The organism is Aliiroseovarius sp. M344 (genome assembly GCF_025140835.1).
Lineage (GTDB): Bacteria > Pseudomonadota > Alphaproteobacteria > Rhodobacterales > Rhodobacteraceae > Aliiroseovarius.
Window position 1 is genome coordinate 1,827,277 of record NZ_CP081153.1, and the last position, 56,900, is coordinate 1,884,176.

Genomic DNA, 56,900 nt, shown 5'->3' on the forward strand with positions numbered 1-56,900 from the left:
CGGAATGATCAGCCGCGGCATGTCCAGCTGAGCGTCGCGTTCGGTGCGGAATTTCACGAATTCGTCTTTGGACTTGCCACCGCCCACATGAATGTTGTGCTCTTTCTCGTCCGCCACCGAGGTTTCCCACTGAATATCGCGTCCGTTCGGGCCGTAGTCGTGGCACATGAACAGCCGTGTCTCATCAGGCAGTGCCAACACCTTCTGGATCGAGTCATACAGCTCTCCTGCGTCCCCACCGGGGAAATCAGCGCGCGCAGATCCGCCATCCGGCATGAACAGCGTGTCGCCCACAAATCCAGCATTACCAATCACATGCACCATACAGGCGGGCGTGTGGCCCGGCGTGTGCATCACAAATGCCTCCATCGCGCCGATCTTGTAGGTGTCACCATCCTCAAACAGTCGGTCAAACTGGCTGCCGTCACGCTGGAATTCGGTGCCTTCGTTGAAGACTTTGCCGAACACCTCTTGCACGACGGTGATCTGGCTTCCAATGCCGATCTTGCCGCCCAGCTCTTGCTGGATATAAGGCGCAGCCGACAGGTGATCCGCGTGGACATGGGTTTCGATCAACCATTCCAGCTCAAGCCCCTCGGCTTTGATATAGGCGATGATCTCATCCGCATGATCATGGGTGATCCGGCCCGCGGCGTAATCAATGTCCATTACGCTGTCGATCACGGCACAGGCGTTCGATGCGGGATCTTTCACCACATATGAAATGGTATTCGAGTCTTCCTCAAAAAAGGCTTTCACCTCGGGTTTGAGGGCGGTGTTGACGGGATAGTCTTTCATGACGTGTCCTTTCCAGTCTGCGCGGGCGCGGTCAGCATGCCCAATGGTTAGTTTGCTTGCGCGAGGTCATTGCGACGCGCAGCGTTTGCAATCATCCAGCGGGCCAACAACATGCCCGCAATCAAAGCTGCGGTGAAAATCAGGACCGATGGGTTTCCGGTTGAAATGACGGGCAAAGAGGCGCCCGGGCAAAATCCTGCAAGTCCCCAGCCAATGCCAAAGGTGAACGAGCCCAAAACCAGTTTGCGATCAATCAGCCGGGTGCCCGGCAGCTTAAAGCTTTCGGCAAAGGCCGGTTTTTCTCGTTTCAGCACAAGCGCATAGCCCGGTGCCGCTACCAAAAGGGCAGCGCCCATAACGAAGGCAAGGCTTGGATCCCAAGATCCGAAGACGTCAAAAAAGTTCAGCACCTTGGCAGGGTTTGCCATGCCAGAGATTGAGATCCCAAGGCCAAAAACCAGGCCCGCCAAATATGTCAGGAAAAGTTTCATCTGTTGTTCTCCTCACAAACCAAAGACGTGGCGGGTCAGATAGACCATGATCGCCGTGCCAGCCATAAAGGTCAGGGTTGCCACGATCGAGCGCGGTGAAAACCGGGCCATGCCGCAAACCCCATGTCCTGACGTGCAGCCGGACCCATAGGTCACACCGACCCCAACGATCAATCCACCCACGACCATCGACAGCGTCGACACAGGCACCTGAATTTCAGGAAAACCACCGGTCAGTGAAAGATAAATGAGTGGTCCCGTCAGCATGCCCGCCAAGATCGCGGCCCGCCACGACCAATCGGTCGAGCTGCTGGGCTGCAAAAAGCCCGCAAGGATACCCGTCGCGCCAAACACGTTGCCGCGCAGCCACATCAGGAACACAGAGGCCAAGCCAATCAGTGCGCCGCCGAGGGCGGATGCCAGAGGTGTAAATTCGGTTTCGATCATGTCTTGCCTCACCAAGTTTTCGTTCGCATTGCTAAATTAGTGTGGGTCACGCGCTGCTACAAGACTTACATTCATTTTTTTGAATGTTTTTTGTTTGGCCGTAACGTCACGAAAAACCCCGCCTGCCATTCGGGCACGCGGGGTATGATTTTACAAGGGTGTCTGCATCGCCTAGTCCGCGACAGCCTCTTTCACAATCTCGTCCAGAAGGGCCTGAACCTTTTGCATGTCTCCGTCAGGATATTTGCGATACCCGACGCGGACATCGCCCTCGGTGTCGGTCACAAAAATACCGTAGGGGCAGAAGGCGATATTCATCGGGTCGGCCTCCATCACCTCGCGGCTGGTTTGCGCCGAGCAGAACAGGAAAATGTCTGCGCCATCAAAGATCGTCACATCCGAGCCCACATCGGCCTTCGTGCGCTCCATCATGTCGCCGGTGTGGCTGACATAGTCGATGACCAGCCCTTTGCCGACAATGGCAGATTCGACCGCGAAGGTCGCGTCATCGAAGGCACCATCAAAAGCATAAGTGATGGCCTGATCAGTTTCCTGCATGCCGTGGCCATCAGCAAAGGCGGGTGCTGCTAACAGGGTGGCGCTGGCAAGCGCCACAGAAAGTGTCTTGCGCATGTCTATTCCTCCAAAAATGAGGGCCGTTCGCGCAAAGCCCCAGACATATGACGGGGTCCGAGAAACCGGACCCCGCTATCACGTTTATCATATTCGACCTGCCGAATATTTACAACTAAATCAGCCAAACATGTCGGAGGTTATTCCGGCATACCAGCCGATGCTTTCCTCGTAAGTAGCCTTACGCAATTCGGCATCCTCGCCGGTCTGGCTGATAAACCCGTCCACCTTGGCGATCTTTTCGTCGGTGGCCTCATAACTCGCGCCCACTTTCACGCCATCATCACTGTCAATCAGCGACCAGCAGGTGTTGGTGAACTTTGCCGGAAACAGCTTCGACCCGGTCAGCGCAGAGCGCACCGCCATTGCCGCGACTTTGGCCTGACTGTTGGCGGCAAAACCAGATTTCGGCATGTCGCCCTGATGACTTGCATCGCCCAGAACATGGATGTTTTCGTCCATGCGGCTTTGCATCGTGTGCGGGTTTACCGGCGCCCAGTTGCCGTCCGTGATGCCTGCTAACTCACAAATACGCCCCGCCTTCATCGCCGGAATAACGTTGCACACATCAACTTTGGTTTCTTCGCCATCAATGGTCAGAGTCATCGCGTCGGGATTGACCGACACGTTGTCGCCCCCAAAATCAGGGCCAATCCAGTCGATCATCCCATCGTAATGACGCCCCCAGCCTTCCTGAAACAGCGCCATTTTCGAGAACTTGTCTTTAGGGTCGGCAATGATGATCTTGGCCGTCGGGTTCTTCGCTTTCAGAATATGCGCCACCATCGAAATCCGCTCATATGGCCCCGGCGGGCAGCGGAACGGGTTTGGTGGGGCAACCATAGCGAAGGTGCCACCTTCCGGCATCGCCTCGATCTGCGCTTTCAGCAATTCGGACTGCGACCCGGCCTTATAGGCGTGAGGCATGGCGTTCTGGTGGGAAATATCCCAGCCTTCGACCGCGCCGTCGACGAAATCAATGCCAGGTGACAGGATCAAGCGGTCATAAGACAATGTCCCCCCCCCAGCCAAAGTGACCGTGCGCGCGTCGCGGTCGATACTCACCGCCCAGTCATGCACGACGTTCACACCATATTCAGATGCCAGCGTGCCGTAACTGTGCGAGATCGAGCTGAGGTCACGGAACCCCGCCATATAAAGGTTCGAGAAGAAGCAAGTGTAGTAGCTGCGCGTCGGTTCGACCAACGTCACGTCGATCTCGCCCTTGCTATCTTTGGCGATATAACGTGCAGCGGTTGCGCCACCCGCCCCGCCCCCAATCACAACAACCTTGGGTTTGCCATGGTTTGACGCATGCGCCATTGGTGCAGACAGGGTCGCGGCAGCCGCGCCGGCCGCAGCTCCGCCCATGAAAAGACGTCTGTTCAGTTTCATACAATTTCCTCCCGGTTTGGTGCGATAACCGCGCGCACCGTTCGCGCTTGGCAGACCCGTCCGGGGCCGCCCGCTTATGGCCCGGCCGCCTCGAAATAGGCGGCAAGGGCGGCAATCTCGTCATTTGACAGGCGACCCGCCATCATTTGCATCACGGGATGCGGGCGAAACTTGTCTTTGTAGGCATGCATTGCGACCACGAAATCCTCAGCCGGCCAACCGACAATGGCCGGGATGCCGTCATAGTCGCCATCAAGCTGGTGACAGGTCGAACATTCCGACGACAGGTATTCGCCATATTCCGGGTCGCCCTGAATGGCGAGGATCGCGGCATCGACCGCGTGATCCGTTCCCGACGCGGTTGGCGCAGCTTCGGGGATATTGCCCGGATCATCCGAGTACCGGCGCAAAAATGCCAGCAAATCAGCGCGTTGCCCGGCGTCTTTCAACCCCTTATAGGCCATTCGGGTGTCAGATGCGAAAGCTTTTGGGTTTTCGACATAGCGGTCAAGCAGATCGAAATCCCAGACCAACCCGTCCTTGCCCATGCGGGTCAGACCTTTGGAGTAGTTAAAGCCGTCGACCCCTGCCGCACGTCGCCCAAAAACAAAGTTCAGATGTGGACCGACCCTGCTCTTTGCACCTTTTCCGACCGAATGGCAGCTTGAGCATTCGTCGAACACCGCCTCACCCTTCTCGGCATCTCCGATTTCATTGGAAAACGCCGGCGAAGCGGCGAGGAGCACGACTGTGAGGGCAAGCTTGAAGTGTCGAATCCGTCTCATGGCAAAAGGCTAACGCGTTAACTTAACCCACTCAATAATTTTCATATCAGAATGATTGCATTTAGAGTGCAACTATCACCAAACATCCGGCGTTTCGCCTTTTTCATCCATCTGCTGGAACACATCCTGAAGATAGCGTTGGAAAACCTGTTTCTGATAAACATCCGAGGTGACGTATTCCAATGATTTCAGGAAGTGAAAGGGTTTGAAATAGCCGGGCATGCGGAACGCCTCAGCTGCCCGAGCCGTACTGGTATCTGGAGCATCCGCGGGAAAAATCACCACAGTCGGAGTGAAATTCACCCCCCATTTGACCGCAAGATCACGTTCTTCCATGGCCTCACCGTCGAAATCAACCACCTCGCGCGCGCCGAACAGGTTCAGTTGCACCACCATGAAGTTTTCGGTCAGGTGATTTACAATTTGCTCGCGCGCAAAGTTAACCTCGTGCAGCTCACGGCAATAGGGGCAGCCTTGCTGCTCGATCAGGATCAAAAGGTCTTTGCCCTCGCCGCCCGCTTCCGCCAGATCATCGGCCATTTCAAGAAAGCTGTCGGTAAACCACGGTTGCTTGTGTAGACCGTCATCCCCTAGCTCAGCCGCCGTCGCATGTGTCGTGAAGGTGAAGCAGATAACACTAAGAAATACAGAAAGAAAACGCATTGAAACCTCCCATGATCTCGTCGCGGTCGGGAGCGGTCTGGCCCCTGAATCCACATCAACTCATTTGGTGAAATCTTATCACAACTTGCCCCGCCCACCAAATATCCCGAACAAAAAAGGGCGCCGTTGGAAACCAACAGCGCCCAGGTCGGGGTATGAACAAGTTTACTGGCTGTGGGATTTCAGAAATTCGAGGATCGCCTCGATATCTGCGTCCTTTTTCAGCCCGGCGAAGGTCATCTTGTTGCCCTTCAGGTATTTGCGCGGGTTGGCCAGATAGCCCGAAAGCGTTTCTGTGTCCCAGGCCAACCCGCCTTCACCGGCCGCCATCATCGGCTTGGAGTATTTGAAGCCGTCAACAGTGCCAGCGGTTCGACCCCAGACGCCATTCAGCATGGGTCCAACGCCGTTTTTCGCGCCGTCGCCAATCTTGTGGCAGGCTTTGCATTTCTTGAACACTTTCTCGCCCGCTGCGGCGAGGTCTGCATCGAAGGCAGCGGCAACAGGTGCGGCTGCTTCCGCGGCAGGTGCTGCGGCGTCTTCTGTCGGGGCTTCGGGGGCCGGAGCGGCCGTTATCACTTCATCCGCCTCGGCGCCCGCGTTTGGATCGCCCTTGAAGACCACGTTGCGCGTGATTTCAACCGGACCTGTTTTGCAATCGCTCATGCAGCGGTTGGTGAACACGCCGTATTCAGTTTCAGCACGATCGTCGACAATGAACCCGTTTGCATTCGGCATTTCGACGTCCAAGAATGTCTCTTTGGACAACTCAAAGTCTTCATCAACCAGATCGTTCGAATACAGAATATAGGCCACAATCGCATAGACATCATCGTTGGACAGCGTCTGCGCCCCGCCAAATGGCATCGAGCGCCGCACATAGTCGAACGTGGTCGACAGATAGGGCCAATAAGACCCTACAGTTTTCAACGGGTCGGTATGGTCAAGCGTATCCGCGCCACCAGCGAGCTTCGGCCAATTGCCGACACCTTCGGCAAAATCGCCGTGGCATGAGGCACAGTTATCGGCAAAAACCTCTTCGCCGGTCAGCACGTCTCCCGCGCCCTCTGGCAAGTTTGAGCCGTCAGGGAAAACATCCAGATCCCAGGCCGCAACCTCATCCGCCGTGGCCGCGCGACCCAGACCCAGCTTTTCAGCCATCGCGGGGGCGGCTGTCAGGGTGGCGATGGCTGTTGCCATCAGAAATTTAGGAAACTTCGACATTGTTCGCCTCCCCACTCGCATTGACATGCCATGTCTGAATGCCGTTGTTGTGATAGATTGAGTTCAGGCCACGCACCTCGCGCAACTGCGTTTTGGTGGGCTGGACATAGCCCGTGTCGTCCGTCGCGCGCGCTTGCAGGAACATTTCGGACCCATCCCAGTCGATATCCAGATAGAAGCGGCTCAGCGCCATCTTCTTACCGGGTTCCGCCAGACGCGCCTCTTGCCACGTGACACCGCCATCCAGCGACACATCGACAGCCGCGATGGCCCCATTCCCAGACCATGCCAGCCCGGTGATAACCAGCGGGCCTTTTCCGTGAGTGATGGGCATTTGTGGGCTGGGGCTGGTGATGATCGACTTGGCATCCATCGTCCAAGTCCACTTGCGCGATGTACCATCGGCCAGTGTATCGGTGTATTTCGATGTCTCTTCGCGGCTTTCCACAGGCGCGTCCATCACCTCGATGCGGCGCAGCCATTTGACCCACATGTTGCCTTCCCATCCGGGCACAACCAGACGGACCGGATAACCATGCTCCATCCGAAGCGCTTCACCATTTGCTTTGAACGCGACCACGCAGTCGTCCAGCGCTTTTTCCATTGGGATGGACCGCCCGTTTGACGAAGCATCGGCCCCTTCAACATAGACCCACTTGTCCGCAAGATCGCCCGCGGCGTCCAGACCAGCCTCTTCCAGCAGGGTGCGCAGGGTTACGCCGGTATATTCCATATTGTGGATCATGCCGTGGGTGTATTGCGCGCCGTTCAGTTGAGCGCCCGCCCATTCCATGCCGGTGTTGGCCGCGCATTCCAGGAAAAAGGTCTGCTGAACACGCGGGAAACGCTCAAGGTCTTCGTAAGAAAACACGAGCGGCGTATCGACCAGCCCGTTGATCATCAGGCGATAATCTTCTTTTTTCAGCGTGATCGCACCCGAGTGATGGCGTTCAAACGCACAGCCCTGCGGGGTGATCGTCCCATCCAGCGCATGGATCGGCGTAAAGTTGATCGAACTGATCGTGTCCGCTGTCAGCCATTCCACAGTGCGACGGACCACGTCGTCTTCAAATTCAATCGGCAGACCGTATGGCGTCGCATCCACGCCGTCGCCCAGACCGGTGGCCCAATCCTGAACCTCGGTGATCAACGGATCGCCTTCCGCACGCGCTGCACCTGCCGCGCCAAGCGCAGCCCCGGTGGCGGCGGCCCCTTTCAGGAACGCGCGGCGGGATGCGCCTGTTTTTGTAGAGCTGTCACTCATTTGGCATCTCTCCTCTAGTATCTCAACATTCGCCTATGTGCATAGATAGGCTTGAAAAAATGGCCCGGAGCCGCAGGACTCCGGGCCGAAACGTGTCAGATTCCCGTCACTGTGACCGACGTGTTCGGATCCAGTTTGATGGTGCCCTGCTTCTTGATGTGGCTTTCGACAACGTCCCAGATTTGCGGGCCTTCGGTGCCTTCGTTCACGGATGCCCAACCGGCGACCACATAGGTCTTGGCCGGATCGATTGCCTCGCCTGTTTTCAACAATGTCATCTCGGTGATCCGGTCGCCCTGCGGCTTGGTCACGTCGATGCGATAGCCCATGCCACCGATGCGCACCATATCTCCGCCCTGCTGGTAATAGGGATCGGGATTGAACAGGTTGTCGGCCACATCCTCAAGGATGGTGTGGATGAACTCGCCGGTCATCTCGGACCGATAGGCCTTGCCATAGGACATCGAGGTCACGTTCCAGATGTCTTCGCGCGTGATCTCCTGCCCCGGCAGGATCGACGGCCCCCAACGCACACCCGGTGACATGGCGATGTCAGCCTCGCGTTCGTTGATCAGCGCGTCGCAGATCAGATCATCCCACGACCCATTGAAATTGCCGCGACGATAAAGAAGCGTGTCGGTGGTGCCGATTACCTCTTCCAGTTCGGCCTTATAAGGCGCGCGTTGTTCGTCAATCAGCTGCGTAATGGTCGCATCTGGCGTGATCACGTCCGCAAAGATCGGAATCAGCTTGTGGCGTATGCCCATCATTTTGCCATCGCGCACATCCAGATCGACGCGGCTGACAAACTTGGAGTTGGACCCTGAGGCAATGATGAACGTCTGTTCCACCTGCACCGGTTCAGGCAGCGCATCATGGGTGTGACCCGACAAGATAACGTCGATGCCGGTGACTTTGCTGGCCATCTTCTTGTCCACGTCAAAGCCGTTATGGCTGAGCACCACAACCAGTTCAGCGCCGGCGGCGCGCACTTCGTCCACCATCGCTTGCATGTTTTCGTCGCGAATACCAAACGAGTATTCCGGGAACATCCAACCGGGGTTGGCAATCGGCATATAGGGGAACGCTTGGCCGATCACCGCGACCTTTACACCACCGCGTTCGAAGAACTTGTATGGTTTGAACAATTCGGCAGGCTCGTCCCACTCTGCGTCAAAGATGTTCTGACCCAAGGCGGCAAAGGGCAATCCCTCGACAATCTCATTCACCCGCTCTGATCCCAGCGTGAATTCCCAGTGGAAAGTCATTGCGTCGGGCTTCAGCGCGTTCATCACATTGACCACGTCCTGTCCTTGCGTGTGGTGGCAAGTGTAGGATCCGTGCCATGTGTCGCCGCCATCCAGAAGCAGCGCATCGGGACGTTCTGCCCGAATGGCATTCACAACGGTGGCCACGCGGTCCATCCCGCCAACCCGGCCATAAGTCTGTGCCAAGGCGGAGAAATCGTTATAGGTCAAGGCATAAGCCGATGGCGACCCATCTTCGATCCCGTAAGCTTTGCGGAAATCGGCACCGGTGACATGTGGCATTTGCCCCTTGGCAGCACCAACACCCAGATTGATCTCGGGCTCGCGGAAAAAAATCGGTTTCAGTTGCGCATGAATGTCCGTGATATGAATCAGGCTCACATTCCCGAACGTGTCAAACTTCAGAAGATCGTCTTGTGTCAACGCCTGCTGTGCGGCCAGTCGCGCCCAGTTGCCGAAGCCCGAAGCGCCATACAAAGCCGACGCTGCCATCGAGACCTGAAGAAAATCACGGCGAGAGATCATGAGAGGTTTCCCTTTTCCATCAAAGCCCCAACGCGCGGTATTCATGCGGAGGTTTGAATGTGTTCACATAAAGAAACCCCGCCCGGCTGGAACCGAACGGGGCGATTGATTTAGTTGCGGACCGACGGACCTTCGACCGACAGACCGTTTCCGCGTGAGGCGACATAAAGCTCAAGCGCCACAAACTCGGGAGAGCCGGGGTTGAACGTCGCAGCACGGGTGTCACGAATACAGCCTTTGAACCGCGAATGAGAGCCGTTCAACTTGGTGTTTTTCAGACGATAGGTTGGAAACCCGTTGATCTGGCCTTGGCTCAGGTGATCGGCGCGGATCATGTTGCCATAGTTGGCCTCATGACAATTGGCGCAGCTCAGCTCAAGCTGACCATAGCGGGTATAGTAGATCTCTTTACCCTGCTCCCACGTGGACTGCGCCGGGCCGTCAATGGCAACGTTGACAGGCATGCCGCGCGACACGGATGCCAAAAGCGCCTCAACGTCGATCGCGTCGCTTTTGTCATATCCCCAAGCTTCTGCACCCATACGGTTTTCGCGGCAGTCGTTCATCTGCATTTGCAGAGTGCGAACTTCGCCCGCTTCTTCGTTCCACTTCGGATATACTGCCTTAACGCCTGCCATTTCCTCGGCTTCGCCGTGACAATCCGCACAGGATTTACCTTCGGTTCCATCTGCGGTCGCCCAAATCTCCGCACCGTTCTCGACACCCAACATTCCCGGGTTGTCGAAATCATCCATCTGCATGGTCTGGGTCTGGTCAGAGCGGAAACGCCAGCCTGACATGACTTCGTCCAGCGCATCAGACAGATGCGCCGGTGCGGCCGTCTTGGTGACGATTTGGATATCACCATTGACGATAAGTTCGGCGTTTTCATCGGCTGTGGCAACCGCCGCCCCGGTGAACGAGGCAGCGACCAAAGCTGTAATGCCGTAAAGTTTCTTCATTATATTTATTCCTCCCTTACGCCGCGCTTAGCCGACCGCGATCGGCTTCGACTCTTCATAAACAGAGCCATCGTCGTCATACCAAGTGAATTTGAATTCGCCCGCTTCATCAACTTTGGCGTCAAATTCAAGATATGGATTGGTCGAGATTGCGGGCTCCAGCGTGACGTCAATCACCATTTTGCCGTTCAACTCGCAAGTGAAGCGGTTGATGATCGAACGCGGGATCAAATTGCCGTCGCCGTCTTTACGCTGGCCTGATTCCATCTTGTGGCTGATCAGGGTCTTCAATGTCACCACCTCACCGGCACTTGCCGATTTCGGGACTTTCACGCGGGGTTTTACACCGTCTGCCATGTCTTCAAGCTCCTCTAATTAGCCGCCGCAGCCGCCGATGGTGACTTTTACCGTCGACGACGCTTTCACAAAGCTGCCATCGGCCATTTTCGCAATGGCAATCACGTCCTGCGTGCCTGCCAGTCGCATCCGGGTCGAGGCTGCCTGACTGCCAGCCGCTTCGCCGAAGTTGAATTGCGCCACGCCAGGTGTCGGGTTGCCCGCTGCAAGCAGCAGGATTGAAACCGCGCCAGGCGCGTCGACAGAAACGGGAACAGTGTTGCCGTTTTCTGCAATTTCAGGGGCTGTTAGCGTGATCCCGCCTTCGCCCGCATCTGCCCCACCAGTAAAGGCGGCAATCGCGTCGTCCGCAGCAGCGGCCGCACGCATTGGCAACATGGCGACGGCGGTTGCGCCGAGACCGAGTGCCAGAGCTTCACGTCGTGTGAATTTCATCTGTGTCTCCTATAGAAAGGTTTTGCCGACCCGACCGCTTATTTCAGCGTCATCAGATAGGCGACAACATCTTCGATCTGCTGCGCTGACAGCAGGGGTTCAACATCGCCCTCGTGTGCTTTGCCGGTATAGGCGTTGCCCAGACGCGTGAAACCGTCGGTCTTGTAGAAAGACGGCATCATCGATTCCTCGAACGTCATCTTGGCGTTGGCCACGATACCGCGCAGTTCCGCTTCGCTCCAACGGTCACCAGCACCATCCAGCAGCGGGCCGACTTCACCATGAAACGGCGCTTTGGCCAGATCAGTAACTTCGTGACAGGCAATGCAATTGCCCTGTGATTTCGTCGATACAATTTTGGCGCCTTCCATCGGGTCACCAGCGACACCTGTCAAAGACTGGGCAACCGCCCCTTCTTCAAACAAAACATCTGCAGGCGACACCGTTTCGGCGTTTGCCATTCCAAGCCCAGCAAGCAGGGCGACAAGCGTGATCGTTGTCCGCTTCATGATACCTCCCATAACCGTTGTGTGCACAACTGTGTGCCAAACTAACATGCGAAGTAAATTCCGCAACATCAAATTCTAATTTTTGAATTTTTCGCAGGTGCAGCGAAACAGATTGGCCAAACACCTGCCCTCGAATACCGCCTAATCACCTGTTATTTTTATGATAAATTGGATTCTTAGCCAAGATTACTGAACCACGGCATCCAATCCAGCATGAATTGCCCAATCGCATTCACGCTATTTGTAGCGATCAAAATCGCAAAGACGATCAACATCACGCCCATGGTCCGCTCGACCCAGGGAAGGTATTTTCGGTTGCGCCCGGCCCAGGCCAGAAACGGTCGCGCAAACAGGGCCGCAATCACGAATGGGGTGGTCATCGCCAAGCCATAGACCGCCAGCAAAAGCGCACCGCGCGACAGATCCCCCATGCCGGAGGCGATCATGAGAATCGACGCCAAGGCCGGCCCGACGCAAGGTGTCCAGCCAAACCCAAACGCGAGCCCCATCAGATAGGCCCCCATGATTGTGCTGGGCGCGGCCTTACTTTCCAGCCGCGCCTCACGATACAGGAAGGGTATTTTCACAATGCCAAGGAAATGCAGCCCGAAGGCCAGCAGAATCGCCGCCCCTAGATAACTGAGTGTCTCTTTGTACCGCGCGAAGGCAGACCCCAACGCCGTTGCCCCAAGGCCGAGCAGAATGAAAATTGTCGTCACACCAAACGCAAAAGCGACCGCCGACACCACAAGGCGGCGCTGTGCCCCTTGGCTGATCCGCCCCTCGCCCGTCAGTTCGTTCATCGAGATACCGGCCATATAGCACAGGTAGAAAGGGACCATCGGCAGGATGCAGGGCGTGAAGAAAGACAGGAGGCCCGCGAGCGCAGCGCCTGCAAAAGAGATGTCGAGCATCGGCGTTCCTTGAAATCAGTACATATTCAAATTAAGTGTTCTATGGAAACTAGGTCAACCATTTACCCTGTCGGAATACATCATGTCGCTATTGCGTGCCGTCTTGGCAGCTTTCTTTCTGGGGTTATTCGCAACCACTGCGTCCGCTGCCGAATTGGTGATGGTCGAAGAGCCGGGCTGCCCATGGTGCGCCAAGTGGGAGCGCGAACTGGGTGCGATCTATCCGAAGACACCGGAGGGCCAGTTTGCGCCGCTGCGCAAAGTGCAGCTGCATGAACTTCGTCGCAACAGCGATCCGGCTGAACTGGGTTTTGCATTGGACCGACCTGTGACCTTCACGCCGACATTCCTGTTGATCGAAAACGGGATCGAGGTCGCCCGCCTGCAAGGCTATCCGGGCGAAGATTTCTTCTGGGGCTTGCTTGAGCAAATGTTGACAGAAAAGACAAACTATCTGGCCCCAACAACACCCGACACCAGCACTCTGCCAGCAGCGGAACAGGTTACCAACTGATCACCTGTTGCCCTATATGCTCAACTGCGATTGGTATATCGGCTGTTCCTGCGTCAAGATTGCAATAAACACGATGCGTCTATAAGACTTGCAGATAGCGGTATCAAAGAAAAGGAACCGACCATGGCATTGCCTGTCATCCGCGAGGATATGACGAGCGACGAGCTCGACAAGATGATGACCAGCGCCTGTGACGCCTCGACCCTTCTGAAGGCGATCAGCCACGAAGGGCGATTGATGATCCTGTGCCATCTGGTCACCGGCGAGAAATCCGTGACCGAGCTGGAAAATCTTTTGCACGCCCGTCAGGCGGCTGTTTCACAACAGCTTGCGCGCCTGCGTCTGGAGGGGCTGGTGACGCCGCGCCGTGAAGGCAAGACTATCTTTTATTCTTTGACCGATGAACGCCCTCGGCGGATACTCGAAGTGATCTACGAGTTGTTTTGTTCTGTGGGCGAGCCTGCGGACATCCAAAAAGCAGCCGAATAGACTACTTTACCCAGTGCCGCCACGCAGACGCTTGCGCATCGCACAGCGACCGCCGGGACTAGACCACAGCGATATTGGACACGAACCGCATCGCTCGTGCCTTTCGGTGTCGCGCCAAGAGACAGGAGCATTCACCCATGTTCGACTGGATCAGTGACGCAAATCTAACGGCTTTGATCGGGCTTGTTGGCGGCGTGCTTCTGGGGTTGTCCGCGCGGCTTGGCCGGTTTTGCACCTTAGGCGCAATCGAAGACGCCCTTTATGCGGGTTCATCCCTGCGGCTGCGCATGTGGGGCATTGCCATCGGCGTCGCTATGATCGGCACCCATTTGTTGATCGGTGCCGGGATGCTGCCGACAGAAGAGGCGATATATCTCCGTCTGGGCTGGAACCCTTTAGCATCGATCGTTGGTGGACTGCTGTTTGGCTATGGCATGGCCTTGTCGGGAAATTGCGGGTTTGGCGCGTTGGCGCGACTTGGCGGCGGCGACCTGCGCGCCTTCGTGATCGTCGTCGTTATGGGTCTTGCAGCTTATGTCGCGATTTCGGGTCCGCTTGCGCAACTGCGTATCTTGGCCTTCCCGGAAACGCCCGCCGACCCAACCGCCCTGCCCTCAATCTCGGTAAAACTGGCGGACATGCTGGGCCTGACAGCGCCCACCATTGGGATTTTAATCGGCGTGATCCTGACCCTTGCCATGTTCTCAAGCAAAGAGATGCGCCAAGCCCCAACCGAGGTATTCTGGGCCACCATCGCCGGGTTTGCGGTGGTGATCGGCTGGGGTGGCACGGCATGGGTCTTCGCCAACGGGTTCTCGGCAATCCCCGTGGAAAGCCACACCTATTCTGCGCCATTGGGCGACACGATGATTTACCTCATGACCTCATCCGGCTCGGCGCTGAATTTCGGTGTGGGCAGCGTGGCCGGCGTGTTGGCCGGGGCCTTTATTGGCAGCCTGTTCAAGGGCCACTTTCGCTGGGAAGCCTGCGAGGACCCGCGCGAGCTGAAGCGCCAGATGGGCGGCGCTGCAATCATGGGGCTGGGGGCTGTGATTGCCTTTGGCTGTTCGATCGGGCAAGGCCTTTCAGCTTTCGCAATCCTGTATTACGGCGCACCGGTCACCTTCCTTGCGATCATCGCCGGCGCGGCATTTGGCCTGCGACAGCTGATTTCGGGCTTCGCGGTCGCTGAATGACCCCCGGGCAATAGGAAAATCGCCAAGACAACTTTTCTCACCTGCATTCGCTCTTTTCACTTTCCGGTCTGCAAGTTAGGGTCCGCCCCTGAAACGACCCGGTTGTCTGCAATCGGCGATAAAGGATGACAGGAAACCGCAGGGTCATGACCGATTTCACGCCAAGCCCGGATCACGCAGGCGCATTCCGCGCAGCCCTTGGGCTGTTCACCACCGGCGTGACGCTTGTCACCACCAAGACGCCGCGCGGGCCATTGGCAATGACCGTGAACAGCTTCACCTCAGTCTCATTAGATCCGCCTCTGATTTTATGGTGCCCGGCCAAAGTGTCCGCCCGCCACGACGCCTTCGTCGAAGCCGAACATTTCGCCGTCCATCTGCTGTGTGATGATCAGGTCGAGGTCGCCCGAAATTTTGCCCGCCAAGGCGAAGATTTTTCCGAACTGAGCTGTCGTGAGGATTTCCATGGCGTACCGGTCATCGATCCGTGTCTTGCGCGCTTTGACTGCACGACCGAAAAGGTGGTCGATGGCGGCGATCATTCAATCGTTATCGGTCGGGTGCAACGGGTGGCCGCCAATGACGGCAAGCCATTGACCTTTCATGCCGGTCAGTTTGGCGGTTTCGACGGGTCGAATTAGTTCGCAACTCCACCCTTCGCGCGCCCAACGGGGTCAGGGTGTCATGATCTGCGCGCGCTCATAGCTTGTCGTCGCTTCGGCACCGTCATCAAACACAAGCCGAACAGTCACCATCTCAATCGAATTCAGGCCGAACTCCAGATAAGGAAGTTTGTCCACGACCTTTATCGCATTGGGTTGCGCTTCATCCTCGTAGCAGGGTTCGGCGTCATACTGCTGTTCCGCTTCGCCATTGAGCGAATAGTGGATCTGAGCCAGACCGCAGCGCCACGCCAGCAAATGCGTGAAGTACAGAAGGTCTTTGCCATCATATTCGCGGACCGCGACCCAACTTCCTTTTGTCGCATCCAGAATGGGGCGCACTTCGTCGGCTGTCGTGAAATTTTGCGCCAGTGCGGGCGGCGTCAAACTCATCATCAAGACAGTAGCAATCGCTGTTCTATACATCCTCAGCTCCTTCAAGCCAAACTCGATAAACCAAACTTTACAATAGGCTGGGTCGATCTGTGGACAAGATACACCAAACCCCGCAAAGGTCTAGCGGTTGAAACGCTTTCAGACTCGACCGCTTCCTGACTATACTGATCAAAATAAGAAGAGCAGGCAAACCACTGATGGCCAAAACCGGACGGAAAACGGCGAAGTCGCGCCCCGATTTCAACATCCTTATTGTCGCACAAGCCGGCAGATTGTCTTACGAGGCACTCTTATTCGCGGCCACTCTGCGCCAGTCGGATCCAGATTTCGGCGGCCGGTTGATCATCGCGGAACCCCAACCCTCGGACCGCTGGCCGAACGATCCCCGCATCAAGCCGCATATTCGCGAGGCCCTGGAAGCGTTAGGTGCCGAGATTGTATCGTTTGAAAACCGCCATTTCGGTCACGACTACCCCAATGGCAACAAAATCGAAGCGTTGCTAGCCATGCCGGAAGGTGAGCCGTTTGTGTTCTTCGATACCGACACGGTGATCACCGGAAAACTGTCCGAGGTTGCGTTTGACTTTGATCGACCTTCCGCCTCGATGAAACGTGAAGGGACATGGCCCAAGGTGGAACTCTATGGTCCGGGCTACGGCGAGACCTGGAAATCCCTTTATGACAAATTTGGCCTCGACTACGACGCGTCGCTGGATCTGAGCCATCCTGACGAATACTGGCAACGCTATATGTATTTCAACGCAGGCTGGTTTTTTGGCACCTGTCCCCGCACGTTTGGCCAAAGGTTTCTGGATTACGCTCTGGCGATCCGCGACGACCGGCCGGACACGCTGGTCTGTCAGGAGCTGTTTCCGTGGCTCGACCAGATCGCATTGCCGCTTGTGATTTCAAGCTTTGGCGGGGGGCGTCCGGGCACAGAGTTGGACGGGCTGGATGGCGACGTGACCTGTCATTGGCGCATCCTGCCGCTGGCTTATGCCCGCGAAGACGACAGTGTTATCGACACCATCGAAACCGCCGCAGCCCCCAACAAAATAAAGAAAGTCCTGAAAGAATATGATCCGATGAAGCGGATGATTTTTCAGGGGCGTGGCCAGAAGGTTCGCGCGCTGTTTGACCGCGACGCCCTGCCCCGACGCGAGCAAAAGATCCGCAACCAGATCAAGCGTGAAGGGTTCTGGATGCGGTGATGCGGCATCGCGCGCGCAAAAGAAAAAGGCGCATCGTTTCCGATGCGCCTTCTAAGATCGAAGTAAGCTTCGACCTTAAAGGTTGTAAAACCTTACGCCAGAGCGATGTTCGACGCGCTTTCACGGCCGTCACGGCCGGGCTCGATGTCGAAAGTCACTTTCTGGTCGTCTGCAAGGCCGGTCAGACCAGCACGCTCAACAGCAGAGATGTGTACAAACACGTCTTTGCCGCCGCTTTCGGGTGCAATGAAGCCAAAGCCTTTAGTTGCGTTAAACCATTTGACGGTTCCAGTAGCCATCGTATTTCTCCTAGTTAGTCTGCCCACGTTATGCGGCAGGTCGGCAAAGTCAGTACAAGATCGAGAGACTGAGCCTTTAGGAGCAGTGTAGTCGATAGTGGTAACGTCGCAGGCGTTACATGGGGCTCATTCGTTAGAAATACAAGGGTTTTTCTTGCAAGGCACTTTTTCGGTGGAAATCAGCGTATCTTGAGAGGCGGCGTCGCCGCGATTTTGCCCAAACTAGCCCGCAAACACCTGCGCCAGATCCCTAAACCCTTTAAATTCGATCGGATTGCCGGACGGATCGTGAAAAAACATCGTCCATTGTTCACCGGGTTTACCTTCAAACCGAACCGTGGGCGGAATGATCCACGCGGTGCCATGTGCCTCAAGCCGGTCGGCCAGCGCGCGCCAGTCATCAAAGCCAAGCACTACACCAAAATGCGGCATCGCCACCATATGCGCCCCGACTTTTCCGGTGCGCGCTGTTTCAAACGGCTGGCCAAGATGCAGGCTTAACTGATGACCGAAGAAGTTGAAATCCACCCATGAGTTTGTTGATCTCCCCTCCGCACACCCCAACAAATCGCCATAGAAAGCACGCGCGGCGTCCAAATCGGTCACGTTGATGGCAAGATGAAATGGGGTCAGCATAGCGTGCTCCGGAACAAGGTTCTGAAAACTTTATCAGAGGGCGGAAAAAAGACCAGCAGACTGGCCCGGATCAAACGTAGTTCCAATCTCCGCACGCCTATCACACCCGCAATGCAACTCCCGTTGATGCGCTGCGCCCTTTCGCCTAGCCTGCGCGCAACAAAAACGAGGGAGACAACCATGTCCGACGACCGCCAACTGGGCTTTGACACGCTGCAAATCCATGCAGGGACCGAGCCTGACCCGGCCACCGGCGCCCGTCAGGTGCCGATTTACCAAACCACGGCTTACGTGTTCAAAGATGCCGAGCACGCCGCGCGGCTCTTCAATCTGGAAGAAGTGGGCTTTATTTATTCGCGCCTGACCAATCCGACTGTGGCCGCGCTGCAAAACCGCATCGCCGCGCTTGAAGGTGGCGCAGGTGCTGTTTGCTGTTCTTCGGGTCACGCGGCCCAGATCATGGCACTGTTCCCGCTGATGGGTCCGGGCAAGAATGTCGTCGCCTCGACCCGGCTCTATGGCGGTTCAATCACCCAACTGAGCCTGACCATCAAACGTTTTGGCTGGGAAACCAAGTTCGTTGATTTCGATGACGAGGCCGCCGTGGCCGCTGCCATCGACGACAACACCCGTGCCGTGTTCTGCGAATCCATCGCAAACCCCGGTGGCTATATCACTGACATTCCAGCGATTGCTGCGATTTCTGACAAAGCGGGCGTGCCGCTGATCGTCGACAACACCTCGGCCACGCCTTACTTGTGCAACCCGATCTCTCTTGGTGCCACCTTGGTTGTGCATTCAACCACCAAATACCTGACCGGCAATGGCACGGTTATGGGTGGCTGTGTGGTCGATTCCGGTAAGTTCGACTGGATGGCATCCGACAAATTCCCGTCGCTCAGCCAACCCGAGCCTGCCTATCACGGTCTGACCTTCGGTGCAGCGCTTGGCCCAATGGCGTTCACCTTCCATGGGATCGCAATTGGCCTGCGCGATCTGGGCATGACCATGAACCCGCAAGCCGCGCATTATACGCTTATGGGCATCGAAACCCTGTCGCTGCGGATGGAAAAACACGTCGCCAACGCCGAAAAAGTTGCCAATTGGCTTGAGGCCGACCCGCGTGTCGATGCGGTGACCTATGCCGGCCTGGACAGCTCGCCCTATAAATCGCGCATGGCGACTGTTTGCCCGAAAGGCGCCGGAGCCCTGTTCACCGTCGCGGTCAAAGGCGGCTATGACGCTTGTGTCAAGCTGGTGGATAGTCTGGAGCTGTTCAGCCACGTTGCGAACCTTGGTGACACGCGCTCGCTGATCATCCACTCGGCTTCAACCACCCACCGGCAATTGTCGGAAGAGCAGCAGATCGCAGCCGGTGCCGCCCCCAACGTGGTCCGGATTTCAATCGGAACCGAGGATGCCGCGGACATCATCGCCGATCTGGATCAGGCACTGGCAAAAGCGACCGCCTGACCGTGATCACTGCCAAAAAAAGAAAGGCCGCCATTTAGGCGGCCTTTTTATTGTTTTGAAGGACTTGAAGGCTACTCTTCACCCAATTCAAACACCATGGTCACACTCGATCCTATCTCAAGCTCGCCTGCCGCGACGGGCATGTCCGACTGAACGGCCTCCATCGCCATGCGACCATAGGCAGGCGCAGGCACGTTGCCGCCGCCTTCTTGGATCGAAACGATCGACCCCAGCGTCACCCCGGCGGCCTCGGCCAGCACATTTGCCCGTGCCATCGCGTCCTTCACCGCATTGGCACGCGCCTCATCTTCGGCAGGCTGGCGATCTTGCAGGTCAAACTGCAATCCATTCAATTGGTTAGCGCCATCAGCTGTGACCGCCGACATGATCGGACCAAGCTGGCTGAGGTCGCGCACACGCACCGTAACCATCGTGCTGGCAATAAACCCTGTCAGCTTTGCTGGACCCTCTGAATTGCGGTTATAGTCATACTGCGGCGACAGGTTCACCTGAGAGCTTTGCATGTCGCGCGGCTCGATCCCCACCTCGGCAAGGCGAGCAAAAATAGACTGTGCAATACTTGCCACCTCATCAAGCGCAGCCCCGGCCTCGACCGCGTCTTTTGTCACGCCAAGGCTGATCCGAGCCATATCCGGTTCCACCTGAGATATGCCATGCCCCGTGACCGACAGTCGCGCATCCATATCACCATCCGCCAAAACGGGGGATGAAAGCGCCATCAGAAATCCAAAAATCGCAATCGTTTTCCGCATGTTAGTCTCCTGTTTTGGACACTCTGCGCCGATCTTTGCCGGACACAAGGTCGTATCCCATCGCCCCTTTTCATGAGCGAAATCCTGCTGTAGTTTCAAAGAGGTGCGTCCAGCCAGTGGGCTGTATTCGTATGCTTTAGGGGGCCCGGAATTTTCCCGGGAGGGGTCATTACAGGACGACAGACGGCATGAAGCCCAATTTTGCGCTTGATCTTAGCCATGACGGCATCGGTCTTGTCCACCGTGGTAAGGGTGGATGGGCACTGGTGGGCGAAGTGTCTTTGGATCATCCAGACCTTGCAAGCGGGCTTGACCTGTTGCGCCGAAAGGCCGCTGATCTCGAAAGCGGCGGGTTTTCGTGCAAGCTGATCATCCCCGGCTCTCAACTGCTTTTCACCAGCGTTACGGCACCCGGCCCAGATGACGTGACCCGCGAGGCGCGGATTCGTGAAGGGCTTGAGGGGCTGACGCCTTACAACGTCGAAGATCTGGTCTTTGACTGGCGTGCCGACCCCGTGGAAGACGGCATGGTTCATGTGGCCGTGGTCGCGCGTGAGACACTGGAAGAAGCCGAAGCCTTCGCCAACGATCATAACCTGAACCCGATCAGCTTTGTGGCGCGCCCTTCGGGCAGCTTCTCTGGCGAAGCGTTCTTTGGCCCGGTCCAAAGCAACGCCGTGACCGCCGGGGCAACCGTTTTACGTGACGACGCATCCGTTCCCGACATGCTGGGTACGATTTCCCAAGGGAAGCCATCAAGACCTGACCCTGCCGATGACGACACACCGGTGAGCCCGCCGCAGAAAGGTGCCACAGACACGCGCGCCCTGCCCGAGCTTGCACCGTTTCCACCAACCCCAGACACACCAGCGGCGCCACATGCGACCAAAGCGGCTTCGGACATGCCAGCGACGCAGCAGGATGTGCCGGCTGCTTTGACGACGCCAAAGCCAACGCCTATCGAATTGTCGTCGCCTGCGGAAGAACCAGCGCCTGCGCTGAAGCCAGAACCGGCGCCAGCCACACAACCCTCGCCAACGCCAGTCGCGGACAGATCGGCGACCGGCACTGACGATGACAAAACGGCGACGGCACCAGCCACAGCCGAAGACGAAAAAATTTCCGGGATTGTGCCGCCGCCGCCTGCTTTGGTCTCAGAGCCCCCGTCCGCACCTGCGGCACCAACCTTCTCGTCCCGCCGCGTTGACGATCCGACCGCTACGCCCGCTGACGACGACCCAGATCCCGTTGAAATCGACATCAAGCCGCGCCTGTCATTCGGCGTTGATCGCGAAGCTGCGGATGGAAAAGCCCCCACCGCGCCGCCACCCGAAGCACCCAAAGCCGCTGAAAAGTCCGCGCCACCAGAACCCGTGCACGTACCCGTCACTGCGCCGATCGCTTTCGGTGGTGAACCTGCGCCCAAAACCGCTGGCCCCGAGGTAAAACCCAGCGCCCCACCCAGAGATAGAAAAAGTAACGAAAAACTATCGGTTGCGGCCCGAAAAGGCGCAGCCGGGCTGGCCTCTGCCGCCGATGCCGCGGGCAAACTCGGGCGCAAGGCCGCAAAGAAAATCGAAGAGCGCCGTCGCGAAAAGGCAGATCAACCCAGCGAGGCCCGGACGAAAGTCAAGATCCCGATACTTCGCAAACGGCCGGCCGCAGGCGAGCATGACGCAGCGGACACGGCCATTGCCCCACCGCCAAAACTGACCAAAGGGGATCGGCCGCACAGATCGCCCAAAACACCGTCGCCACGCGCCCGAGAGGCCGAAACGATGACTGTTTTCGGGGCCCGTCGTCCGCAACAGATTGGCGGCAAACCGAAATATCTCGGCTTATTCCTTGTACTAGGACTGCTGCTTCTGATGGCGGTTGTCGCAATCTGGTCATTGTTTTTTCTGACCGACAGCACTGCGTGGCTGTTTCCTCAGCGCGAAGACCAGTTCGAAGCTGCCATTTCTGCCGATCCCGAAGAAGTTGCGGACGAAAGCGAACTGGATACCCTCGATGCGGACCTTGCGGATATGGCGGACACCGCGCCACAGCTGAACAATGCCGGCGATCCTATGACCCCCGAAGCCGCACAGGCCCGCTATGCGGCCACCGGCATCTGGCAGCGCGCGCCCGAACCGTTGAGCGACCCTCAGACCAATGATCTCGACGACCTTTATATCGCCTCTATCGACCCGACGACCGGCGCGCAGGACGCGGTCGCCCTGCCAAAGCCAGACCTTACTCTCAGCGCCGCCAACGGGCTCAATACCGCTGCGCCACCGCCGCTTGGCACGACGTTTGCGCTGGACAGCAATGGACTGGTCGTGGCCACGCCAGAAGGCGCACTGACCCCGGATGGCGTTCTGGTCATCGCTGGCAAGCCGACTGTGGTGCCAGCCCCGCGCCCTGGCAGTGAAATCCCAGAGGTGGTGGAACAAGACACCGTCGACGCCGCACCGACCCTGCCCCAAATTCGCCCGCGCGCGCGCCCAGAAGGTCTGATCGAGGGCAATGAACGGCTACAGCTTGGCGGGCGAACCCGAACCGAGCTTGCTGGACTACGCCCCCGCGTGCGCCCGACCACACCGCGCGCCGCTGCACAGGCCGCAGCCATCGTTGCTGCATTGGATGCCGCCGCTGAGGACAACGATGTGGCAGGGAACCCGTCAACAGCGGCCATTATCGACCCAACCAAACTGGCGATTGCATCCTCGATCGAGCCGCGCCACCGCCCATCCGGTTTCAACAAGATTGTCGCTCGGACCAATGAAGCACGTGCCGATGCATCCGATGGGTCAGTTGCGGTCGCCGCGGCCTCTCCACAGCAAAGTGTAACGCCCAGCATCCCAACCCGCGCTTCGGTTGCAAAACAGGCCACCATCAAAAACGCGATCAACCTGCGCAAGGTCAGCCTGATTGGGATCTACGGCTCGGCTTCGTCGCGCCGCGCGCTGGTTCGCCTGTCTTCGGGGCGGTATGTGAAAGTCGGCGCGGGCAGCCGGTTGGATGGTGGCAAAGTGCTGTCGATCTCGGCATCGGCACTGGTCTACAAGAAGGGTTCGCGCACCATCACTTTAGAAGTTCTTCCGTTCAGCTAAGAAAAAGAAAACGCCCGGCAGTTTGACCGCCGGGCGCATCGTTTTCTGTTAGTCAGGTCGTTGCGGGCAGCAACAAGTCAGGCGACGTCGCCCAACTCTCCTTTTTCAATCTGCTCGCGTTCGATGCTTTCAAACAAGGCTTTGAAATTGCCTTCACCGAAGCCATCATCACCTTTGCGCTGAATAAACTCGAAGAAGATCGGCCCAATCACGGTTTTTGAGAAGATTTGCAGCAGGATGCGTGTTTCGCCACCTCCGACAACACCCTCTCCGTCGATCAGAATGCCGTGCTTCATCATCTCGTCTTTGGGTTCTTCGTGGCCGGTCACCCGGTCGTAGGACTGATCGTAATACGTCTCATTCGGGCCGGGCATAAACTTCAACCCACGGCGCGCAATCTCGTCGACCGAGCCATAAATGTCCTCGGTGCCGACGGCGATATGCTGAATGCCTTCGCCTTTGTATTTCTCAAGATAGGCGACGATCTGGCCTTTCTCGCCACGATCCTCATTGATCGGGATGCGGATTTTACCGCAAGCCGAGGTCAACGCACGGCTAAACAGCCCACTATGCTTGCCCTGGATATCAAAGAAGCGGATTTCTTCGAAGTTGAACAGATCGCCATAGAACCTGAACCACACATCCATGTTGCCCTTGAACACGTTATGCGTCAGGTGATCGAGATAGTAGAACCCAACCCCTTTCGGGTGCGCGTTTGAAATCCAGTCAAATTCGTCATTATAGGCGCTGGTATCGAAATACTGGTCGATGAAATAGATCAGCGACCCGCCAATGCCGTAGATCGCCGGAACGTCCATGGCTTTCCCGTCGCCCTCGTATGGCTTGGCTCCCATCTTCACCGCATGATCAAACGCATGCTGCGCGTCGACCACGCGCCAGCCCATAGAGGGCGCGCAGGGGCCGTGTTCGGCGATGAAGTCCGCCGCGTGGCTGCCGGGTTGGATGTTGATCAGATAGCTCACATCGCCTTGCTGCCAAAGCTCGATTGTCCGGGACTTGTGGTTGGCGGTGTGTTCAAATCCCATCTTGGCAAACAGGTCGCGCAGCTCTTGCGGTTCCGGATGGGCAAATTCGACAAACTCAAACCCGTCCGTACCGGCGGGGTTCTTTTCGCTGATTTCAGCGCGCGGGGCATCATGTGGAAACGGACCCATGTGGCTCACTCCTGTTTGTTCACGTGTTAGGAAACGAGTATCCTGCATTTCGATTGAAAAAACTGCGCATTGATTGCATAGTTAACCGAAGATTTCGCGCGCTTTGCGCATGAAGCATAGTTTTCTGCGGGATATACGCATATGGACGAGATAGATCGGAATCTGCTTAAAGCGTTGCAACAGAACGCACAGATGACTGCGCAGGAATTGAGCGAGACACTGAACCTGTCGGCCAGTCAGGCGGGACGCAGACGACAACGGCTTGAGGATCAGGGCTATATTCACGCCTATGCCGCGCGGCTGGACCCAGCGCGCATTGGACTGCACGTGCAAGCGTTCATGCAGGTGCAGATGGAAAGCCAGTCGCCGGAGTCCGCACGTTCTTTTCTGCGGCTGGTCAAGTTGCGCAGCGAAATCACGTCGGTTTGGACCCTGACGGGCAATTCAGATTACCTGATGCGCGTTTATTGCAGCGACCTTGGCGCGCTTAACGTTCTGATTCACGAGGTTTTGCTGCCGCATCCGTCAGTCGCGCGGGTGCAAAGCCAGATCGTTCTGGATCAGGTCAAACAGGATGCGCCGCTGCCGACCGACCACGGGTGACCTGAACAGGAAAAACGGCTCGGCTTACGCGTCCGACACGCCCGCCTCGGCAAAGGTGGCCATACCGGAATGGCACGCCACCGCGCCTTGTAAAATGCCGATGGCCAGCGCCGCCCCCGAGCCTTCCCCCAAACGCATTCCCAGCGACAGAAGCGGCTGCATCCCCAATGCCTCCAAAACACGTTCGTGACCAGCTTCGGCCGAGTTGTGGCCCGCAACAGCGTGGTCCAATGCGCTCGGTGACATCGCTTGAAGACACGCGGCAGCGGCAGAACAAATAAACCCATCAATAATGACCGGGATGCCCTCAACACGGGCCCGCGCAATCGCGCCACCCATCCCGGCCAGCTCGCGCCCGCCTAGACAGCGCAGCGCCTCGGCTCCATTGCCCTTGGCTGAGGGGTTCCTGGCCAGACCTTCGGCCACCACGCGCGCTTTCAGGGCAACACCCGCATCATCCACGCCGGTGCCGCGCCCAACCCAATCTGCCGCATCGCCGCCAAACAGCGCGTGTGCGATGGCGGCGGCTGAGGTCGTGTTGCCGATGCCCATCTCGCCCGTGACCAGCAGGTCAGTTTCCGGGTCCACAGCGTTCCAGCCCGCCCGCAGCGCGTCGATCACCTCGTCCTCGCTCATCGCCGGGCCTTGGGTGAAATCGGCGGTTGGCGTGTCCAATGACAAAGCGTGCACGTCCATCTTGGCCCCGAAGGTCTTGGACAGTTGGTTGATCGCCGCGCCCCCATGCTGAAAGTTCATCACCATCTGTTCTGTGACTTCTGCGGGAAAAGCCGAAACGCCCTGCGCAGTAACGCCGTGATTGCCTGCAAAAATAATGACCTGCGGCGCGCTGATTGTCGGGCGTCCTGTCCCGCGCCAACTGCCATACCAGATCGCCAGATCTTCAAGCCGTCCCAGTGCGCCGGGGGGTTTGGTCAGCTGGCCATTGCGATCCTCAGCGGCGGCACGGGCCTCCGCATCGGGTCCGCGCGCATCCGCAAGCAAAGCTGCGAACGTGGCAAGCGTGGTAAATGGCGTCGTGGTCATGGCGTCGTTCCCGATTGATTCCCGTTGCCACCCTCTTTACCCATGGCCTTGGGACACAACCAGACCGCAAAAGACTAAATATGACCAAAGACGACACTCAGGCCACCGACAGCATTGCCTTGGCGACGGTCACGGATATTCCTGCCGCCCTTGGATTGCTGACCCGGCTGCCGATCCGGTTGGATGCCGATCAGGCGCAGCGTCGCGGTGCGCGATCCGCCTGGGCGTGGCCTTTGGTCGGTCTGATTCCCGCGGGTTTGAGCGCCATCTTCGGCTTTGTTGCGCTTCGCCTTGGCGTCCCCACCCTTGGCGCAGCCGGGCTCGCGCTGGTGGCGCAGGTGATGATCACCGGCGCGATGCACGAGGACGGCTTGGCCGACACCGCAGATGGGCTGTGGGGTGGGATGACCCCGGCGCGTCGGCTGGAGATCATGAAAGACAGCCACATCGGCGCTTTTGGGGTGATCGCGCTGGTGCTGTCCTTGCTGCTACGCGCCGCACTGCTCGCCGCGATCCTGCCCGGCGACGGCGCGTTTTGGGCGCTGTTGGTGACCGGCGTGATCAGCCGCGCGCCGATGGTTGCGTTGATGTCTGTCATGCAAAACGCGCGCCAAGCCGGGTTATCACAATCGGTTGGACGCGTTCCGTCCCAGACCGCGTGGTTGGCACTGGCGAGTGCGGGGGCGATTGCTTTGATCCTGACGCCCTATGCGGTTCTCGCTCTGCTTCTGTGGACCGGTCTGGCCGTGGTGATCCTTGCAGGGCTGGCACAATCCAAGATCGGCGGCCAAACCGGCGACATTCTAGGCGCAAGCCAGCAAGTGGCCGAAATCGCCGCGCTGGCGGTCTTTGCGGCTTTGCTGACTTAAGCCAAAAGAAAACCGCCGCCCAGATGATCCGAACGGCGGTATAATCTTTTAAATGTTAGGTTTAGGCAGCAGCCGGCGCCCGCGATTGCAGCACGTCACCGATTTTCTTCTGTGCGGCCAGTTCATCACCGCCACCAACAGCCGCGACTTCGCGTGTCAGACGCTCCAACGCAGCTTCATAAAGCTGACGTTCCGAATAGCTTTGCTCGCGTTGATCGTCGGTCCGGTGCAGGTCGCGCACAACCTCTGCAATCGCAATCAGGTCACCAGAGTTGATCTTTTGCTCATACTCCTGTGCACGGCGCGACCACATGGCGCGTTTGACCCGCGCCTTGCCCTTCATGGTTTTCATCGCATCGGCCACCTCGTCAGCGCTGGCCAGATTGCGCATGCCCACTTCGGTCGCCTTGTGGGTTGGAACCCGCAGGGTCATTTTGTCTTTTTCGAACGCAATAACGAAAAGCTCCAGCGATATTCCGGCGACTTCCTGTTCCTCGATCGAGACGATTTTGCCGACCCCATGGGCGGGATAGACGACAAACTCATTCGGGCGGAAATCCAGCTTTTTCTTGGTCATACGACGCATCCTTCGCGTAACTGTTAATTTTGTTTGTTAGGGCTATGCCTACTGACCGACCGACAAAAAACCCGCAGGGCACGCTAATACCCGTCGGTTGACTGTCATCTTTTGGATCATTTCACCAATTTTCGGTGTTGCTCGCCCCAACAAATTCACGGACATCATAGCACAAAAAACGACCACACGAAAGCGCGGCGACGCGGTGGTCAGGATTTCTGTTTTTATTTCTAACGCTTAACGGACTGACTGCCGGTCAAATACGGTGAAAAAGACAGGCTTTTTGATCCGTATTCGAATCACTGTTCTGCAGGCGCTTCCGAGAAGTATTTTTGCATTTTTCCCTCTTCCCCATCACGCTCCTCCGCGTCGGGCATCGGGTCTTTCCGCTCGATGATCACCGGCCAAAGTTCGGAATACTTGCGATTGAACTCAACCCAACTTTCGGTTCCCGGCTCGGTATCTGCACGGATCGCATCCGCGGGGCATTCTGGTTCGCATACGCCACAGTCGATGCATTCATCCGGGTGAATCACCAGCATATTCTCGCCTTCGTAGAAGCAGTCTACGGGGCATACCTCGACGCAGTCGGTGTATTTACAGGCAATACAATTGTCTAAGACAACATAGGTCATGTTGGCACCTCACTTTGGCTCACCGCCCCCAATATTGCAGGCAGAGCGATCAATCAAGGCATCCCCTGCGCGAAAGCAGTAAGCTGCGGCGATCTTTCTTCGTCGGGCGACCTTTGCGGTCATGTTTTGAGGCGGGCGCCACAGAATCAGGAACGGATTTCTCACCCACATCCGGTGGATCAAGGTCGTCGTAAAGCATTTGTGCTTCTGACGCCGGACCCCGCCGAGTCGACAGCTGCATAATTCGGACAACCCGCACCGCGCGCCCTTGCGGGAAGGTCAGCACGTCCCCGGCCCCGATACCGAAAGATGGTTTCGACACCTTGTCGCTGTTCACCCGCAAATGACCTGCCGCGATCAGCTTGGTCGCCAATCCGCGTGTCTTGAAGAACCGCGCGTGCCAGAGCCACTTGTCAGCGCGCATTTTCTGATCGTGCGGGCCATTCAAAGGGGCGGCATTACTGCCGCCCGTTTTGTCGGTCTTAGCCAATCAGCTCTTGTCCTTCAGAGCCAACAAGGCGGCGAAAGGGTTGTCGGGATCAATAGCTTTTTCCTTGCGCGGGCCCGACTGATAGCTTTTGGGCTTGTTGTCGCGCGGCCCTTTGCGCGGACCACCACGGCCTGGCTTGCCGCCTTGTTTGCCACCGGGTTTGCCACCTTGCTTGCCACGAGGGCGGTCGCCCTGAGTGCGCTCACCGCGCGGTTTACCGCCTCGCGCCCGCGCGAAACCGCCCCATGTGAAGGTGTAAAACACCTCCATCTCGGGGGCCTCTGTGCCTTCGGCGTCAGGTGCGGATGCGGGGGCTGTGGCGTCTGTGGGAACCTCGGTGGGTGCTTCAGTTGGTGCCTCAGTCGGGGCTTCCACCGGTGCCTCGACAGGAGGTTCGGCTGGCGTTTCTACCGGCGCTTCAACGGGGATTTCTGCCGGGGCCTCAACGGGGGCCTCAACAGGTGTCTCTGCGGGCGGATCGCCAGCCGCCTTGGTGTCCGCGACAGCCTCTGCAGGGGCTTTCACCTTCGCCCGCTCGGCCTTTTCAGCTTTGTATCCAAGGCCTTGCATCAAATCGGCAAACTGCTCAAGCGTCATGCCGGTGATCGACAGCATGTCGGCCTTGGCCTCAAAGCCGCCGCGACTGTCTTCGGTGCGTAACTGGTCGGCCAGACGCTCCAACATATCGATACGGATCGCTCGCGCACCGGCAGGGCGATAACCTGCCAGCAGATAAGCGGTCGGATCAATCCCGTCGATCGCAGGGATGGTCACCAAACCGGGGGGTGGCGATTCCGGGAATTCCGACAGGCCTTTAAACAAGCTGTCCAGCACCAGACGCAGACGCGTCGGCGCAGGCTTCAACAGCAAAGGCATGAAGATCGTGAACTGACCAAAGCGGACACCATGTTTGCGCAACGCGGCGCGGGCGTCCTGATCCAGCTCTTTGACCTCTTGTGCCACCTGGTCCCGTTGCAGGATCCCCAGTGCCTCGATCATGCGGAAGCCAAATCCACGGGCCAACCCGGTCAGGGTTTCGTCTTTTTCGATGGTGGTCAGCGGTTCGAACAATGCCTGAACTTTACGGTCGATGAAATGCTGCAAACGGCGCGCAACTTTCTCGGCCACGTCGTCGCCCGCCTCTTCGTCGACAAACGCTTGCACGCGCGGCTTCAGAAGTTCATCGCCCTTGGTCAGCTTGCCGATCGCAAGCTCGCCCCACATCAGGCCACCCTGTTCGGTGAAATCAAGCTCGGTATCGGGCGCGTTATAGAACCGGTCGGCGCGCAGATGAAACTCGGGCGCGAGCGCCTTCATGCTGGCCGCACGAAGGGTCTTGGCCTCTTCCGGGCTTTGGGCCGTGTCCTGACTGAACTGGAACCCCTCCAGTCGGCCAACAAACTGGCCTTCAACCATCACTTCACCTTTGTCATTCACGTCAGCCACGAGGCTCTCCTTCTGCTTCAACCGCCGCAACAAAACCGAGGTACGGCGATCTACAAATCTTTTGGTCAATGCGCTGTGCAACGCATCCGACAGGCGATCTTCTACAGCACGAGTCTCTCCGCGCCAATGGGCAACATCGTCCAACCAGTCGCGACGCTGCGCCACATATGTCCAAGTACGAATGTAAGCCAAGCGTTTGGAAAGCGTGTCGATATCGCCCTCGGTTCGGTCAATCCGCTTCACCTGACGGGCGAACCAGTCTTCACGGACCCGCCCGTGCTGGTGGATGTCACAAAACAGGCTGGTGACCAGTCCGGCGTGCTCTGCATGGCTGATGCCGCGAAAATCGGGCAGCCGACAGGTGTCCCACAAAAGACCGACCGACCGCCCATCGGTGGCGCGCGCCGTGACTTCGGCATCCTGTGCCAGCAACTTCAGAGCCACCACATCATCCGCGTCCCGCGCCCGCGTCAGCCAACTGTTGGTGGTCGGCAGCTCGAGTGAGCGGATAAGTGCCGGCACAGTGCCAAAGGCCAGATCACCGTTTCGCCAGCACAGTTTGCGGATCGGCGTGAAGGAATGCGAGGTGATCGCATCCGCCATTTCATCTGACAGGGGCGCAGCTTCGCCCGTCACCCCGAACGAGCCATGTTTCATATAACGGCCCGCCCGCCCGGCAATCTGCGCCAGTTCGTTGGGTGCCAGTTGCCGCATCCGGTTTCCGTCAAACTTCGACAGCGCCGAAAAGGCCACATGGTCGATGTCGAGGTTCAACCCCAAGCCGATAGCATCGGTGGCGATCAGGTAGTCCACTTCGCCGTTTTGATACATCTCGACCTGCGCATTGCGCGTGCGTGGACTGAGCGCGCCCATCACCACGGCCACCCCGCCCTTTTGGCGGCGCATCAGTTCGGCAATGGCATAAAGGTTGTCGACCGAAAAGCCGACAATGGCAGACCGCCCCGGCATCCGGCTGAGCTTTTTCGACCCGGCATGGACCAGTTCCGAGAACCGCTCGCGATACAGGAACTGCACCTCTGGCACCAAGCCCGCGATGGCGCTGCGCATGGTGTCTGACCCCAAAAACAGCGTTTCCTGAGTGCCGCGCATGTGCAGCAATCGGTCGGTGAACACATGGCCGCGTTCAGGGTCGGCGCACAGCTGGATTTCATCGATGGCAACGAACTCACAGCCCAGACCCAACGGCATCGCTTCGACAGTGGCGACCCAGTATTGTGCGCGTTCAGGTACGATGCGTTCTTCGCCAGTGACCAGAGCCACCGCGTTCGGGCCGCGCAATGCCACCAGCTTGTCATAGACCTCGCGTGCCAAAAGGCGCAGCGGCAAGCCAATGACGCCCGTGCGATAGCCCAGCATCCGATCCAAAGCATAGTGGGTTTTGCCGGTGTTGGTCGGGCCAAGCACGGCAGTGATCCGCGGGCCACCCCGCGCGCTGTCCGAGACCATGTTCTGCCCTTCCGTCCGTGTCCGGCAGGCACGCCAGCGCACCCTACCCGGTCAGATATCCCGCCCTTCGGCAGTTTCAAGCCGTTGGACGGCTTCTTTTACGCGGGGATTTCGGGGATGTATAGAAAGCGAATGACGATAAGCGTCCAGCGCCCCTTTGCGGTCGCCCAGGTCTTCCAGAATGATGCCCAGACCGGACAAGGCGCCGAAATGGCGCGGTTCCAATGTCAGCACGCGGGCGATGTCATTCACCGACAAGCCAAACCGCCCTGACAAAAAGAACGCCGTCGCGCGCGCGTTCCACCCTTCGGCAAACTCGGGGGCGTGATCTGTTAATGCGGTCAGGTGTTCGATTGCCGCTTCAAAGTCGCCCGCCTCCATGGCGCTGCGCCCGCGCTCCAGCAAAAGATCGAACGTGTCCGATCCGGACCGCGACCAGAGGTCCCAGATTTCATTCTCTAGCGCTTGCCAATTGCTATCATCCGCTTGGGCCAGCATGTCAAACAATTGATCCAGATCGTCTGCTATTGGGGTTTGCGCCGCGCCTTGCGGTGTGTCCCCGGCTGTTGGATTGACGTCAGACCATGATGCAACGGGCATGGAAAAGACCATGACCACAACCGAGGCGAGGATAAGAAGCAAGCGCGACATACCTTATGCTACGCCCAAGATCGTAGCGAAACCAAACACAAACCCGTGCATCCGGCAAAATTTCGCGCCCTGTTAGCGTTCCGGTGCGTCACTTTCGCGAAAAGCGATTTACGCGCGCGTCAGCACTGCGTTAGCATCGTTTTGATAATGACGCCCACACCGGGCAACAAACGGAGGATAGCACGTGAGTGACGTGATCAACGCGGCAGTGACCGCTCTGAATGAAAAAATCGAAGGTGGCTTCGACGGCGGCACGGCCAAATTTGTGCTGAACGGTGAAGGCGCGATCATGGTCGATGGTGACGGCGCGCGCGCGGGCGATGAAGAGGCTGACGTGACGCTGACCGCTGATGCCGATGTGTTTCAGGATATGCTTTCAGGCGCGGTAAACCCGACCACGGCCTTTATGACCGGCAAACTGTCAGTTGACGGTAATATGGGTCTGGCGATGCAACTGGGCGCGGCACTGGGTTAACCCGGATCCGCGAGCAAAAACATGTCAGACGCACCCCTGTTTCACCATATTGCAAAAGGTCCGCCCGGTGGGCGGGCGTTTTGGCGCGTGGCGTCAGATGGTGTGCGGGTGCGTTTGGCCCATTGGCCGCGGCACGAGACGTCGCCCAATCGCGGCACCGTCTTGTTGCTTCCCGGCCGCACCGAATATATCGAAAAATACGGCCTAACAGCGGCTGAATTGGCCGAGCGCGGCTTTGACACGCTGGCGATCGACTGGCGGGGTCAGGGGCTGGCCGACCGCCCGGATGAAGACCGCGTGCTGGGCCATATTGACCATTTCGACGAATACCAGCTTGATCTGGCGGAAATGATGGCTTTAGCCGGCGCGCTTGACCTGCCCCGGCCCTACACGATGTTGGCCCACTCGATGGGCGGCTGTATCGGCCTGCGTGGCTTGCACAATGGGCTGGATGTCGTTGGCGCGTGTTTCTCGGCGCCCATGTGGGGGATCGTGATGTCGCGGGCCATTCGCCCCATTGCATGGGGCCTTTCATGGGCGTTGCACCAATCCCCATGGAAAATGACCCTGTCCCCCGGCACAGTCCGTCAGACCTATGTTCTGGCCGAAGGGTTTGCAGACAATATGCTGACCACCGACCCCGAGATGTGGGCGATGATGCAGGATCAGGCAAAGGCGCATCCCGAACTGACACTGGGCGGGCCGACGGTCGGCTGGCTGTTCGCCGCATTGGCCGAGATGCATGAACTGGCGGGCTTGGACATCCCCAAAGTGCCCTGCATCACGTGGCTGGGGACCAACGAACGGATCGTGGAAACGGCGCCGATCCATGCGATGATGGCGCGCTGGCCGGATGGCCAACTTCAGATCGCGGAAGGGTGCGAACATGAGGTCCTTATGGAACCGCCAACCGTCCGCGATCAGGTCTATGCCTCGATCGAACACCTTTCGATGGGGCGAAGAAAGACCTCAGCGGCCTGAGCCAGCAATTTGTGATTGACCCAGCGCCCGCGCCGCACAATGCCCGCGTTACTTAGGTCAGTGTCCGGTTTTTCTTCATCGCGTGTAGATGCGCCACCAAGGCACGGGTCGAGCCGTCAAGCGCAGAGGCATCTGTCTTTCCAGACACAACCGGCTCTAATGCCACGGCCAGTTCTTTGCCAAGCTCGACGCCCCACTGATCAAACGAGTTGATGCCAAGGATCACGCCTTCAACAAACACCCGATGTTCATAAAGCGCGATGATCTGGCCCAGCACCTCAGGCGTCAGTTTGGGATAAACCAATGTGGTCGAAGGGCGGTTTCCAGGGAACACGCGGTGAGCGGCTTGCCGCTCCAATTCATCCCCTTCAAAATCTTTGGCGGCCATCATCTGGCGCGCCACATCAAGCGACCGGCCTTGCATCAGCGCTTGCGACTGGGCCAGACAATTGGCGATCAAAAGCTGATGCTGATGATCCAGTTTCGGCTCGTGACCTGCTGCCCCCACCATGAATTCGCAAGGTATGATGTCCGTGCCCTGATGGATCAGCTGATAGAACGCGTGCTGGCCATTGGTGCCGGGCTCACCCCAGACCACAGGTCCCGAGACGTCCCCAAGCGGCGTCCCGTCCAACGCAACACGCTTGCCGTTACTTTCCATCTCCAACTGCTGAAGATAGGCGGGCAAACGTGCAAGCCGTTGTTCATACGGCAATACTGCACGGGTCGGATAGCCGCAAATTTGGCGATGCCAGATCCCGACAAGGGCCAGCATCAGCGGCATGTTATCGCGGCCCTTGGCTTGGCAGAAATGGTCGTCCATGGCGCGGGCACCGGCCAACATCTGATCAAACCGATCCGGGCCAATGGCGATCATCAACGACAACCCGATGGGTCCCCACATTGAATAGCGGCCACCAACCCAGTCTTCAAAGCCGAACACCCGTTCGCCAGCGATGCCCCATTTGGCGGTGTTCTCTGTATTAGAGGACAAAGCAGCGAAGTGGTGCCCAACAGCCCCTTGCCCAACCTCGCGCGCCAACCAGTCGCGGGCGGTGGCGGCGTTGGTCATGGTCTCAATGGTTGTGAAGGTTTTCGAGGCGACGATCACCAGTGTTTCGGCCGGGTTCAGCCCCTCGAGAACATCCGCGATCTGCGCACCATCAACGTTTGAAACAAAATGCACCCGTGGCCCGTCATGATAGGGCGACAGCGCAAGCGTCGCCATCGCTGGCCCAAGGTCTGACCCGCCAATACCGATATTCACCACGTCTCGGAACCGGCCGCCCCCCGGCGCGCGGATCTGACCCGAGCGCAACCGCGACGCGAAATTACGCATCCGCGCCAACGTCTCGTGGACGTCAGGGATCACGTCTGCGCCATCAACCTCGATCCGGGTGTCGCCCCCGGCTCTGAGCGCAACATGCAAAACAGCGCGATCCTCGGTAAGATTGATTTTCTTGCCCGAAAACATATCCTTGCGGCGGTCGGCGACCTGCGCCTTGTCGGCGAGGGTCATCAAATGGTCGACGCCCTCGTCATCCAATGCGGTTTTTGACCAGTCCAACATCAGACCCAACGCTTCGGTCGAGAACGCTTCGGCGCGGTTTTCATCTGAAAAAAGATCTGCAATGCGACGCGCCTCATTTGCCGCGCGATAGGCTTTCAAATCACTAAAATCCATTGTCGTCCTCAAATGAAGCAGGGCCGGTTTACGCCGCCCAATGCACGGTCATATCTGACAACACGGCTTTGACAGGCGCATCAAACGCGTCGTCTGCGTCGATCGCAGCAGCAAGCGCTGCGCGTTTCCGCTCCCCCATAATCAACAAATGTTTCGACATGGCCCCGTTTAAGACCGGCGCTGTCAATGTGATGCGCGGCTCATCCGCCCCCGGCGCCCGCATGGGCAGCAAGGCAGGTGCATGCGCGGACAAGCCATCAGCCAAGCGATCAGCCCCCGGAAAAAGGCTTGCTGTGTGCATGTCTTCGCCCATGCCCAACAACACAACAGACAGCGGCGTCGCGGCCTGCACCGCTCGCGAAAGCACCTCTAGACTATCCTCTGGCGCATCTGTGCCACCATAAAGCGGGATCAGTCGCGCAGCCCCGGCTTTGTCGACCAGCAACCGCTTTTTAAGGAGGGCGGTGTTCGATCGCGGGTTATCCTCAGGCACCCACCGTTCATCCGTCAGCATCACGTCAATACGTGCCCAGTCCAGATCAACGGCGGACAGCGCATCAAAAACCGGCCCCGGCGAGGTGCCACCCGGCACGGCCAAAGACGCCCGCTCTTCATGATCCAGCATCGCAGACAGCTCCGACGCAATCTTGTCGGCCAGATCCAACATCATCATATCTCGATCGGCATATTCGACCAGTTTCATCCGCGGATCTCCCTCCAGCGTCGACCGTCTTTGTGCAGCAGCATAAGCGCCTCTTCCGGTCCCGTCGAGAACGGGTCGTACCGCTTGGGCTTGTCGCCTCGATTTTCCCAGCCTTCAATGATCGGATCGGTCCAGGCCCAGGCCGCTTCCACCTCGTCGCCGCGCATGAACAGCGTCTGGTTGCCCCGGATCACATCCATGATCAACCGTTCATAAGCGTCGGGGGCATCAGCAGCTTCCTCCCCCAGCGCATCGGCAAATGTCATGTCCAAAGGCACATCAATCAGGCGCATACCGCCAAGGCCCGGCTCTTTGATTGTAACCTTCAGGTCCATGCCTTCATTCGGTTGCAGGCGGATCGACAATTCGTTGGCAGACTGGCCCGTGTCTTCGTCGAAGATGGAATGTGGCGGCTCTTTGAAGCGCACGACAATCTCGGACATACGCCCGCGCATCCGCTTGCCTGTGCGCAAATAAAACGGCGTGCCGTTCCAGCGCCAGTTCGAGATGTGAAGCTTCATCGCCACAAAGCTTTCCGTGTTGCTGGCGTTCGTTTCCGCGTCTTCAAGATAAGACGCGACATCGTCATTGCCGCGATACTGCCCGCGCACGATGTCCTCCGAGGCCACGGGGTCCAATGCGCGAATGATCTTTAGCTTTTCGTCGCGAACCGCATTCGGTTCGAATTTCGACGGTGGTTCCATCGCGGTCAGACACAAGAGCTGCATCAGGTGGTTCTGCACCATGTCGCGCATCGCGCCCGACTTGTCATAGTAACTGCCTCGCCCTTCGACACCGACGGTTTCAGCCACCGTGATCTGGATATGATCAACATATTGCGCGTTCCAAAGTGGTTCGAACAGCATGTTCCCGAACCTGAGCGCCATAAGGTTCTGCACAGTCTCTTTGCCCAGATAGTGATCGATCCGGTAGATCTGATTCTCGGCGAAATGCTTGGCCAAGGCGTCGTTCAATACACGTGCCGTCGCCTGATCATGGCCAAATGGCTTTTCGACAACGATCCGCGCCGAAGGGCCTGCAATCCCGTGAGTGTGCAAACGCTCTGCAATGGGGCCAAACAGGCTTGGTCCGACAGAGAAATAAAAGGCTTGCACAAGATCCTGACGCACAACGGCTTTCAGGTCTGACCACCCCTGTTCGCCCATCGCATCCAACTGAACAAACTGCAGGCGCTCAAGAAAGGCTTTCACCACCTTCGGATCGCATTTCTTTTTCGATACAAACTCACGCACGGCGGATTCGACAAAAACGCGATAACCGTCTGTGTCCATGTCGCCGCGGGCCGCCCCGATAATCCGCGCATTGTCAGGCATCTGACCGTCCAGATGGCGTCGATACAGGCCAGGCAAGATCTTCCGGCGGGCAAGATCACCAGTGCCCCCAAAAATCACCAGATCAAAAGGGTCGACAGGAATGACGCGCGAAACCATGAGTTACTCCAGTTGCTGTTAGCGCTAACGGGTATTGTCACGGCTTCTAACCCCAGACGCAGTCAAAGTCTAGCATTCATCGGCCTGACCACAAGCAAAAGTGGGGCCGTGCAGGAACTAGCCCGTCATCACGCACAGAAGCTCGAACATAATCGACGCACCAAGATAGGCGGTCCCGCCCGACACATCAAACGGCGGCGAGACTTCGACCAGATCAGCGCCAACAATATTCAACCCCTTCAGCGCGCGCACGACCTCGACCGCCTCAAACGAGTTTGGACCACCGATTTCTGGCGTACCGGTGCCCGGTGCAAAAGCAGGGTCCACAAAGTCGATGTCATAACTGACATAAGTGTCGCCGGTTCCGGCAATCTCACGCGCCTCGGACATCACATCTGCAACGCCGCGCTGGTGAAATTCTTCGATCGGGATGACGCGGATGCCAACGCTTTCGGCAAAATCCCGGTCCTCGTTGTCGTAAGCCGTGCCCCGAATGCCGATCATCACCACGCGCAAGGGATCAAGAAGCCCCTCCTCTACCGCGCGGCGGAACGGGGTGCCGTGGGTAAACATCGTACCGTCAAAATAGGAATGGTAAAGGTCCGTGTGACTGTCAAAATGCACCATTCCCAAAGGCCCGTCTTTCGCCAAAGCGCGCAGAATCGGCAGCGTGCACAGGTGATCTCCACCCCCGGTCAAAGGGCGAATGCCTGCGGCTTTCACCCGTTCATAAAACCGCTCCATCCGCTGCAAACTGTCCATCAGATCAGCAGGGTTTGGCGCCACGTCGCCAAGATCAGCGCAGTTTGCAGCCTCAAACGGCCTGATCCCTGTGGCACCATTCTGGGCGCGGATCATGGTGGACATGTCGCGCAACTGGCGCGGTCCATGGCGTGGCCCGGGTCGATTGGTGGTGCCGCCGTCCCACGGCGCGCCAATCAGGCCGATTTCGACCTCGGAAAAGCGGGGATGATCGAAATCCACATGCGGCAGGCGCATGAAGGTTGCCACGCCGGCAAAGCGTGGCAAATCAAAGCCAGAAATAGGTGTAAAGAACGGGTCAGACATGGCGAAGCTCCCTTTTCATAAGGGTCACGCTATCGCCTGATTGGCCGCAGGTCACGCGTCCAATTCTGCATCCCAGTACAGGAAGTCCATCCAGCTGTCGTGCAAATGCCCCGGCGGGAATTTTCGGCCGACATTGCGCAGCTCTGACGCGGCCGGTTGGCGTGGCGGTCTGCGCAAGTTCAGCCCCGAATGCCGCAATGGTTTCGAGCCCTTTTGCAGATTGCACCTTTGGCACGCGGCCACCACGTTTTCCCAACTGGTCACCCCACCTGCAGCCCGCGGCACCACGTGGTCAAAGGTCAGATCGCCTTTCGCGCCACAATACTGGCAGCAAAACTCATCCCTCAGAAAAAGGTTAAAGCGGGTGAACGCGACTCGGTTTTGCGGTTTCACATAGTCTTTCAGGACCACAACAGACGGGATCCTGAGTTGGAGAGACGGGCTGCGCACCACCTCGTCATACTCGGCCAAAATGTTAACCCGGTCCAGCACGGCCGCTTTCACCGCCTCCTGCCACGGCCACAGTGACAGAGGGTAGTAAGACAACGGCCTGTAATCAGCATTGAGCACAAGAGCCGCGTGGTTCTTCACACCGCCCCCTTCGCGCACAAAATCTGTCCTGAAATCTCCGTCCATCACGCGTCAAACCTCACCCGTAAAAGCCACCTGTCGGCGCATCGGGCGGGACACCCGCCCCATGCTCTTGGGTCGACTATATATAGGTGAGCCGACCTGACAAGCCCCATGATCTGGGGCGCCACAGCGGCTAACACGCCCCCATTCCAGGGATGTGACAGCGATGGTGACGGGGGGGATTACTTTGGTTGGTCAGACGGCATGATCCCCAGCTTGTCCTGAATAAAGCTCAGCGCAACAGACAACCCGTCCATTCCGATGCCGTGACCGGTGCCCTTCATGATGAAGCCGTAGGTTTCGAACCCTGCGGCCTGCAGGATTTCACCGCTTTCCGAGAAATGGCCGGGTGGCACCATGTCGTCCTGATCGCCATGGACCAAAAGCACTGGCGGCTTTGACTTTACATGATCGGCGTATTGGTCGGGTTCCAGCATCCGCCCGGAGAACGCGACCAGGCCCGCGATCGGTTCGTCCCGGCGCGGCAGAACCCGCAGCGCCATCATCGTGCCTTGCGAAAACCCAAAAACGATGAGTTGTTCGTGGGTTATCCCCTCATCCTCAAGTACTTGATCCAGAAATGCATCAATGTCTTGCGCAGACTGGTTCGCACCGTTCATGCTGTCTTCTTCGGACGAACCGTCAAGCCATGGGATTGGAAACCACTGGAAGCCAAACGGGTTGCCCGCACATTTCTCGGGCGCATCCGGCGCGATGAATGTGGTGTCGGGAAGGTGTTCGGACAGGGGATCAGACAGACCCAGCAGATCCGCGCCATCCGCGCCATAGCCGTGCAAAAACACGACGACCGATTTGGTCTCGCCCGAGGCGGCCTCGCGGCGTTTCACATCCAGTATTCGGTTCATTAACGGATCCCTTCGCGTTGCTTTTGCACACGGTAATAGGCCCAGAGCAACCGGGCTGCAACGCCCCGCCACGGCGACCACTGCGCCGCGATGGTTCGCATAGTTTTGTCCGTGGGCCGCTCTGGCAGGTCAAACAACAGCTTTGCGGCTTCTTGCAGGGCCAGATCGCCTGCTGGAAAGATGTCAGCACGGGCCAGCGCAAACAGCGCATAGATTTCAGCCGTCCAGAGGCCAATGCCCGGCACAGCGGTCAGGGTCGCAATCACGTCATCTGACGGCGCTGTGCGCAGCGCGTGGTAATCCAGCCCTGCTGCGGCCAATGCATGGGCATAGCGAATCTTGGGTCGTGACAGCCCCAAGGCCGCCAGATCCTCGTGACTAGCTTGTGCAACGTTTTCCGGCACCCCCATCCCGGCGGCTTCAACCCGCGCCCAAATCGCGGCAGCCGACGCGGTCGACACCTGCTGGCCAACGATGGCAAACATCAATGCCCCGAACCCATCCGCGCGCAGCCTAAGCGGGATGTCGTCGATTTGATCCAATACTGTCTGAAACTTCGGTTCCCTTACGCAAAGCCACGCCGCACCTTCATGCAAGCAGTCCGGCCCGCGGATCAGGCGTTCTGCGTGGTGAGCCACGACAGCGCCTCCTGTGCGGTTTCCACGTGCTCACAATCCAACCGCGCAGGCCGGTCCAGCAAGGCAACAGGCAGCCCCAGCGCGCGGGCTGCGTCAAGCTTTGCGCGAGTCGGGCCACCTGAATTCTTTGCCACAACCCATTCTACTGCATAGGTTTTCAGAAGTCTCATTTCGTAAGCCAGTACAAAGGGCGGCTGACCAATGATCCAGCTTCCCTCATAAGGGAAAGGTTCGTCCGTGCGATCCACGCGCCGGCAAAACAGCGTTCTGCCTTTCGCAAAATCGGCCCATCTGTCGATGGATTGCGCGCCCGTGGCCAGAAACACCCGCGCGCCTTTGGGAACCAGGTTTGCAACCGCTTTCTCGGTTGCAACATTGTGCCAGCGATCACCATCCTGCGATTGCCACGCTGGTCGCAGCAGGCGGAGATATGGCACATTCAACCTTTGTGCAATGGTCAGGCTTCGGTTGGATATTTGCGTTGCAAATGGGTGCGTTGCGTCAATCACAGCATCATATCTGCCATCGCGCATAAAGAGTTCTTGCGCATCTTCGCCGCCAAAGCCACCCCGACGGGTCTGGATCGGATACGATCTTGGCGCATCCGTGACACCCGCCAAAGACGCAAGAGCGTCCATGCCATCGGCCGCCAGCAGGTCTGCCAGCGCCCGCGCTTCTTGCGTGCCCGCCAATAAAAGTGTTTTCACGACGCCCGCGCGATCACCGCGCCTTTTCGGTCGATCATGACGACATCTAAGGAAACATCGGCGTCCCGCAACATTTTTGCGGCCTCGTCCCGGGCTTTGTCCGCGACAAGTTTGGCCATGGCATTCCCATGTTTTTCATATGCTTGCAGGGCTGTATTCATAGATTTCACGTCGGGATCCTCTAACCAATCGGCGAGTGTTTCAAAGTTCACCTGACTGCGACCAGAGTGTAGATCACGCGCACCTTGGGCCAGTTTGGTCAGTTTCCCAATCCCACCGCCAATGGTTGCGTGCTCTACCGGATGGCGAGCCAGATACTTCAACAATCCCCCAACAAAATCCCCCATATCAAGCATTGCACCATCCGGTAGGCCATAAAGCGCCTGCACCGCACGTTCAGACGTGGCCCCAGTACAGCCCGCCACATGGGTCAGTCCCTCGGCGCGGGCCACGTCAATGCCACGATGGATCGAGGCGATCCACGCGGCGCAGGAAAACGGTCGTACGATCCCGGTGGTGCCAAGGATCGAAAGCCCGCCTTTGATACCAAGGCGGGGATTCCATGTCTTTTCAGCCAGTTCCGCACCATTCCTAACTGAAATGGTGACATCCAAATTGGTGTTTTTTCCGAACGCATCCGCCGCTTCGTGAACAACCCATTTCATCATCTGGCGCGGCACGGGGTTGATCGCTGGTTCCCCCGGCGGGATCGGCAGGCCGGGCTTGGTGACAATCCCCACCCCATCTCCGGCCAGAAAGCGGATGCCCTGTCCGGGCAGGCCAACCGACACCCGCGCCCGGATCAAAGCGCCGTGGGTCACATCCGGATCATCGCCCGCGTCCTTTACGATCGCGGCCTCTGCCCAGCTTTGACCTGTCGCGGAATCGGCCACCAAAAAAGTCGGCGTTTCACCCTTTGGCAAGGTGATGGTCACATCCTTTGGTACGCCCGCGCCCCACAGCCCGTCCAGCGCGGCTTTCACGGCGGCGGTCGCACAGGCGCCTGTGGTCCAGCCACGACGCAGTTTGGGGGGCAAATCACTGTTCATCGCGCCGACTATAGGCCGCGCCGAACGCGCCGCCAATCCACCGATTGAGGTCGCATCGGCGCTTTTCGTCGCCCGCGCCCCGGTGCATAAGAGGCGCATGAACGACTCGCAGACATATACCGCCCCAAAGCTGCCGGGCTCAAACTGGCCACAAATGCTGCCGGGCTGGGTTTGGCTGGTTGGTGCTGGCCCCGGTGATCCGGGCCTGTTGACCATCCACGCGGTCAACGCGCTGTCACAAGCCGACGTGATCGTGCATGACGCGCTGGTCGCACCGGAAATCCTGTCCTGGGCGCGGCCTGAGACCGAAGTGATATATGCTGGCAAGCGCGGCGGCAAACCGTCCGCCAAGCAGCGCGACATCTCGTTGCAACTTGTCGATCTGGCCCGCGCCGGCAAGAAAGTCCTGCGCCTGAAAGGCGGTGACCCGTTTGTTTTCGGGCGCGGCGGTGAAGAGGGCCAGGCACTAGTGCAACACGGCGTGCCGATCCGCATCATTCCCGGCATTTCGGCCGGAATCGGCGGCCTGGCTTATGCGGGCATCCCGGTAACCCACCGCGACGTCAATCAATCGGTGACCTTTGTGACCGGACACGATCAGTCAGGTGACACCCCCGGCTCGCTGGATTGGGCTGCGATCGCGCGCGGCTCGCAAGTGATCGTGATTTATATGGGCATGAAGCATCTGGATCGCATTCGATCCGCCCTGATGGACGCAGGTCGCCCTAAGGATGAGCCCGTCGCTGTCACCTCAAACGCGACAACACCGAACCAAAGGGTGTTGGAAACCACTCTTGGCACCTGTGTCGAGGATGCCGACCGCAACGGCATTGAAGCCCCGGCCATTATTTGTGTCGGACGTGCTGTCTTGATGCGTCAGGCGTTGGACTGGCAGGCGCTGGCCGCCGGAATGCAGCCGCGCGACACCGATCCGCTTGGCCGGGGTCGCCCTGCCGAGGATCGTTGATGTCAATCTTGGCGCGGAAAGGCCTTATCCTGTCTGCGCCTTCGTCGGGCAGCGGCAAAACCACGCTGACATTGGGTCTGCTGCGCGCACTGTCCCGCAGGGGTGTTGATGTCAGCGGTGCGAAGTCCGGCCCCGATTATATTGATCCACGATTTCACGCTGCCGCCTGTGGGCGGGAGTGTCCCAATCTGGACGCTTGGGCGATGGACCCCGCGCGGATCGGGGGCCTTGCAAGTTATGGCGCAGAGCTTCTGTTGATCGAAGGGGCGATGGGATTGTTCGACGGGGCGCCACCGGCTGGCCGCGGCGCGACGGCAGATCTTGCCCGCCTGCTGAACATGCCGGTCGTGATGGTCATCGACTGCGCGCGGCTGGCTCATTCTGTCGCCCCTTTGGTCGCAGGTTTTGCCGGACATGACCCCGATGTGCGCGTGGCTGGTGTGATCCTGAATAACGTCGGCAGCCCGCGCCACGAAACCATGCTGCGAGCCGCTTTGGCAAGCGGCCGTATCCCCGTTCTGGGGGCCGTGCACCGCCAGTCGGGGATGGAGCATCCTTCCCGGCATCTGGGTTTGGTGCAGGCAGGCGAACACCCGGATTTGCAGGCCTATCTTGACCACGTGGCCGACGCGGTTGACGCCGCGATTGACCTTGAAGCGCTGGTCGCTCTGGCACAACCAATCACGTCCACCGACACGGCAGCGCCGCGCCTCAGCGCGCCCGGCAAACGGATCGCCATTGCGTCGGACCGCGCCTTTGCCTTCGCCTATCCGCATATGCTGGCCGATTGGACGGCGCAGGGGGCGGACATCTTGCCCTTCTCACCCTTGGCAGATCAGGCACCAAACAGTCGGGCCGATTTCATCTTCCTGCCGGGCGGCTATCCCGAGCTGCACGCAGAGACACTCGCCGCTGCGCAGTCCTTCAAAGCCGGAATGCGCGCCGCGACCTGTCTGATCTATGGTGAATGCGGGGGCTATATGACCCTTGGGCAGGCGATCACTGACAAGGACGGCCAGCGCCACGAGATGTTGGGATTGCTGGATCTGGAAACCAGCTTCGCCAGCCGCAAGCTGCATCTGGGTTACCGGTCCCTGCACACCACACAAGGCCCCTTCCCCGGCGCATGGACCGCGCATGAGTTTCATTACGCAACTACACTGCATGCCAGTGGTACCCCGCTGTTTGACGCAACAGATGCTGAGGGAAACGCCCTGCAAGCCATGGGGTTGGTGAACGGCCACGTTTCTGGCAGCTTCGCCCATCTTATCGACCGCGCATAACAGGCAGCGGTCAATTGCCGCGTCGGTCAGGAGTTTTCCGTCTGGTCAAATCTTCTGCCTACAGATACGCATACGCGCATGAGTGATGCGACCCTGACCACAACCGACCACAGCCGCGCCAAACGCAATGTGACCATCCTCGTGCTGGCGCAAGCCATTCTGGGTGCGCAGATGCCGATGATCTTCACGATGGCGGGTCTGGCAGGCCAATCGCTCGCCTCCAACCCGTGCTGGGCGACCCTGCCGATTTCGCTGATGGTTGGTGGTTCGATGGTTTTTGCCAATCCGGTAAGCTGGGTGATGCAAACCTATGGGCGCCGTGTCGGCTTCTGGCTGGGCACGCTGGGTGGAACCATCGGCGCTGCGATCAGCGCTTATGCCCTGACGCAGGCCGATTTCACCATTTTCTTGTTGGGATCATTCCTGATGGGGCTTTACCAATCCTCGCAAGGGTTCTTTCGCTTTGCGGCGGCCGACACCGCTTCAGCCGAGTTCCGCCCCAAGGCCATTTCTTACGTGATGGCCGGAGGGTTGGCATCAGCGGTCATAGGCCCGCAACTCTTCAACGTTACAAATGATGCGATGGTTGTGCCATTTCTTGGCGCTTATCTGACCATTATTGCAATCAACCTACTGGGCTCGTTCCTGTTTTTGGGACTGGACATCCCCAAGCCGCCCAAACCGCATGTCGATGACCCCAAGGGCCGCACAAGACGCGAGCTTTTGCGCGATCCCGTTATTGCCGTGGCAATCATCTGCGGGATGGTGTCCTACGCGCTGATGAACCTGGTCATGACCTCGACCCCGCTGGCGGTGGTTGGCTGTGGATTTGAAACTGATATGGCGGGCAATGTCGTGACCGCTCACGTGCTGGCGATGTTCGTCCCCAGCTTTTTCACCGGGCACTTGATCGCCCGGTTCGGCACCCGCAAAGTGATCGCCACTGGCCTTGCGATCCTAGGTCTGGCCGGCATTGTTGCCTTGCAAGGCGTCGAGCTTGAGAACTTCTTCATCGCCCTGATCCTTCTGGGCATCGGCTGGAACTTCGGTTTCATCGGCGCGACCACCATGCTGTCGGGCGCCCACGCCCCGGAAGAGCGTGGCCGGGTGCAGGGCATGAATGACATGATCGTGTTTGGCTGCGTCACCATAGCCTCGCTGGCCTCGGGCGGGTTGATGAACTGCTCAGGCGGCAGCGCCGTCGAAGGCTGGAGCGCCGTGAACCTCGCCATGGTGCCATTCTTGGCGCTGGCTGGCGCGTCACTGATCTGGCTGATGATGCGGCCGCACGATGATTTGGTGTGATGTCCGTGGTTGACACACGGGCCTGAGACCGCAGAAATAATGACAAAACCGCAACGGAAGCGCCGCTGAACGCCGACATGGCTTGAGGAAACCTTCGGCAATCCCTCAACACGAACGCGCTGAGGGTCCTACCTGCATCAATATTGACGTGCGCCTTCTTCCGAGGCCACCCTAGGCACCAATGCCCGCACAAGGCTGGTCATTTCCAGCGTGCCCACCGCGGCACCATCACGTGTCACCACATACGCATGTGACGTGTCGCCGCCGGATTTTGCGATCATACTTTCCAATGTATCGTCGATATCGACCTCGCCATGAGCATCCGCAGGAACGGAATCGCCCACAAGCGGCGTCATGATCGACCGCACGCGCAGCACTCGCGCGCGATTGATGTCGCTGACGAAATCCTCAATGTAAGGATCATTTGGGTTCAGAAGAATGTGCTGAGGCTCGCCTTGCTGAACGACATAGCCGTCTTTCAAAATGACCAGATGGTCTGCAAGCTTCAATGCCTCGTCCAGATCGTGGGTGATAAAGACGATGGTCTTGTGCAGCTCTTTTTGCAGCTCCAGAAGCAGGTCCTGCATATCGGTGCGAATAAGTGGGTCAAGCGCCGAGAAGGCTTCGTCCATCAGCATGATGGGAGAGTTCGATGTGAGCGCACGCGCGATACCGACGCGCTGCTGCATGCCACCCGAAAGCTGGTGCGGAAAGTGGTCGCCAAACCCGTGCAACCCCACGCGGTCGAGCCATTTGTCAGCTTCAACAAGGTATTCGCTTTTGGGCACACCGCGCACCGCCAATGTCGTGCCGGCGTTCTCGGCCACCGTTCGATGCGGCAATAGAGCGAATTTCTGGAACACCATCGACATGACTTGCCGGCGCAAATTGCGCAGCTGCTCTTCGTCATATGACAGCACGTCCTCGCCGTCGACTTCGACCTGCCCGGCTGTCGGCTCAATCAAACGGTTCAGGTGTCGGATCAGAGTGGATTTTCCAGATCCCGATAGGCCCATGATGACGGTGATCTCACCTTCGCGCATGTCCACATTGATATCTTTCAGCCCCAACACATGGCCGTACTCTTTCAACAAGTCCGCCTTGGTGGTGCCATCATAGACATGTTGAAGCGCACTTTGGGGGTCGTGGCCGAAGATCTTATAGAGGTTGCGGATCGAGACTTTGATATTCTTGGTCATTTCTTCTCTCCCGCTCAATGTTTTTGCGCGGCATTGACACGGTCAAGCGCAGCTTTGGTGACGCGGTCAAGGATGATCGCCAGCAAGACAATGCCCAAACCGGACACCAGCCCCACACCCAATTCAAGGTTGCGGATACCGCGCAGGACCAACACGCCCAGCCCCGGTGCAGACACCAGCGAGGCGATAACAACCATCGCAAGGCTCATCATAATTGTCTGGTTCACCCCCGCCATGATGTTGGGAAGCGCCAGCGGGATTTGCACGTTGAACAGCTTTTGCCTGTCCGTCATGCCGAAGCTGTCTGCGGCCTCGATCACTTCTTTGTCCACCAGACGGATGCCCAGATCAGTCAGGCGGATGACCGGCACGATGGCGTAGAGAATAATGGCGATGCCATAGAGCTTTGGCTCCGTAACAGAGAACAAGAAGATCAGCGGAATCAGATAGACAAAGGAAGGGAGCGTCTGGAGCATATCCAGCACCGGGATTGTCATCCTCTGAAGCCGGTCGTTGCGTGACATCGCAATGCCAATCGGCACTCCTATGAGCACACATAAGAAAGCACAGACAAAGATAATTGCGAGCGTCTGCATCGCATGGTCGTAGTGATCGACGAAGGCCAGAAACATCAAGCAGGCTAAGACAAAGCCCACCAATTTGACCGACTTGGAAGCGTAATAAACAATCAGCCCAAGGATCGGCATCATGATCCACCACGGCGTGGCTTCGAAGGTCGCAAGGGCAAAATCCAACATCCAGCTCAGCGGTTGCGTGACCGGATCAAGGATGAAGCGCAATGCATCCTTGGCTGCCAGAAATCCATTCTCAACACCTTTTGTGACATCGCGCGATTGCGCAAATGAACCGCAGGCTTTGTTCAATTCGTCCAGCGACGGAAAAGGGACGTCCAGAACGGAGCCTTTTTCCTCGACACCCGCCTGGGCCAGCAAATCCGCCATTGAAGCAGGTGCGCCGCTGGAACCTCCGCTGTTACACCAATCGCGCAGGCCAAGCCCGTCAAACAGAAAATCGTAGGTCGCCATGATACACTGCCCCTTCCGCCGTGTATGACACGAGGCTAGCCCGTATCATGGAAAATAATGATCACTTTTGAATGTCGCCGGACCAATCACGCGGTCCGACGACACCAAGGGATCGCAGTGTTACTTGATCAACGCTGCCAGCTTTTCGCGTGCAGCGTCATTGATCCAACCCGACCAAATGTCCGAGTTGTTGGTGATGAAGTAAACAGCTGCCTCTTCTGTCGAAGCACCATTTTCGTCGGCCCACGCCAGAACGCTGTTCAACACGTTAATGTCGAAGCTGACGTTTGACATCAGCGCGTCGATGTCGGGTTCACGTTCAGCCAAAGCCGACGTCGCAACAGTCAAGACCGGTGCTGGCGGGAAATCGGATACGCCAGGTGCGTCATTGTCCGCTTGTGCGTTCGCTTTGTGGACAGCTTCGTCGATCGGACCGATTTCAATCTGGGTCATTGGGTATTTGCCAAGAACAGCGGTGGGCGCCCAGTAATAGCCGAACCACGGTTGTTTATCGTCATAGGCAGCCGCAATCGAGGTTGCCAGCGTTTCGCCCGACCCGTGATCAAAGATTTCCATCTTATCACGCAGCCCCAGGGCGGTAATGATGTTGTCGTTCACAATACGACACCCCCAACCAACCGGGCAGTTGTTGAAGCGACCACCGACAAGGTCAGGATTTGCCATGATGTCTTGGACAGTCTTTAGCTCAGGATGAGCTTCTGCCAAGTATGATGGGATCCACCAACCTTCTACGCCACCGGGATCGAACACGGGGGTAAGCTCTTTGACTTTGCCTTCTTCCTTCAGCTTCGCATAGGCTTCGCCGGTCGAGTTCAGCCAGAGCTCGGTCACGATGTCAGGCTCTTGGTTTTCTGACAAAGATGCGACGGCGGTCACGGTTGCAGATGGCACCAGCTCAACTGTGCACCCATAGCCTTGCTCCATAAGGAACTTGGACACGTGGGTAATAATCTGGGATGACGGCCAGTTCATCTCGGTGATCGATACTTCTCCGCAATCAGCATAGGCTGCCGAGCCAGTTGACATTACGGCAACCGCCGCCATGCCTTTTACATTTTTCAGAAACTTCATACTTTTTCCTCCCGTTTACGGTCTGTTTAACGCCCAGTTTTCTTGTTTTCGGTGCTTTCGAGCGCTTTGATGCGTTCCAAAGCTAGATAGCTACCAAGCTTCGATCAATTAGAAATAACTTCATTTAACTTCAGAATTATTGAAGCTTTGATGTTCAAGCCAACTGATTGACCTGGTGCCATTGTTGGTTTCCCCCTTTTTGTTAAGTGATGATTGGCAACTCAAGCGCCGCGCGCTCGGTCAGCAGAGTTGCACCGTTCGCGCTGACGACGATGTTTTCTTCATGGACCATCATGTGCCCGTCACCGTATGACAGCGAAGGCTCGATGGTCAGAACCATGTTTTCTTCAAGGACGGTTCTATCAAATGCGGCATGCGAGGGTTGCTCGGTCAATTGCATACCCAGCCCGTGCCCAAGCCGCCCGATATCTCCGCCCGAACTGTCCATTTCTGAAATCACCGCCGACATCGCCTGAAACAAATCACGACATGTGTTGCCGGGCTTTGCGGATTCGATCCCCGCCTGCGTGGCGCGCCACAACACATCATAAGCCCGCCTGGCATCCTCGCTGGCGTGGCTTATGGCCCAATTGCGATCAAAGTCGCAGAAATACCCATCCCACGTGCAGCCCGTGTCCAGCATCAAGACGTCGCCTGCCCGCAACGGGCGCCGCGAAGGTGGCGAGATCACGTCGGCATAGCCCCCTTGATCGGCGGCCCCTACGAGATAAGGCGCATCATCGGCCCCGCCCCGGATCGCGGCACAGCGGAATTCCCGGAACACGTCTTCCAAGGGCATGCCAGAATGAATGAACTCGGGCACTTTTGCAAAAGTCGCTGACCCAATCCCGCAGATATGTCCCAGTTTTTCGATCTCGGCGGGGGATTTGACCATGCGCAGACCTTGCACCAGCGCTGTTACATCTACGATGTCCAAACCCGGCAGCGCGGACACCAACTGTTCCCAATCACCCAAAGGCATCCGCAAATGCGTCTCATGGCCTTTCATCACCCCGATCTTCGCGCGCTCTTTCGACATGGGGGCAAGAAGGTCTTTCAGCAAGCTAATACCGTCATCCAGCGGTGCTGGCGCGCTCCACGTGCGAATATCCTCGACCCAGCTGCGTCGCATCAGTTCGGCGCCGATTTCGGGGATCACAGCGATGGGTTTGCCGCTGGCGGGAACGTAAACGAACCATGGCCGCGTCGGGCTTTGCCAGAAGAGTGTATGAAAGCCGGTGAAATATCGTAAGTCCTGTTCGCTCATAAGAAGCAAACCCGCCAAATCCGACGCCGCCATCAACGCTTGCGCCTTGGCGGTGCGTTCGCTGAACTCTTTGTCCGGAAATCCCCGTTCGGGTGATGTTGTGGGATCTGGCATGTCGGTCCTGTTCCTTAAATCTGGCCTTGGTTTTGTCTGGTCACGATGGCATGGGCTGAAAATTCAGCCATTTCCCCACGCCAGACCTGGCGGCCAAAACAAAACGGTGCCCCTGTTTCGTCGCGGATCACCTGCTCCAGTTCGATCACCGCATGGCTTGCGGCGATATTTAATAGTTGAGCTTCGCGGGCATAGATGCCGCGCATACGGATCACGATGTCGCCGGTGTTTGCCGAGGTGCCGTAACTCTTCTCAAGAATCTGTGTCGTGGATTGCCGAAGGTCATGTTGTAGAAAGTCGGGGAAACGGCTCGCGATCAGATATTCGGTTTCGATGAAGATCGGATGTCCGCCAGTATGAAAGAGACGTGTGTATTCAACAACTGCACTACCGTCAGGCTGCTCCAGAAGGGACGCAAGCCGTTTGTCGGCGGTGGTTTCGACGGCTTCGACAACTTCGATCTTCAAGTCAACGTCGTTTGTCTGGGCGTTGGTCACGAAGCTGACCATGTTACTGACATTATAGTTAAGCCGCTTGGGCGATACAAAACGACCGCGCCTGTCCGCGTTGTAAACCAGACCCTCGGTTTCCAATGCTTCCAGGGCCCGCCGCCCGGTCATCCGGCTGACGTTGTATTGTTCCGACAGGCTGCGTTCTGAGGGCAGGATATCGTGCTCTTTCAACGCACCTTTGGCGATCCGATTTCGAATGTCATCGGCAATCTGTAGAAAACGAGGGCGTGGCGATGGCTCGCTTTGTCTGGCTTGTTTGCTTTGTTTGTCTAGCAAATTTCAAGTCCTCGAATCACGATCTGGCTGTCAGCGTAGTTGGTATATACCAGTTTGATCAAGAGGTTCCTTTTGTGTTGACAGGTCCCGACCCTTTCTCGTTAACTTAGCAGAATAAAAACTGGTATATACCAGTTAGCGAGAGGAAAGTGCCATGGGCTTGCTGACGCAAGAACAAACAGATTCTTTCTGGCGTGATGGTGTGCTGATCGTCGAGAATGCAGTCAGCCCGGAACAGCTTGCTGACCTGAGGGCGGAGTTCACCTGTTGGGTGGAAGAAAGCCGCAAGCACGAAAGCGATTACGGCGAAACTCTTGACGGGCGGCCCCGCTTCGATTTGCAACCCGGCCATAGCGCCGACACCCCCGGCTTGCGGCGTGTGCAGTCACCCGAAGAGGTGTCGGATGTTTTCGCGCGCACAATGCGTAATGCGGCCACTGTCGATTTCTGCGCCGAACTGATCGGTCCGGGCATCCGGTTTCACCATGGCAAGGTAAACTCCAAACTGCCCGGAACGGCGACGCAGGTGAAATGGCATCAGGATTTCCCGTTCGAGCCGATGACCAATGACGACATGATCACCGCCTTGTTGTTCATCGACGACGTAACGCTGGAAAACGGTCCGCTGGAAGTCCTCCCCGGCACCCACAAAGGCCCAATCCATTCGCACTGGCATGACGGCGTGTTTACCGGCGCAGTGGATGACGAAATAATCGACGCACAGCGCGACAAGATCGTGAAGTGCACCGGCAAGGCAGGATCGGTATGCCTGATGCACGCGAACCTGTTGCACGGATCAGCGCCAAATTTGTCCGACAAACCCCGCACGCTTTACATCGCCACATACTATGCAGAGGATGCAATCGAACTCAGCCCATACCATTTACCCAGTACGCTAACACATGAGTTGGTGCGCGGTGAAGCAAGCGGGCGCGTGCGCTGCACTCCTTATGAGATGGAATTGCCTGCAGTGCCAAAGGCTACGTCCTTCTTTGCGCAACAAGAAGGGGCAGACATGGGCTGAGGCCCTGTTTGTCGAAGCCCGAAACAATGCTTGAAAACGATCACGTCGAAACGCTTGATTTCACCACCGACGAAGGCCTCGGCGGGCGCGCGCGCCTTGGTCTGATCGTGTTGCAAACCGACCAGACCATCGAGCATGAGTTCTCCACCATCTTCGATCAAGACAGCGACGTGGCGCTTTACAAAGCGCGCATTCCCAATGCGATGGATGTCTCGCCCGCCACGCTGCGCCAGATGGCGCTGGACTTGCCGCGCACTGCAGCCTTGTTGCCCCCAAGCTTTGATTTCGACGTGATCGGCTATGCCTGCACGTCAGGAGCAACGATGATAGGCGAGGATCAGGTGGACGCCCTTATTCGCGAGGTTCACCCGGAGGCCAAAACCACCAACCCAATCACCGCGGTAAAAACCGCTCTTGGGACATTGGGGTTAGAGCGCATCGCGCTGGTCACACCCTACCCAGTCGATGTTACTTTGGAAATGCAGGACAACCTGCGGCGCGCCGGGTTTCAGACCAATGCGGTGGCCTCGTTCAATCAATCCGACGATTTCACAGTGGCGCGGATCACCACTGACAGCATTCTGAATGCTGTTCTGCGCATCGGCGCGCGCGATAATGTCGATGGCGTCTTTGTGTCCTGCACCAGTCTGCGCGCCCTGCAAGTGATCGCCAAGGCGGAAGCCGCACTCGGCAAGCCCGTTATCTCCTCTAATCAAGCCCTTGCATGGCACATGATGCGGCTCGCCGGAGTGTCTGACATTCCCTCAAACGCTGGGCGCCTTTTCAGCACCAACATTTCATAGAACAGGACCAATTCATGGCCAAAACTCTTCCCTCCCACGCGCAGGTCGTGATCATCGGTGGCGGCATTCACGGCTGTTCGGTGGCGTACCACCTTGCAAAGGCAGGATGGAAAGACGTGATCCTGCTTGAGCGCAAAACACTGACCAGCGGCACAACTTGGCACGCGGCAGGCTTGGTTGGACAGCTTCAGGGAAGCCATTCGACCACCGCCTTTGCCAGCTATGGCGTTGAGCTTTTGCAGGAAATCGAGGCCGAAACCGGTCAGAACCCGGGCTTCCGCCAATCCGGGTCGATTTCGATCGCGGTGAACGATGAACGACTGGCCGAGTTGAAACGCAAAGCGGACTTCGCATCGCTGTTTGGTGTCGAAGCGCATTACATGGAAACAGCCGAGATCGCCGAGCGCTGGCCCCTGATGAACGCCGAGGGCGTTTTGGGTGGCATCCATATGCCATCGGACGGGTCGGCCAACCCAATCGACTTAACCCAAGCGCTCGCCAAAGGAGCGCGTATGCACGGCGCCAGTATTCGCGAAAACATCAAGGTTAAAGAGGTGTTGACGGCAGGTGGCAAAGTCAGCGGGGTGCGTACCGATCAGGGCACGATCACTGCCGATGTCGTGGTCAATTGCGGTGGCATGTGGGCGCGTGAACTGGGCCGCCAGAACGGCGTGGGTGTGCCGCTTCATGCCTGCGAGCACTATTACCTCGTGACCGAACCTATCCCCGATCTGCCGTCTGATCTGCCGGTGCTGCGGTCTTACTGTGATGGCACCTATTGGAAGGAAGACGCCGGCAAACTGCTTTTTGGTTTCGCGCATTTCCACGCCAAAGCTTGGGCAAAGGATGGCATACCCGACAGCTTTGAGTTCGACAGCCTGCCCTTCGTCGAAGACGATGTGATGGAGGTGCTGGAACTTAGCATGAACCGGGTGCCGATCCTGCAGGAAACCGGCATTCGCACATTCTTTAACGGGCCGGAAAGCTATTCGCACGATGGACGCTTTACGCTTGGCGAAGCGCCGGACCTGAAGGGTTACTATGTGCTCGCCGGGGTCAATTCGACCGGCATTCAATCCGGCCCCGGCGCGGGCAAAGCGCTGGCCGATTGGATCATGGCTGGCCACCCGCCGATGGACCTTGCCGAGATGGACCCCGCCCGCATCGAAGACTGGCAGGCGCGCGATCCCTACCTGCAGGAACGCTGCCCCGAAACGCTGGTGCTGACTTACGCGATGCACTGGCCGGGACGGCAGCGAGAGGCCGCGCGCAACCTACGCCGCACACCGTTTTATCACCCGATGAAGGCTCGGGGCGCCGTCTATACCGAGGCACAGGGCTGGGAGCGTCCCGGCTGGTTCGCCCCGGATGGCGTTGAGCCGAAATACGACTATTCCTTCCACCGCCCCAGCTGGTTTAAATACGCGCAAGCAGAACAAAAAGCCGCCCGTGAAGGCGTGGCGATGATCGACTACTCGATGCTTGGGAAACTTATGGTCGAGGGCCGTGATGCAGAGAGTTTCCTGCAACGGGTATGTACAAATGACATGGCCATGCCCGTCGGACGCGTGGCCTATTCACTGATGCTCAACAAACGTGGTGGCATTGAAAGCGATGTCACGGTTGCGCGTCACAGCGAATACAGCTTTATGGTGATGAGCTCGATCTCGCACACCCGCCGCGACCGCGATCATCTGCAACGTCACATTGCCGCCGATGAAGATGTCCGCCTGCGCGATGCCACAACCGCCCATGCGGTGCTTTCTGTTGCCGGACCAATGGCGCGAGATCTGCTGTCGACGCTGAGCGACGCGAACTTCGACGACGACGCCTTTCCGTTTAACAGTATGCAGCATTTCCACATTGGACATGCCCCCGTCTTCGCCCAGCGTCTGTCCTATACGGGCGAATTAGGTTGGGAGGTTTTCATCACCCCTGATTTTGCTGAACATGTCTTCGAAGTTCTCAGTTCAGCAGGCGAGACATTCGGCCTGCGGCTGGTCGGCGGAGAAGCGCTAAACGCGCTCAGGATCGAAAAAGGATTCCTGCATTGGGGGCACGACATGTCCTATACAGAGGCCCCGCATCAGGTCGGGTTGGGGTTCATCTGCAAGCCAGACAAACCGATACCATTTATTGGACGCGATGCCTTTCTCAGCCGAAAGGCGGCTGGTAAAGGTCCGTTCCTTTGTCATATTAAGCTACAGGAATCCGACCCGCTTCTGCATCATAACGAGCCCGTGTTGAAAGATGGAGAAGTCGTGGGATATGTAGCCAGCGGTGCCTTCGCCTATGCGCAAAATGCCTCTGTCGGCACCTGTTTCATCACCTCAAACGACAAGAACTCGATCCCGAACGGCGATTATGCAGTGGTTGTCGAAGGCCAAACGATACCAGCTACTCTTGGCCTGAAGGCTTTCTCGACACCACAGACCTCGGGATAGCTGTGCCCCACTGCAATAACCCGCACTTGACCTTGCACGGTCTTAAATTTGGGAAAACTCAGAGGCGAGAAGGCTTCAAATGACGGTTAAATCCAGCCCGCCACACGACATTAGTCATCTTGCTGCCGTTTTGAAATCTCTGTCGCATGGTGGCGACCGCAAGTCTTGTGACACCCGATCGAAAAACAGGGAGTAGCCTTTGTTGGCAGGCCACTATCGGCCATCGACATACGGTTTTTTGCCAACACATCTTGCAGCATCTTTGCGCTGATTTTCGGCTTAAATCGGATGCCAGCAAAATAGGTATTTCGCCACATCACCTGCCCCGTCGCCTTGTGACCACAGAAATAGAGATCGACCCGAAGTCCAACCGTATGCTCCGGTGCCACTTCAACCTTCATTCCGCTTCTGTTGACATCCAAAATTTGGGTGACGGAACAGTTGTCGCCATAGGTGACCAGCAGTGGCGTTCGGCACAGCAAGCGCGCCTCCCTGCCCTTAAGGCTCCAGCGAATAACGAGCATAGTAAGCGCAACCATTGCGATTACTGCGACTGCTGACGCGGTCATTTTGGCAGGCGTGGCGTTAAGTATAGTCGACGTCGCAACACGTCCGAGATGCCTTGCCGGAACTATAGGTTTTGCACCCTCGCCAGACGAAACCTGGCTGCTTTGGCGGCACCCGAAAATCGGTTCGAGGCGCTGTAAAGTCAGGTCTAACTGCGGCAAGTATTGTTCAAGATCGCGAATAACATTTTCAGGATCACCCTGCGCGCGTCGGGTCTCCTGTCCCAGCAAGGTAATCGCCGACTGCAATTCGCCAATTACCCGCCCTTGTTTGTCGTTAGCATTGGTCTTTGCTACTCGTTTCAATTGCGAAGACAGTGATGACAATTGGGCCGCTATTGCAGATGGATCACCCGCGATACCGGCCGCGCCCAGC

The 56,900-nt window shown here is 57.8% G+C and carries 58 protein-coding genes (2 of these 58 only partly in view); 17 read left to right on the forward strand and 41 right to left on the reverse strand.

The features are described 5' to 3' along the window. The 15 genes from K3556_RS08905 to K3556_RS08975 all read right to left on the reverse strand — a co-directional run. Positions 1–798, reverse strand: the 5' portion of a protein-coding gene (locus K3556_RS08905; RefSeq protein WP_260516450.1) for an MBL fold metallo-hydrolase. The gene continues 90 nt to the left of window position 1, outside the view; the window shows 798 of its 888 coding nt (coding positions 1–798); the start codon lies at positions 796–798; its stop codon lies beyond the left edge, outside the window. Between the two features lie 47 nt (positions 799–845). Beyond that, positions 846–1,289, reverse strand: coding sequence for a YeeE/YedE family protein (locus tag K3556_RS08910; RefSeq protein WP_260516451.1), 444 nt, complete (start codon positions 1,287–1,289; stop codon positions 846–848). A 12-nt stretch (positions 1,290–1,301) separates the two neighbouring features. Further along, positions 1,302–1,736 carry a YeeE/YedE family protein gene (locus K3556_RS08915; RefSeq protein ID WP_260516452.1) on the reverse strand — a complete coding sequence of 145 codons (435 nt, stop codon included), beginning with the start codon at positions 1,734–1,736 and terminating at the stop codon, positions 1,302–1,304. Positions 1,737–1,907: 171 nt separating this feature from the next. After that, positions 1,908–2,294: a DUF302 domain-containing protein gene (locus K3556_RS08920; RefSeq protein WP_260519209.1), complete on the reverse strand. Its 387-nt coding sequence runs from the start codon at positions 2,292–2,294 to the stop codon at positions 1,908–1,910. Positions 2,295–2,489: 195 nt separating this feature from the next. Continuing rightward, positions 2,490–3,764 (reverse strand): NAD(P)/FAD-dependent oxidoreductase, encoded by a 1,275-nt coding sequence (locus K3556_RS08925; protein ID WP_260516453.1) that lies wholly within the window; start codon positions 3,762–3,764, stop codon positions 2,490–2,492. 74 nt (positions 3,765–3,838) lie between these two features. Then, positions 3,839–4,549, reverse strand: coding sequence for a c-type cytochrome (locus K3556_RS08930; RefSeq protein WP_260516454.1), 711 nt, complete (start codon positions 4,547–4,549; stop codon positions 3,839–3,841). Between the two features lie 75 nt (positions 4,550–4,624). Further along, positions 4,625–5,212 (reverse strand): thioredoxin family protein, encoded by a 588-nt coding sequence (locus tag K3556_RS08935; protein ID WP_260516455.1) that lies wholly within the window; start codon positions 5,210–5,212, stop codon positions 4,625–4,627. 165 nt (positions 5,213–5,377) lie between these two features. Beyond that, entirely contained in the window at positions 5,378–6,436 is a 1,059-nt protein-coding gene (locus K3556_RS08940) for a c-type cytochrome (RefSeq protein ID WP_260516456.1), read from the reverse strand. Beyond that, a complete protein-coding gene (gene soxC, locus K3556_RS08945; RefSeq protein WP_260516457.1) occupies positions 6,420–7,700 on the reverse strand; it encodes a sulfite dehydrogenase in 1,281 nt (426 codons plus the stop codon). Before soxC ends, K3556_RS08940 begins: the two co-directional genes overlap by 17 nt. Before the next feature lie 95 nt (positions 7,701–7,795). After that, entirely contained in the window at positions 7,796–9,493 is a 1,698-nt protein-coding gene (gene soxB, locus K3556_RS08950; RefSeq protein ID WP_260516458.1) for a thiosulfohydrolase SoxB, read from the reverse strand. Between the two features lie 110 nt (positions 9,494–9,603). Next, positions 9,604–10,455, reverse strand: coding sequence for a sulfur oxidation c-type cytochrome SoxA (gene soxA / locus K3556_RS08955; protein WP_260516459.1), 852 nt, complete (start codon positions 10,453–10,455; stop codon positions 9,604–9,606). 27 nt (positions 10,456–10,482) lie between these two features. Beyond that, positions 10,483–10,812, reverse strand: coding sequence for a thiosulfate oxidation carrier complex protein SoxZ (gene soxZ, locus K3556_RS08960; RefSeq protein ID WP_260516460.1), 330 nt, complete (start codon positions 10,810–10,812; stop codon positions 10,483–10,485). Between the two features lie 18 nt (positions 10,813–10,830). Next, positions 10,831–11,247 carry a thiosulfate oxidation carrier protein SoxY gene (soxY, locus tag K3556_RS08965; RefSeq protein WP_260516461.1) on the reverse strand — a complete coding sequence of 139 codons (417 nt, stop codon included), beginning with the start codon at positions 11,245–11,247 and terminating at the stop codon, positions 10,831–10,833. Between the two features lie 38 nt (positions 11,248–11,285). Further along, positions 11,286–11,756, reverse strand: coding sequence for a sulfur oxidation c-type cytochrome SoxX (gene soxX, locus K3556_RS08970; protein WP_260516462.1), 471 nt, complete (start codon positions 11,754–11,756; stop codon positions 11,286–11,288). A 176-nt stretch (positions 11,757–11,932) separates the two neighbouring features. Further along, complete coding sequence (locus K3556_RS08975; RefSeq protein ID WP_260516463.1) at positions 11,933–12,670, reverse strand: cytochrome c biogenesis CcdA family protein; 738 nt, start codon at positions 12,668–12,670, stop codon at positions 11,933–11,935. Between the two features lie 82 nt (positions 12,671–12,752). Between K3556_RS08975 and K3556_RS08980 the strand changes: the two genes are divergently transcribed. The 4 genes from K3556_RS08980 (at position 12,753) to K3556_RS08995 (ending at position 15,510) form a co-directional block, all read left to right on the forward strand. Then, the gene (locus tag K3556_RS08980) at positions 12,753–13,184 is read left to right on the forward strand and encodes a hypothetical protein (RefSeq protein WP_260516464.1); all 432 of its coding nucleotides are present in this window, start codon (positions 12,753–12,755) and stop codon (positions 13,182–13,184) included. 123 nt (positions 13,185–13,307) lie between these two features. Continuing rightward, complete coding sequence (locus K3556_RS08985; protein WP_260516465.1) at positions 13,308–13,673, forward strand: helix-turn-helix transcriptional regulator; 366 nt, start codon at positions 13,308–13,310, stop codon at positions 13,671–13,673. Between the two features lie 137 nt (positions 13,674–13,810). After that, positions 13,811–14,869 carry a YeeE/YedE family protein gene (locus tag K3556_RS08990; RefSeq protein WP_260516466.1) on the forward strand — a complete coding sequence of 353 codons (1,059 nt, stop codon included), beginning with the start codon at positions 13,811–13,813 and terminating at the stop codon, positions 14,867–14,869. A gap of 146 nt (positions 14,870–15,015) precedes the next feature. Further along, the gene (locus K3556_RS08995; protein WP_260516467.1) at positions 15,016–15,510 is read left to right on the forward strand and encodes a flavin reductase family protein; all 495 of its coding nucleotides are present in this window, start codon (positions 15,016–15,018) and stop codon (positions 15,508–15,510) included. 33 nt (positions 15,511–15,543) lie between these two features. Here K3556_RS08995 and K3556_RS09000 read toward each other — a convergent pair whose 3' ends face one another. Continuing rightward, positions 15,544–15,957, reverse strand: coding sequence for a hypothetical protein (locus K3556_RS09000; protein WP_260516468.1), 414 nt, complete (start codon positions 15,955–15,957; stop codon positions 15,544–15,546). 167 nt (positions 15,958–16,124) lie between these two features. Between K3556_RS09000 and K3556_RS09005 the strand changes: the two genes are divergently transcribed. Next, positions 16,125–17,138, forward strand: a complete 1,014-nt coding sequence (locus K3556_RS09005; RefSeq protein WP_260516469.1) for a hypothetical protein — start codon at positions 16,125–16,127, stop codon at positions 17,136–17,138. 92 nt (positions 17,139–17,230) lie between these two features. On the opposite strand, the gene K3556_RS09010 is transcribed toward K3556_RS09005, so the two are convergent. Next, positions 17,231–17,437 (reverse strand): cold-shock protein, encoded by a 207-nt coding sequence (locus K3556_RS09010; protein WP_260516470.1) that lies wholly within the window; start codon positions 17,435–17,437, stop codon positions 17,231–17,233. A 222-nt stretch (positions 17,438–17,659) separates the two neighbouring features. After that, complete coding sequence (locus K3556_RS09015; protein WP_260516471.1) at positions 17,660–18,073, reverse strand: VOC family protein; 414 nt, start codon at positions 18,071–18,073, stop codon at positions 17,660–17,662. Between the two features lie 180 nt (positions 18,074–18,253). Between K3556_RS09015 and K3556_RS09020 the strand changes: the two genes are divergently transcribed. Continuing rightward, positions 18,254–19,546: an O-acetylhomoserine aminocarboxypropyltransferase/cysteine synthase family protein gene (locus K3556_RS09020; protein ID WP_260516472.1), complete on the forward strand. Its 1,293-nt coding sequence runs from the start codon at positions 18,254–18,256 to the stop codon at positions 19,544–19,546. 71 nt (positions 19,547–19,617) lie between these two features. Here K3556_RS09020 and K3556_RS09025 read toward each other — a convergent pair whose 3' ends face one another. Then, positions 19,618–20,319: an SIMPL domain-containing protein gene (locus tag K3556_RS09025; protein ID WP_260516473.1), complete on the reverse strand. Its 702-nt coding sequence runs from the start codon at positions 20,317–20,319 to the stop codon at positions 19,618–19,620. A gap of 188 nt (positions 20,320–20,507) precedes the next feature. Between K3556_RS09025 and K3556_RS09030 the strand changes: the two genes are divergently transcribed. Continuing rightward, the gene (locus K3556_RS09030) at positions 20,508–23,414 is read left to right on the forward strand and encodes a hypothetical protein (RefSeq protein ID WP_260516474.1); all 2,907 of its coding nucleotides are present in this window, start codon (positions 20,508–20,510) and stop codon (positions 23,412–23,414) included. Between the two features lie 77 nt (positions 23,415–23,491). Here the strand turns inward: K3556_RS09030 and hppD are convergent, their stop codons facing one another. Next, entirely contained in the window at positions 23,492–24,589 is a 1,098-nt protein-coding gene (gene hppD / locus K3556_RS09035) for a 4-hydroxyphenylpyruvate dioxygenase (RefSeq protein WP_260516475.1), read from the reverse strand. Between the two features lie 141 nt (positions 24,590–24,730). Here hppD and K3556_RS09040 point away from each other — a divergent pair, with 141 nt between their 5' ends. Further along, a complete protein-coding gene (locus K3556_RS09040) occupies positions 24,731–25,192 on the forward strand; it encodes an Lrp/AsnC family transcriptional regulator (RefSeq protein WP_260516476.1) in 462 nt (153 codons plus the stop codon). 24 nt (positions 25,193–25,216) lie between these two features. On the opposite strand, the gene cobT is transcribed toward K3556_RS09040, so the two are convergent. Further along, the gene (gene cobT / locus K3556_RS09045; protein WP_260516477.1) at positions 25,217–26,236 is read right to left on the reverse strand and encodes a nicotinate-nucleotide--dimethylbenzimidazole phosphoribosyltransferase; all 1,020 of its coding nucleotides are present in this window, start codon (positions 26,234–26,236) and stop codon (positions 25,217–25,219) included. Positions 26,237–26,316: 80 nt separating this feature from the next. Between cobT and cobS the strand changes: the two genes are divergently transcribed. Next, complete coding sequence (gene cobS, locus K3556_RS09050) at positions 26,317–27,105, forward strand: adenosylcobinamide-GDP ribazoletransferase (protein WP_260516478.1); 789 nt, start codon at positions 26,317–26,319, stop codon at positions 27,103–27,105. 61 nt (positions 27,106–27,166) lie between these two features. Here the strand turns inward: cobS and K3556_RS09055 are convergent, their stop codons facing one another. From K3556_RS09055 to K3556_RS09075, 5 genes are all read right to left on the reverse strand, one after another. Continuing rightward, the gene (locus tag K3556_RS09055) at positions 27,167–27,682 is read right to left on the reverse strand and encodes a CarD family transcriptional regulator (RefSeq protein WP_260516479.1); all 516 of its coding nucleotides are present in this window, start codon (positions 27,680–27,682) and stop codon (positions 27,167–27,169) included. A 299-nt stretch (positions 27,683–27,981) separates the two neighbouring features. Then, complete coding sequence (fdxA, locus tag K3556_RS09060) at positions 27,982–28,317, reverse strand: ferredoxin FdxA (RefSeq protein ID WP_248365160.1); 336 nt, start codon at positions 28,315–28,317, stop codon at positions 27,982–27,984. Between the two features lie 49 nt (positions 28,318–28,366). Then, a complete protein-coding gene (locus K3556_RS09065; RefSeq protein WP_260519210.1) occupies positions 28,367–28,741 on the reverse strand; it encodes an RNA-binding S4 domain-containing protein in 375 nt (124 codons plus the stop codon). 66 nt (positions 28,742–28,807) lie between these two features. Next, complete coding sequence (locus K3556_RS09070) at positions 28,808–31,720, reverse strand: helicase-related protein (protein WP_260516480.1); 2,913 nt, start codon at positions 31,718–31,720, stop codon at positions 28,808–28,810. Between the two features lie 51 nt (positions 31,721–31,771). Next, positions 31,772–32,371: a tetratricopeptide repeat protein gene (locus tag K3556_RS09075; RefSeq protein WP_260516481.1), complete on the reverse strand. Its 600-nt coding sequence runs from the start codon at positions 32,369–32,371 to the stop codon at positions 31,772–31,774. A gap of 184 nt (positions 32,372–32,555) precedes the next feature. Here K3556_RS09075 and K3556_RS09080 point away from each other — a divergent pair, with 184 nt between their 5' ends. Continuing rightward, a complete protein-coding gene (locus tag K3556_RS09080) occupies positions 32,556–32,846 on the forward strand; it encodes an SCP2 sterol-binding domain-containing protein (RefSeq protein ID WP_248365169.1) in 291 nt (96 codons plus the stop codon). A 21-nt stretch (positions 32,847–32,867) separates the two neighbouring features. Further along, positions 32,868–33,827, forward strand: coding sequence for an alpha/beta fold hydrolase (locus K3556_RS09085; protein ID WP_260516482.1), 960 nt, complete (start codon positions 32,868–32,870; stop codon positions 33,825–33,827). Between the two features lie 52 nt (positions 33,828–33,879). Here the strand turns inward: K3556_RS09085 and pgi are convergent, their stop codons facing one another. From pgi to K3556_RS09130, 9 genes are all read right to left on the reverse strand, one after another. Beyond that, positions 33,880–35,511 (reverse strand): glucose-6-phosphate isomerase, encoded by a 1,632-nt coding sequence (pgi, locus tag K3556_RS09090; protein WP_260516483.1) that lies wholly within the window; start codon positions 35,509–35,511, stop codon positions 33,880–33,882. A 28-nt stretch (positions 35,512–35,539) separates the two neighbouring features. Then, on the reverse strand, positions 35,540–36,214 hold the full coding sequence (gene pgl, locus K3556_RS09095) for a 6-phosphogluconolactonase (RefSeq protein WP_260516484.1): 675 nt from the start codon (positions 36,212–36,214) through the stop codon (positions 35,540–35,542). Then, positions 36,211–37,665, reverse strand: a complete 1,455-nt coding sequence (zwf, locus tag K3556_RS09100) for a glucose-6-phosphate dehydrogenase (protein WP_260516485.1) — start codon at positions 37,663–37,665, stop codon at positions 36,211–36,213. Before zwf ends, pgl begins: the two co-directional genes overlap by 4 nt. A gap of 117 nt (positions 37,666–37,782) precedes the next feature. Next, positions 37,783–38,733, reverse strand: coding sequence for an agmatinase (gene speB, locus K3556_RS09105; RefSeq protein WP_260516486.1), 951 nt, complete (start codon positions 38,731–38,733; stop codon positions 37,783–37,785). A gap of 51 nt (positions 38,734–38,784) precedes the next feature. Further along, positions 38,785–39,369: an HNH endonuclease gene (locus tag K3556_RS09110; RefSeq protein ID WP_260516487.1), complete on the reverse strand. Its 585-nt coding sequence runs from the start codon at positions 39,367–39,369 to the stop codon at positions 38,785–38,787. A gap of 179 nt (positions 39,370–39,548) precedes the next feature. Continuing rightward, positions 39,549–40,232, reverse strand: a complete 684-nt coding sequence (locus K3556_RS09115; protein WP_260516488.1) for an alpha/beta hydrolase — start codon at positions 40,230–40,232, stop codon at positions 39,549–39,551. Continuing rightward, complete coding sequence (locus K3556_RS09120) at positions 40,232–40,870, reverse strand: DNA-3-methyladenine glycosylase family protein (RefSeq protein WP_260516489.1); 639 nt, start codon at positions 40,868–40,870, stop codon at positions 40,232–40,234. The genes K3556_RS09115 and K3556_RS09120 overlap by 1 nt, the downstream gene beginning before the upstream one ends. Next, complete coding sequence (locus tag K3556_RS09125) at positions 40,846–41,577, reverse strand: cobalt-precorrin-6A reductase (protein WP_260516490.1); 732 nt, start codon at positions 41,575–41,577, stop codon at positions 40,846–40,848. Before K3556_RS09125 ends, K3556_RS09120 begins: the two co-directional genes overlap by 25 nt. Next, positions 41,574–42,626, reverse strand: a complete 1,053-nt coding sequence (locus tag K3556_RS09130) for a cobalt-precorrin-5B (C(1))-methyltransferase (RefSeq protein ID WP_260519211.1) — start codon at positions 42,624–42,626, stop codon at positions 41,574–41,576. Before K3556_RS09130 ends, K3556_RS09125 begins: the two co-directional genes overlap by 4 nt. Before the next feature lie 97 nt (positions 42,627–42,723). Here K3556_RS09130 and cobA point away from each other — a divergent pair, with 97 nt between their 5' ends. The 3 genes from cobA (at position 42,724) to K3556_RS09145 (ending at position 46,181) form a co-directional block, all read left to right on the forward strand. Then, on the forward strand, positions 42,724–43,593 hold the full coding sequence (cobA, locus tag K3556_RS09135) for a uroporphyrinogen-III C-methyltransferase (protein WP_260516491.1): 870 nt from the start codon (positions 42,724–42,726) through the stop codon (positions 43,591–43,593). Continuing rightward, positions 43,593–44,876 (forward strand): cobyrinate a,c-diamide synthase, encoded by a 1,284-nt coding sequence (locus K3556_RS09140; protein ID WP_260516492.1) that lies wholly within the window; start codon positions 43,593–43,595, stop codon positions 44,874–44,876. The genes cobA and K3556_RS09140 overlap by 1 nt, the downstream gene beginning before the upstream one ends. A 78-nt stretch (positions 44,877–44,954) precedes the next feature. Further along, a complete protein-coding gene (locus tag K3556_RS09145; protein ID WP_260516493.1) occupies positions 44,955–46,181 on the forward strand; it encodes an MFS transporter in 1,227 nt (408 codons plus the stop codon). A 137-nt stretch (positions 46,182–46,318) separates the two neighbouring features. Here K3556_RS09145 and K3556_RS09150 read toward each other — a convergent pair whose 3' ends face one another. From K3556_RS09150 to K3556_RS09170, 5 genes are all read right to left on the reverse strand, one after another. Next, positions 46,319–47,380, reverse strand: a complete 1,062-nt coding sequence (locus tag K3556_RS09150) for a glycine betaine/L-proline ABC transporter ATP-binding protein (RefSeq protein ID WP_260516494.1) — start codon at positions 47,378–47,380, stop codon at positions 46,319–46,321. Between the two features lie 14 nt (positions 47,381–47,394). Then, complete coding sequence (locus K3556_RS09155; RefSeq protein ID WP_260516495.1) at positions 47,395–48,426, reverse strand: ABC transporter permease; 1,032 nt, start codon at positions 48,424–48,426, stop codon at positions 47,395–47,397. A 120-nt stretch (positions 48,427–48,546) separates the two neighbouring features. Then, positions 48,547–49,518, reverse strand: a complete 972-nt coding sequence (locus tag K3556_RS09160; RefSeq protein ID WP_260516496.1) for an ABC transporter substrate-binding protein — start codon at positions 49,516–49,518, stop codon at positions 48,547–48,549. A 202-nt stretch (positions 49,519–49,720) separates the two neighbouring features. Next, positions 49,721–50,899 (reverse strand): M24 family metallopeptidase, encoded by a 1,179-nt coding sequence (locus tag K3556_RS09165; RefSeq protein ID WP_260516497.1) that lies wholly within the window; start codon positions 50,897–50,899, stop codon positions 49,721–49,723. Positions 50,900–50,913: 14 nt separating this feature from the next. Then, entirely contained in the window at positions 50,914–51,687 is a 774-nt protein-coding gene (locus tag K3556_RS09170) for a GntR family transcriptional regulator (RefSeq protein ID WP_260516498.1), read from the reverse strand. 154 nt (positions 51,688–51,841) lie between these two features. On the opposite strand from K3556_RS09170, the gene K3556_RS09175 reads away from it, so the two are divergent. From K3556_RS09175 to K3556_RS09185, 3 genes are read left to right on the forward strand one after another with little or no spacing between them, the layout of a single operon-like run. Then, positions 51,842–52,711, forward strand: a complete 870-nt coding sequence (locus tag K3556_RS09175) for a phytanoyl-CoA dioxygenase family protein (RefSeq protein ID WP_260516499.1) — start codon at positions 51,842–51,844, stop codon at positions 52,709–52,711. Between the two features lie 26 nt (positions 52,712–52,737). After that, entirely contained in the window at positions 52,738–53,514 is a 777-nt protein-coding gene (locus tag K3556_RS09180) for an Asp/Glu racemase (protein ID WP_260516500.1), read from the forward strand. Between the two features lie 14 nt (positions 53,515–53,528). Further along, positions 53,529–55,958, forward strand: coding sequence for an FAD-dependent oxidoreductase (locus tag K3556_RS09185; protein ID WP_260516501.1), 2,430 nt, complete (start codon positions 53,529–53,531; stop codon positions 55,956–55,958). Between the two features lie 110 nt (positions 55,959–56,068). Here K3556_RS09185 and K3556_RS09190 read toward each other — a convergent pair whose 3' ends face one another. Then, positions 56,069–56,900, reverse strand: the 3' portion of a protein-coding gene (locus K3556_RS09190) for a hypothetical protein (RefSeq protein ID WP_260516502.1). It continues 140 nt past the right edge of the window; only the last 832 of its 972 coding nucleotides appear in the window; its start codon lies beyond the right edge, outside the window — the gene reads right to left on this strand; its stop codon occupies positions 56,069–56,071.

Coding starts and splice junctions, on each gene's coding strand:
- soxY (WP_260516461.1), bottom strand. CDS start 11,247: ATGAAATTCACACGACGTGAAGCTCTGGCACTCGGTCTCGGCGCAACC.
- K3556_RS09055 (WP_260516479.1), bottom strand. CDS start 27,682: ATGACCAAGAAAAAGCTGGATTTCCGCCCGAATGAGTTTGTCGTCTAT.
- K3556_RS09140 (WP_260516492.1), top strand. CDS start 43,593: ATGTCAATCTTGGCGCGGAAAGGCCTTATCCTGTCTGCGCCTTCGTCG.
- cobS (WP_260516478.1), top strand. CDS start 26,317: ATGACCAAAGACGACACTCAGGCCACCGACAGCATTGCCTTGGCGACG.
- K3556_RS09040 (WP_260516476.1), top strand. CDS start 24,731: ATGGACGAGATAGATCGGAATCTGCTTAAAGCGTTGCAACAGAACGCA.
- soxC (WP_260516457.1), bottom strand. CDS start 7,700: ATGAGTGACAGCTCTACAAAAACAGGCGCATCCCGCCGCGCGTTCCTG.
- K3556_RS09005 (WP_260516469.1), top strand. CDS start 16,125: ATGGCCAAAACCGGACGGAAAACGGCGAAGTCGCGCCCCGATTTCAAC.
- K3556_RS08985 (WP_260516465.1), top strand. CDS start 13,308: ATGGCATTGCCTGTCATCCGCGAGGATATGACGAGCGACGAGCTCGAC.
- soxX (WP_260516462.1), bottom strand. CDS start 11,756: ATGAAGCGGACAACGATCACGCTTGTCGCCCTGCTTGCTGGGCTTGGA.
- K3556_RS08920 (WP_260519209.1), bottom strand. CDS start 2,294: ATGCAGGAAACTGATCAGGCCATCACTTATGCTTTTGATGGTGCCTTC.
- K3556_RS08910 (WP_260516451.1), bottom strand. CDS start 1,289: ATGAAACTTTTCCTGACATATTTGGCGGGCCTGGTTTTTGGCCTTGGG.
- K3556_RS09070 (WP_260516480.1), bottom strand. CDS start 31,720: ATGGTCTCGGACAGCGCGCGGGGTGGCCCGCGGATCACTGCCGTGCTT.
- soxA (WP_260516459.1), bottom strand. CDS start 10,455: ATGAAGAAACTTTACGGCATTACAGCTTTGGTCGCTGCCTCGTTCACC.
- K3556_RS09085 (WP_260516482.1), top strand. CDS start 32,868: ATGTCAGACGCACCCCTGTTTCACCATATTGCAAAAGGTCCGCCCGGT.
- K3556_RS08935 (WP_260516455.1), bottom strand. CDS start 5,212: ATGCGTTTTCTTTCTGTATTTCTTAGTGTTATCTGCTTCACCTTCACG.
- K3556_RS09025 (WP_260516473.1), bottom strand. CDS start 20,319: ATGCGGAAAACGATTGCGATTTTTGGATTTCTGATGGCGCTTTCATCC.
- K3556_RS09115 (WP_260516488.1), bottom strand. CDS start 40,232: ATGAACCGAATACTGGATGTGAAACGCCGCGAGGCCGCCTCGGGCGAG.
- pgl (WP_260516484.1), bottom strand. CDS start 36,214: ATGAAACTGGTCGAATATGCCGATCGAGATATGATGATGTTGGATCTG.
- K3556_RS09020 (WP_260516472.1), top strand. CDS start 18,254: ATGTCCGACGACCGCCAACTGGGCTTTGACACGCTGCAAATCCATGCA.
- K3556_RS09110 (WP_260516487.1), bottom strand. CDS start 39,369: ATGGACGGAGATTTCAGGACAGATTTTGTGCGCGAAGGGGGCGGTGTG.
- K3556_RS09150 (WP_260516494.1), bottom strand. CDS start 47,380: ATGACCAAGAATATCAAAGTCTCGATCCGCAACCTCTATAAGATCTTC.
- K3556_RS09000 (WP_260516468.1), bottom strand. CDS start 15,957: ATGTATAGAACAGCGATTGCTACTGTCTTGATGATGAGTTTGACGCCG.
- K3556_RS09015 (WP_260516471.1), bottom strand. CDS start 18,073: ATGCTGACCCCATTTCATCTTGCCATCAACGTGACCGATTTGGACGCC.
- K3556_RS09175 (WP_260516499.1), top strand. CDS start 51,842: ATGGGCTTGCTGACGCAAGAACAAACAGATTCTTTCTGGCGTGATGGT.
- K3556_RS08975 (WP_260516463.1), bottom strand. CDS start 12,670: ATGCTCGACATCTCTTTTGCAGGCGCTGCGCTCGCGGGCCTCCTGTCT.
- K3556_RS08915 (WP_260516452.1), bottom strand. CDS start 1,736: ATGATCGAAACCGAATTTACACCTCTGGCATCCGCCCTCGGCGGCGCA.
- cobA (WP_260516491.1), top strand. CDS start 42,724: ATGAACGACTCGCAGACATATACCGCCCCAAAGCTGCCGGGCTCAAAC.
- K3556_RS08980 (WP_260516464.1), top strand. CDS start 12,753: ATGTCGCTATTGCGTGCCGTCTTGGCAGCTTTCTTTCTGGGGTTATTC.
- speB (WP_260516486.1), bottom strand. CDS start 38,733: ATGTCTGACCCGTTCTTTACACCTATTTCTGGCTTTGATTTGCCACGC.
- fdxA (WP_248365160.1), bottom strand. CDS start 28,317: ATGACCTATGTTGTCTTAGACAATTGTATTGCCTGTAAATACACCGAC.
- K3556_RS09130 (WP_260519211.1), bottom strand. CDS start 42,626: ATGAACAGTGATTTGCCCCCCAAACTGCGTCGTGGCTGGACCACAGGC.
- soxZ (WP_260516460.1), bottom strand. CDS start 10,812: ATGGCAGACGGTGTAAAACCCCGCGTGAAAGTCCCGAAATCGGCAAGT.
- K3556_RS09185 (WP_260516501.1), top strand. CDS start 53,529: ATGGCCAAAACTCTTCCCTCCCACGCGCAGGTCGTGATCATCGGTGGC.
- K3556_RS09160 (WP_260516496.1), bottom strand. CDS start 49,518: ATGAAGTTTCTGAAAAATGTAAAAGGCATGGCGGCGGTTGCCGTAATG.
- soxB (WP_260516458.1), bottom strand. CDS start 9,493: ATGATCTCTCGCCGTGATTTTCTTCAGGTCTCGATGGCAGCGTCGGCT.
- cobT (WP_260516477.1), bottom strand. CDS start 26,236: ATGACCACGACGCCATTTACCACGCTTGCCACGTTCGCAGCTTTGCTT.
- K3556_RS09065 (WP_260519210.1), bottom strand. CDS start 28,741: ATGCGCGCTGACAAGTGGCTCTGGCACGCGCGGTTCTTCAAGACACGC.
- K3556_RS08990 (WP_260516466.1), top strand. CDS start 13,811: ATGTTCGACTGGATCAGTGACGCAAATCTAACGGCTTTGATCGGGCTT.
- K3556_RS08940 (WP_260516456.1), bottom strand. CDS start 6,436: ATGTCGAAGTTTCCTAAATTTCTGATGGCAACAGCCATCGCCACCCTG.
- zwf (WP_260516485.1), bottom strand. CDS start 37,665: ATGGTTTCGCGCGTCATTCCTGTCGACCCTTTTGATCTGGTGATTTTT.
- K3556_RS09145 (WP_260516493.1), top strand. CDS start 44,955: ATGAGTGATGCGACCCTGACCACAACCGACCACAGCCGCGCCAAACGC.
- hppD (WP_260516475.1), bottom strand. CDS start 24,589: ATGGGTCCGTTTCCACATGATGCCCCGCGCGCTGAAATCAGCGAAAAG.
- K3556_RS08995 (WP_260516467.1), top strand. CDS start 15,016: ATGACCGATTTCACGCCAAGCCCGGATCACGCAGGCGCATTCCGCGCA.
- K3556_RS08930 (WP_260516454.1), bottom strand. CDS start 4,549: ATGAGACGGATTCGACACTTCAAGCTTGCCCTCACAGTCGTGCTCCTC.
- K3556_RS09010 (WP_260516470.1), bottom strand. CDS start 17,437: ATGGCTACTGGAACCGTCAAATGGTTTAACGCAACTAAAGGCTTTGGC.
- K3556_RS08925 (WP_260516453.1), bottom strand. CDS start 3,764: ATGAAACTGAACAGACGTCTTTTCATGGGCGGAGCTGCGGCCGGCGCG.
- K3556_RS09180 (WP_260516500.1), top strand. CDS start 52,738: ATGCTTGAAAACGATCACGTCGAAACGCTTGATTTCACCACCGACGAA.
- K3556_RS09030 (WP_260516474.1), top strand. CDS start 20,508: ATGAAGCCCAATTTTGCGCTTGATCTTAGCCATGACGGCATCGGTCTT.
- K3556_RS09165 (WP_260516497.1), bottom strand. CDS start 50,899: ATGCCAGATCCCACAACATCACCCGAACGGGGATTTCCGGACAAAGAG.
- K3556_RS09075 (WP_260516481.1), bottom strand. CDS start 32,371: ATGTCGCGCTTGCTTCTTATCCTCGCCTCGGTTGTGGTCATGGTCTTT.
- pgi (WP_260516483.1), bottom strand. CDS start 35,511: ATGGATTTTAGTGATTTGAAAGCCTATCGCGCGGCAAATGAGGCGCGT.
- K3556_RS09155 (WP_260516495.1), bottom strand. CDS start 48,426: ATGGCGACCTACGATTTTCTGTTTGACGGGCTTGGCCTGCGCGATTGG.